At 71.5% G+C, this 54,634-nt stretch carries 52 protein-coding genes (2 of these 52 only partly in view); 26 read left to right on the forward strand and 26 right to left on the reverse strand.

Annotation, left to right across the window (positions count from 1 at the left end; genetic code table 11):
- A protein-coding gene (locus ACFHPP_RS09635; protein WP_437163052.1) for a Bug family tripartite tricarboxylate transporter substrate binding protein crosses the window boundary here: on the reverse strand, nt 1-359 show its 5' end (the start). The gene continues 649 nt to the left of window position 1, outside the view; 359 of the gene's 1,008 nt are visible here — the first part of the coding sequence; the start codon lies at nt 357-359; the stop codon falls past the left edge of the window.
- A 76-nt stretch (nt 360-435) separates the two neighbouring features.
- Nucleotides 436-1,245: a GNAT family N-acetyltransferase gene (locus ACFHPP_RS09640; RefSeq protein ID WP_437163053.1), complete on the reverse strand. Its 810-nt coding sequence runs from the start codon at nt 1,243-1,245 to the stop codon at nt 436-438.
- A 94-nt stretch (nt 1,246-1,339) separates the two neighbouring features.
- Between ACFHPP_RS09640 and ACFHPP_RS09645 the strand changes: the two genes are divergently transcribed.
- Genes ACFHPP_RS09645 through ACFHPP_RS09655 form a run of 3 tightly spaced genes read left to right on the forward strand, consistent with a single transcriptional unit; the run spans nt 1,340 to nt 4,815 of the window.
- Entirely contained in the window at nt 1,340-2,155 is an 816-nt protein-coding gene (locus tag ACFHPP_RS09645; protein ID WP_437163054.1) for a sugar phosphate isomerase/epimerase family protein, read from the forward strand.
- A gap of 2 nt (nt 2,156-2,157) precedes the next feature.
- A complete protein-coding gene (locus ACFHPP_RS09650; RefSeq protein ID WP_437163055.1) occupies nt 2,158-3,579 on the forward strand; it encodes a mandelate racemase in 1,422 nt (473 codons plus the stop codon).
- Between the two features lie 39 nt (nt 3,580-3,618).
- Nucleotides 3,619-4,815 carry an amidohydrolase gene (locus ACFHPP_RS09655; protein ID WP_437163056.1) on the forward strand — a complete coding sequence of 399 codons (1,197 nt, stop codon included), beginning with the start codon at nt 3,619-3,621 and terminating at the stop codon, nt 4,813-4,815.
- Nucleotides 4,816-4,822: 7 nt separating this feature from the next.
- Here ACFHPP_RS09655 and ACFHPP_RS09660 read toward each other — a convergent pair whose 3' ends face one another.
- The 8 genes from ACFHPP_RS09660 to ACFHPP_RS09695 all read right to left on the reverse strand — a co-directional run bounded on the left by ACFHPP_RS09660 (nt 4,823) and on the right by ACFHPP_RS09695 (nt 12,341).
- Nucleotides 4,823-5,389 (reverse strand): DUF2585 domain-containing protein, encoded by a 567-nt coding sequence (locus tag ACFHPP_RS09660; RefSeq protein ID WP_437163057.1) that lies wholly within the window; start codon nt 5,387-5,389, stop codon nt 4,823-4,825.
- A 60-nt stretch (nt 5,390-5,449) separates the two neighbouring features.
- The gene (locus tag ACFHPP_RS09665) at nt 5,450-6,433 is read right to left on the reverse strand and encodes a Bug family tripartite tricarboxylate transporter substrate binding protein (protein ID WP_437163058.1); all 984 of its coding nucleotides are present in this window, start codon (nt 6,431-6,433) and stop codon (nt 5,450-5,452) included.
- 19 nt (nt 6,434-6,452) lie between these two features.
- The gene (locus ACFHPP_RS09670; protein ID WP_437163059.1) at nt 6,453-7,259 is read right to left on the reverse strand and encodes a sugar phosphate isomerase/epimerase family protein; all 807 of its coding nucleotides are present in this window, start codon (nt 7,257-7,259) and stop codon (nt 6,453-6,455) included.
- A complete protein-coding gene (locus ACFHPP_RS09675) occupies nt 7,259-8,404 on the reverse strand; it encodes a dihydrodipicolinate synthase family protein (protein WP_437163060.1) in 1,146 nt (381 codons plus the stop codon). The genes ACFHPP_RS09670 and ACFHPP_RS09675 overlap by 1 nt, the downstream gene beginning before the upstream one ends.
- 3 nt (nt 8,405-8,407) lie before the next feature.
- Nucleotides 8,408-9,562 carry a Gfo/Idh/MocA family protein gene (locus ACFHPP_RS09680; RefSeq protein WP_437163061.1) on the reverse strand — a complete coding sequence of 385 codons (1,155 nt, stop codon included), beginning with the start codon at nt 9,560-9,562 and terminating at the stop codon, nt 8,408-8,410.
- A gap of 14 nt (nt 9,563-9,576) precedes the next feature.
- On the reverse strand, nt 9,577-10,617 hold the full coding sequence (locus ACFHPP_RS09685) for a dihydrodipicolinate synthase family protein (protein WP_437163062.1): 1,041 nt from the start codon (nt 10,615-10,617) through the stop codon (nt 9,577-9,579).
- A 70-nt stretch (nt 10,618-10,687) separates the two neighbouring features.
- On the reverse strand, nt 10,688-11,329 hold the full coding sequence (locus ACFHPP_RS09690) for a TetR family transcriptional regulator (RefSeq protein WP_437163063.1): 642 nt from the start codon (nt 11,327-11,329) through the stop codon (nt 10,688-10,690).
- On the reverse strand, nt 11,316-12,341 hold the full coding sequence (locus ACFHPP_RS09695; protein WP_437163064.1) for an NAD-dependent epimerase/dehydratase family protein: 1,026 nt from the start codon (nt 12,339-12,341) through the stop codon (nt 11,316-11,318). The genes ACFHPP_RS09690 and ACFHPP_RS09695 overlap by 14 nt, the downstream gene beginning before the upstream one ends.
- A gap of 87 nt (nt 12,342-12,428) precedes the next feature.
- Here ACFHPP_RS09695 and ACFHPP_RS09700 point away from each other — a divergent pair, with 87 nt between their 5' ends.
- Nucleotides 12,429-13,370, forward strand: coding sequence for an SMP-30/gluconolactonase/LRE family protein (locus ACFHPP_RS09700; protein ID WP_437163065.1), 942 nt, complete (start codon nt 12,429-12,431; stop codon nt 13,368-13,370).
- Nucleotides 13,371-13,383: 13 nt separating this feature from the next.
- Complete coding sequence (locus tag ACFHPP_RS09705) at nt 13,384-13,608, forward strand: hypothetical protein (RefSeq protein ID WP_437163066.1); 225 nt, start codon at nt 13,384-13,386, stop codon at nt 13,606-13,608.
- Here ACFHPP_RS09705 and ACFHPP_RS09710 read toward each other — a convergent pair.
- Nucleotides 13,605-14,084, reverse strand: coding sequence for a hypothetical protein (locus tag ACFHPP_RS09710; RefSeq protein WP_437163067.1), 480 nt, complete (start codon nt 14,082-14,084; stop codon nt 13,605-13,607). The genes ACFHPP_RS09705 and ACFHPP_RS09710 overlap by 4 nt on opposite strands.
- 57 nt (nt 14,085-14,141) lie before the next feature.
- On the opposite strand from ACFHPP_RS09710, the gene ACFHPP_RS09715 reads away from it, so the two are divergent.
- The 5 genes from ACFHPP_RS09715 (at nt 14,142) to ACFHPP_RS09735 (ending at nt 20,368) form a co-directional block, all read left to right on the forward strand.
- A complete protein-coding gene (locus tag ACFHPP_RS09715; protein ID WP_437163068.1) occupies nt 14,142-14,921 on the forward strand; it encodes a hypothetical protein in 780 nt (259 codons plus the stop codon).
- On the forward strand, nt 14,918-16,936 hold the full coding sequence (locus ACFHPP_RS09720; protein ID WP_437163069.1) for a DUF4139 domain-containing protein: 2,019 nt from the start codon (nt 14,918-14,920) through the stop codon (nt 16,934-16,936). The genes ACFHPP_RS09715 and ACFHPP_RS09720 overlap by 4 nt, the downstream gene beginning before the upstream one ends.
- A gap of 220 nt (nt 16,937-17,156) precedes the next feature.
- Complete coding sequence (gene coaBC / locus ACFHPP_RS09725) at nt 17,157-18,332, forward strand: bifunctional phosphopantothenoylcysteine decarboxylase/phosphopantothenate--cysteine ligase CoaBC (RefSeq protein ID WP_437163070.1); 1,176 nt, start codon at nt 17,157-17,159, stop codon at nt 18,330-18,332.
- A gap of 48 nt (nt 18,333-18,380) precedes the next feature.
- The gene (gene prfB, locus ACFHPP_RS09730; RefSeq protein WP_437163071.1) at nt 18,381-19,511 is read left to right on the forward strand and encodes a peptide chain release factor 2; all 1,131 of its coding nucleotides are present in this window, start codon (nt 18,381-18,383) and stop codon (nt 19,509-19,511) included.
- Nucleotides 19,511-20,368, forward strand: coding sequence for a phosphotransferase family protein (locus tag ACFHPP_RS09735; RefSeq protein WP_437163072.1), 858 nt, complete (start codon nt 19,511-19,513; stop codon nt 20,366-20,368). The genes prfB and ACFHPP_RS09735 overlap by 1 nt, the downstream gene beginning before the upstream one ends.
- A 152-nt stretch (nt 20,369-20,520) precedes the next feature.
- On the opposite strand, the gene ACFHPP_RS09740 is transcribed toward ACFHPP_RS09735, so the two are convergent.
- The 6 genes from ACFHPP_RS09740 to ACFHPP_RS09765 are packed head-to-tail and all read right to left on the reverse strand — an operon-like array spanning nt 20,521 to nt 25,338.
- Complete coding sequence (locus ACFHPP_RS09740) at nt 20,521-21,570, reverse strand: maleylacetate reductase (protein WP_437163073.1); 1,050 nt, start codon at nt 21,568-21,570, stop codon at nt 20,521-20,523.
- Nucleotides 21,571-21,584: 14 nt separating this feature from the next.
- Nucleotides 21,585-22,322 (reverse strand): ATP-binding cassette domain-containing protein, encoded by a 738-nt coding sequence (locus tag ACFHPP_RS09745; RefSeq protein ID WP_437163074.1) that lies wholly within the window; start codon nt 22,320-22,322, stop codon nt 21,585-21,587.
- 47 nt (nt 22,323-22,369) lie between these two features.
- Nucleotides 22,370-23,587 (reverse strand): ABC transporter permease DevC, encoded by a 1,218-nt coding sequence (devC, locus tag ACFHPP_RS09750; RefSeq protein WP_437163075.1) that lies wholly within the window; start codon nt 23,585-23,587, stop codon nt 22,370-22,372.
- Nucleotides 23,580-23,738, reverse strand: coding sequence for a hypothetical protein (locus ACFHPP_RS09755; RefSeq protein ID WP_437163076.1), 159 nt, complete (start codon nt 23,736-23,738; stop codon nt 23,580-23,582). Before ACFHPP_RS09755 ends, devC begins: the two co-directional genes overlap by 8 nt.
- Entirely contained in the window at nt 23,735-24,775 is a 1,041-nt protein-coding gene (locus ACFHPP_RS09760) for an efflux RND transporter periplasmic adaptor subunit (protein WP_437163077.1), read from the reverse strand. The genes ACFHPP_RS09755 and ACFHPP_RS09760 overlap by 4 nt, the downstream gene beginning before the upstream one ends.
- On the reverse strand, nt 24,772-25,338 hold the full coding sequence (locus tag ACFHPP_RS09765; RefSeq protein WP_437163078.1) for a TetR/AcrR family transcriptional regulator: 567 nt from the start codon (nt 25,336-25,338) through the stop codon (nt 24,772-24,774). The genes ACFHPP_RS09760 and ACFHPP_RS09765 overlap by 4 nt, the downstream gene beginning before the upstream one ends.
- 34 nt (nt 25,339-25,372) lie before the next feature.
- Here ACFHPP_RS09765 and ACFHPP_RS09770 point away from each other — a divergent pair, with 34 nt between their 5' ends.
- Nucleotides 25,373-26,323, forward strand: a complete 951-nt coding sequence (locus ACFHPP_RS09770) for a hypothetical protein (protein WP_437163079.1) — start codon at nt 25,373-25,375, stop codon at nt 26,321-26,323.
- A 95-nt stretch (nt 26,324-26,418) separates the two neighbouring features.
- Here ACFHPP_RS09770 and ACFHPP_RS09775 read toward each other — a convergent pair whose 3' ends face one another.
- Nucleotides 26,419-28,122, reverse strand: a complete 1,704-nt coding sequence (locus ACFHPP_RS09775) for a cation:proton antiporter (protein WP_437163080.1) — start codon at nt 28,120-28,122, stop codon at nt 26,419-26,421.
- A 40-nt stretch (nt 28,123-28,162) separates the two neighbouring features.
- Between ACFHPP_RS09775 and ACFHPP_RS09780 the strand changes: the two genes are divergently transcribed.
- A complete protein-coding gene (locus tag ACFHPP_RS09780) occupies nt 28,163-29,026 on the forward strand; it encodes an alpha/beta hydrolase (RefSeq protein WP_437163081.1) in 864 nt (287 codons plus the stop codon).
- The gene (locus tag ACFHPP_RS09785) at nt 29,023-29,745 is read left to right on the forward strand and encodes an SDR family oxidoreductase (RefSeq protein WP_437163082.1); all 723 of its coding nucleotides are present in this window, start codon (nt 29,023-29,025) and stop codon (nt 29,743-29,745) included. Before ACFHPP_RS09780 ends, ACFHPP_RS09785 begins: the two co-directional genes overlap by 4 nt.
- A 16-nt stretch (nt 29,746-29,761) precedes the next feature.
- Here ACFHPP_RS09785 and ACFHPP_RS09790 read toward each other — a convergent pair whose 3' ends face one another.
- From ACFHPP_RS09790 to ACFHPP_RS09800, 3 genes are all read right to left on the reverse strand, one after another.
- Entirely contained in the window at nt 29,762-31,783 is a 2,022-nt protein-coding gene (locus ACFHPP_RS09790; protein WP_437163083.1) for a TRAP transporter permease, read from the reverse strand.
- Nucleotides 31,784-31,935: 152 nt separating this feature from the next.
- A complete protein-coding gene (locus ACFHPP_RS09795; RefSeq protein ID WP_437163084.1) occupies nt 31,936-32,958 on the reverse strand; it encodes a TAXI family TRAP transporter solute-binding subunit in 1,023 nt (340 codons plus the stop codon).
- A gap of 77 nt (nt 32,959-33,035) precedes the next feature.
- Nucleotides 33,036-33,758: an FCD domain-containing protein gene (locus ACFHPP_RS09800; RefSeq protein ID WP_437163085.1), complete on the reverse strand. Its 723-nt coding sequence runs from the start codon at nt 33,756-33,758 to the stop codon at nt 33,036-33,038.
- Between the two features lie 114 nt (nt 33,759-33,872).
- On the opposite strand from ACFHPP_RS09800, the gene ACFHPP_RS09805 reads away from it, so the two are divergent.
- From ACFHPP_RS09805 to ACFHPP_RS09830, 6 genes are all read left to right on the forward strand, one after another.
- Complete coding sequence (locus tag ACFHPP_RS09805) at nt 33,873-35,075, forward strand: CaiB/BaiF CoA transferase family protein (protein WP_437163086.1); 1,203 nt, start codon at nt 33,873-33,875, stop codon at nt 35,073-35,075.
- A gap of 141 nt (nt 35,076-35,216) precedes the next feature.
- Nucleotides 35,217-36,023 (forward strand): enoyl-CoA hydratase, encoded by an 807-nt coding sequence (locus tag ACFHPP_RS09810; RefSeq protein ID WP_437163087.1) that lies wholly within the window; start codon nt 35,217-35,219, stop codon nt 36,021-36,023.
- 20 nt (nt 36,024-36,043) lie between these two features.
- Entirely contained in the window at nt 36,044-37,021 is a 978-nt protein-coding gene (locus tag ACFHPP_RS09815; RefSeq protein ID WP_437163088.1) for a Bug family tripartite tricarboxylate transporter substrate binding protein, read from the forward strand.
- A complete protein-coding gene (locus ACFHPP_RS09820) occupies nt 37,018-38,277 on the forward strand; it encodes an MmgE/PrpD family protein (protein WP_437163089.1) in 1,260 nt (419 codons plus the stop codon). The genes ACFHPP_RS09815 and ACFHPP_RS09820 overlap by 4 nt, the downstream gene beginning before the upstream one ends.
- Nucleotides 38,270-39,418 carry an FAD-dependent oxidoreductase gene (locus ACFHPP_RS09825; RefSeq protein ID WP_437163090.1) on the forward strand — a complete coding sequence of 383 codons (1,149 nt, stop codon included), beginning with the start codon at nt 38,270-38,272 and terminating at the stop codon, nt 39,416-39,418. Before ACFHPP_RS09820 ends, ACFHPP_RS09825 begins: the two co-directional genes overlap by 8 nt.
- The gene (locus ACFHPP_RS09830; protein WP_437163091.1) at nt 39,415-40,155 is read left to right on the forward strand and encodes a maleate cis-trans isomerase family protein; all 741 of its coding nucleotides are present in this window, start codon (nt 39,415-39,417) and stop codon (nt 40,153-40,155) included. The genes ACFHPP_RS09825 and ACFHPP_RS09830 overlap by 4 nt, the downstream gene beginning before the upstream one ends.
- Nucleotide 40,156: 1 nt before the next feature.
- On the opposite strand, the gene ACFHPP_RS09835 is transcribed toward ACFHPP_RS09830, so the two are convergent.
- Nucleotides 40,157-40,768, reverse strand: coding sequence for a hypothetical protein (locus tag ACFHPP_RS09835; protein WP_437163092.1), 612 nt, complete (start codon nt 40,766-40,768; stop codon nt 40,157-40,159).
- 34 nt (nt 40,769-40,802) lie between these two features.
- Between ACFHPP_RS09835 and ACFHPP_RS09840 the strand changes: the two genes are divergently transcribed.
- The 4 genes from ACFHPP_RS09840 to ACFHPP_RS09855 all read left to right on the forward strand — a co-directional run bounded on the left by ACFHPP_RS09840 (nt 40,803) and on the right by ACFHPP_RS09855 (nt 45,966).
- A complete protein-coding gene (locus tag ACFHPP_RS09840; RefSeq protein ID WP_437163093.1) occupies nt 40,803-42,437 on the forward strand; it encodes a peptide chain release factor 3 in 1,635 nt (544 codons plus the stop codon).
- Between the two features lie 288 nt (nt 42,438-42,725).
- Nucleotides 42,726-43,826, forward strand: coding sequence for an ATPase domain-containing protein (locus ACFHPP_RS09845; RefSeq protein ID WP_437163094.1), 1,101 nt, complete (start codon nt 42,726-42,728; stop codon nt 43,824-43,826).
- Nucleotides 43,823-44,239: an ATPase domain-containing protein gene (locus ACFHPP_RS09850; RefSeq protein WP_437163095.1), complete on the forward strand. Its 417-nt coding sequence runs from the start codon at nt 43,823-43,825 to the stop codon at nt 44,237-44,239. The genes ACFHPP_RS09845 and ACFHPP_RS09850 overlap by 4 nt, the downstream gene beginning before the upstream one ends.
- A complete protein-coding gene (locus ACFHPP_RS09855; RefSeq protein ID WP_437163096.1) occupies nt 44,236-45,966 on the forward strand; it encodes an ATP-binding protein in 1,731 nt (576 codons plus the stop codon). Before ACFHPP_RS09850 ends, ACFHPP_RS09855 begins: the two co-directional genes overlap by 4 nt.
- Nucleotides 45,967-46,156: 190 nt before the next feature.
- Here the strand turns inward: ACFHPP_RS09855 and infA are convergent, their stop codons facing one another.
- The 3 genes from infA to ACFHPP_RS09870 all read right to left on the reverse strand — a co-directional run bounded on the left by infA (nt 46,157) and on the right by ACFHPP_RS09870 (nt 49,207).
- Nucleotides 46,157-46,360, reverse strand: coding sequence for a translation initiation factor IF-1 (infA, locus tag ACFHPP_RS09860; protein ID WP_430669685.1), 204 nt, complete (start codon nt 46,358-46,360; stop codon nt 46,157-46,159).
- Nucleotides 46,361-46,487: 127 nt separating this feature from the next.
- Nucleotides 46,488-47,420, reverse strand: coding sequence for an SMP-30/gluconolactonase/LRE family protein (locus ACFHPP_RS09865; protein ID WP_437163236.1), 933 nt, complete (start codon nt 47,418-47,420; stop codon nt 46,488-46,490).
- A gap of 224 nt (nt 47,421-47,644) precedes the next feature.
- A complete protein-coding gene (locus ACFHPP_RS09870; protein ID WP_437163097.1) occupies nt 47,645-49,207 on the reverse strand; it encodes a D-aminopeptidase in 1,563 nt (520 codons plus the stop codon).
- Between the two features lie 78 nt (nt 49,208-49,285).
- Here ACFHPP_RS09870 and ACFHPP_RS09875 point away from each other — a divergent pair, with 78 nt between their 5' ends.
- Nucleotides 49,286-50,131, forward strand: coding sequence for an oxygenase MpaB family protein (locus ACFHPP_RS09875; protein WP_437163098.1), 846 nt, complete (start codon nt 49,286-49,288; stop codon nt 50,129-50,131).
- Nucleotides 50,132-50,134: 3 nt separating this feature from the next.
- Here the strand turns inward: ACFHPP_RS09875 and ACFHPP_RS09880 are convergent, their stop codons facing one another.
- Nucleotides 50,135-51,016 (reverse strand): LysR substrate-binding domain-containing protein, encoded by an 882-nt coding sequence (locus ACFHPP_RS09880; protein WP_437163099.1) that lies wholly within the window; start codon nt 51,014-51,016, stop codon nt 50,135-50,137.
- 91 nt (nt 51,017-51,107) lie between these two features.
- On the opposite strand from ACFHPP_RS09880, the gene ACFHPP_RS09885 reads away from it, so the two are divergent.
- Together ACFHPP_RS09885 and ACFHPP_RS09890 are read left to right on the forward strand one after the other, a co-directional pair.
- Nucleotides 51,108-52,751, forward strand: a complete 1,644-nt coding sequence (locus tag ACFHPP_RS09885) for a hydantoinase B/oxoprolinase family protein (RefSeq protein WP_437163100.1) — start codon at nt 51,108-51,110, stop codon at nt 52,749-52,751.
- Nucleotides 52,748-54,634: the 5' portion of a hydantoinase/oxoprolinase family protein gene (locus ACFHPP_RS09890; protein WP_437163101.1), read on the forward strand. It continues 216 nt past the right edge of the window; 1,887 of the gene's 2,103 nt are visible here — the first part of the coding sequence; the start codon lies at nt 52,748-52,750; the stop codon falls past the right edge of the window. The genes ACFHPP_RS09885 and ACFHPP_RS09890 overlap by 4 nt, the downstream gene beginning before the upstream one ends.

Raw genomic sequence — 54,634 nt, forward strand, 5'->3', positions numbered from 1 at the left:
GCGAAGTACAGGTTCCAGTCCCGAAGCTGCGTGTCGAGCAGGCCGAGCACCTTGTAGCAGCCGACATCGACGGCGGCGCCGGCCGCCCAGGTCATGCCATCCTTCGCCGCCTCCAGCGCGTTGCGCGTGCCGATGGAGCCCGAGGCGCCGGGCTGGTTCACCACGACGAAGCGCTGGCCGAGCGCGGCTTCCAGCTCCGTCGCCACGATGCGCGCCATCTGGTCGGTCGATCCGCCGGCGGCCCAGGGCACGATGACGGTGACGGGGCGGTCCGGCCGCCAGCCGGCGCCCTGTGCCAAGGCCGGTGCGGCGAAGCCTGCGGCGCCCGCCGCCAGAAGCGTCCTGCGTGTGATCGACATGGCCTGTCCTGACCTCCCCTGCTTTGGTGGTAACCCACCGGTTACCGGCGATGGTGGGACCCCTTCCGGTGCTTCGTCAACCGAACTCCGGTCCGGCGAGCACAAAGTTCTGCGCCGGCTGCACGGGCGGCATCGCGCCGAGCGCCATGCGGGTGAAGGGCCGCTGCGGCGTGCCGCCATGCGCGGCCATCAGCGCGGTGAGGCCCGTCGCGGCATCCGGCACATCGAGCACCGCAGGGCGGCCCAGCGCGGATCGTGCGGCGGCCACCAGCGCGATGGCGGTGGCTTCGTCCCGCGCCACCGCCGGGCCGATCTGCGGCGAGCGCAGGCCGTCCCGTGCCAGCACGAAGCCGCCCTCAGCCACCAGCGCGGGCGCGCGGCCCGCGAAATTGCGCAGCAGCGCCTGGCGTGGCGCGCCAAAGGCCATGGCGTCCATTGCCAGCACCATGGGCCAGTCGGCCTCCGTCATCGATCGCACCGGGATGGGCTGCGGCGGCAGCGCCTCGGGCAGCGACCAGCGGGCGAAGCCGAAGACGTCGGCGAAGCCGAGCAGGCCGTAGACCTGGCGCCCCGCCGGTGTCGCGTCGAGCGCCAGGCACCCGATGCCGGGCCGCGCCTGCATCGCCCAGCGCAGCAGCGCGCTGGCGAAGCCGCGCCGCCGCTGGTCCGGGCGCACCAGCACCATCGAGATCCAGGCGAGGTCCGCGCCATAGGGCAGCAGCGCGGCGCTGGCGGCGAGGCCTTCCGCCGCATCCTCCAGCAGCCGCACCTCGCCATGGTCCAGGAAGACGGACCAGTCGGCTTCCACCTGGTTCCAGCCGACCAGGGCCGACAGCGCGGCGGCGCGTGGAAGATCCGCCCTCGTGGCGGCGCGGAAGCTGAGCATGTTTGCAGGCTTGCGCGGGGTGCCCGCATGGTCAAGCGGTTGCGCCGGTGCCGCGTTCCGCGCAAGAGATGCGGGTCCTGGAGACCCTGCGCCGATGCGGATTTCGCTGTGCAACGAGGTGGTGGCCGCCCTGCCCTTCGCGGAGCAGGCGCGGCTGGCCGCGGCGCTGGGCTATGACGGGCTGGAGGTCGCGCCCTTCACCCTGGACGCCGAGGCGCCGCATTTGCTGCCCGCCGCGCGCCGCGCCGAACTGCGCCGCATCGCGCGGGAGGAAGGCGCGCCGATCACCTCCCTGCACTGGCTGCTGCTGGCGCCGGCGGGGCTTTCGATCACCAGCGGCGATGCGGCGCTACGGGCGCGCACGCTGGATGTGATGCAGCGGCTGGTGGGGCTCGCCGCCGACCTCGGCGCGACGCTGCTGGTGCATGGCTCGCCGAAGCAGCGCCATATCGCGGCGGAGGGCGGTGCGGCGCGGGCCGAGGAGGCGATGGCGCTGGCGGGCGCGTGGGCGGCGGACCATGGCCTGACCTACTGCCTGGAGCCGCTGGACGCCGGGCAGACCAACTGGGCGCGGACGGTGGCGGAGGCGGTGGAGATCGTCGCCCGCATCGCCTCGCCCGGGCTGCGCACCATGCTGGATGTCAGCGCCGCCGGGAATGGCGAGACGGAGCCGGCGGCGGAGCTGCTGCGCCGCTTCGTGCCGGGCGGCTGGATCGCGCATGTGCATCTGAACGACCGCAACCGGCGTGGGCCGGGCCAGGGCTCCGATCGCTTCGCGCCGGTGTTCGCCGCGCTGCATGACGCGCAGTATGCAGGCTTCTGCGCGGTGGAACCCTTCGACTACCATCCCGATGGACCGACGAGCGCGGCGCGCGCCATCGGCTATCTGCGCGGCATCCTGGAGCCATGAGCATGCGGTTCACCCTGGTCGAGACGCAGCGTTTCGAATGGCCCTTCACGCTGCGGCTGCCCTTCCGCTTCGGCGTCATCACGGTGACGCAGGGCCGCCAGGCGGTGGTGCGCGCACGCATCCGGCTGGAGGATGGCACCGAGGCCTGGGGCATGGCGGCGGAGACGCTGGCGGCGAAGTGGTTCGACAAGGACCCCAGGCTGTCCGATGCGCAGAACGAGCAGCAGTTGCGCCGTGCGCTGGAGCTGGCGACGGATGCGACGCTGGCGGCCGGGGCCGACACCGCCTTCGGCCACTTCGCCAACAGCTACGCCGCCGTGACCGCAGCGGCGGCGGAGGAGGCGCTGAACCCGCTGGTCGCCAGCTATGGCCGCGCGCTGCTGGACCGCGCCATGCTCGATGCGGCTCTGAAGGCGAAGGGAGTCAGCTTCTGGACCGGGATGCGCGCGAATATCGGCGGCATGACGGCGCATGACGTGGCGCCGGATCTCGCGGGCTTCGATTTCAGCGCGATGCTGGCCAGCCAGGCGCCTCTGATGCAACTGCATGCGCGTCACACCGTCGGGCTCGTCGATCCCATCACAACCTCGGACCAGGATACGCGGGTGAATGACGGGCTGCCGGAGACGCTGGAGGAGATTTCGCGAACCTACCGCCACCACTACTGGAAGCTGAAGGTCGGCGGCAACATCGCCCAGGATGTGGAACGCCTGTCCCGCATCGCCGGCGTGCTGGACCGCCAGCCGGAGGGCTACCACGCCAGCCTCGACGGCAACGAGCAGTACGAGGATGCCGAGGGTGCGCTGGCGCTGTGGCGGGCGATGCAGGCGGAGCCAAGGCTGGCGCGGCTGTGCCAGTCCATCCTCTACATCGAGCAGCCGGTGAAGCGCGCCCGCGCGCTGGAGACCGGCATGGCGGCGCTGGGTGCGGAGCGGCCCGTGATCATCGATGAAAGCGACGGGCCGCTGGATGCCTTCGTGACGGGCCGCGCACTCGGCTATGCGGGTGTCTCCTCCAAGGCCTGCAAGGGCGTGTGGCGGTCCCTCATCAACCTGGCGCGCTGCCGTGCCTGGAATGCGGAGGAAGGCGGCGATCGCTACTTCATGTCGGCGGAGGACCTGACCACGCTGGCGGGCGTCTGCGTGCAGCAGGACCTGGCGCTGGTCGCCCTGCTCGGCCTGCCGCATGTCGAACGCAACGGGCACCATTTCGTGGATGGCTTCGCGGGGCGTCCGAAGGCGGAGGCGTATCGTTTCCTGGAGGCGCATCCGGGACTTTATGCGGACACCGCGCACGGGCCGCGGCTGGCCATCCGGGACGGAATGCTGGATATCGGCAGCCTGGAGACGCCGGGCCTGGGCGCGACGCTGGAGCCGGACTTCGCGGCGATGGCGCCGATGCCGCGTGCGGCCTGGCCGGGCTGAGACAACCAACCGGCTGAAACGACCGAACGGAGATCATCGATGCGGCAGGACATCCTCGACGCGATCAAGGCCTATGAGCCCGAGCTGCGGGAGATCCGCCAGGACATCCACCGCCATCCCGAGACCCGTTTCGAGGAACACCGCACCGCCGCCCTGGTCGCCGGCAAGCTGCGCGAATGGGGCATCGAGGTGACGGAGGGCATCGGCGGCACCGGCGTGGTCGGCACGCTGAAGGGCAGCCGCCCCGGACAGCGCGCCATCGGGCTGCGCGCCGACATGGACGCGCTGTTCATCCAGGAGGAGAACGACTTCGCGCACGCCTCCACCGTGCCCGGCAAGATGCATGCCTGTGGGCATGACGGACACACCACCATGCTGCTCGGCGCCGCGCGCTACCTGGCCGGCTGTCCGGATTTCGCCGGGACCGTGCAGTTCATCTTCCAGCCGGCCGAGGAAGCCGGCACCGGCGCGCCGGCGATGATCCGCGACGGGCTGTTCGAACGCTTTCCCGTCGATGCCGTCTACGGCCTGCACAATTCGCCGGGCCTGGCGGTCGGCAGCTTCGCGACGCGGCCGGGGCCGATGCTGGCGGGCGCGGATTTCTGGGGCGTCGAGTTCCAGGGCACCGGCGGGCATGGTGGCGCGGCGCCGCATCTGGCCACCGATGCAACGGTCGTGCTCGGGCACTTCCTGCTGGCGGTGCAGTCCATCCTGCCGCGCAACCTGAAGCCCACCGCGAGTGCCGCGCTGTCCGTCGGCCATGTTGCGGGCGGCAGCTTCGATTCGCCCAACGTCATGCCGTCCAAGGTCGTGGTGCGCGGCACCGCGCGCTATTTCGAGACCGCTGACCAGGCGATCATCCGCGCGCGCCTGCAGACGCTGGCCGAGACGCTGGCCGCGGCCCAGGGATGCACCGCGACACTGACCTACGTGCCGCTCTGCCCGCCCACGGTGAATGCGGCGGCGAAGCTGCCCGTCGCGATCGCCGCCGCCGCGGCAGTGGTGGGACAGGACAAGGTGGGCGAGGTCGGGCTGAGCACGGGCGGCGAGGATTTCGCCTTCATGCTGCAGGAGAAGCCCGGCGTGTTCATGCGCATCGGCAACGGCATGAAGGCCGATGGCAGCTTCCACAACGTCCACACGCCGCAATACGACTTCAACGACGACATCCTGGGCCTCGGCGCCGCCTACTGGGCCAGCCTGGTGCAGCAGGAGCTGAACTGGGCGGAGGAATAGGCGCTGGCTACCGCGCGGCCTGCCATTCCGCGACGGACTCCAGCGGCCAGAGCAGCATCAGGACGTTGAGGGTCAGGTTGTCGCGGATCACCAGCGCCACGCCGATCTCGAAGGCCAGGACCAGCGCGACGCTGGCCCAGACCGGCAGCTTCGCGGCGAGCCAGAAGCCGAGCCACATCGCCGCGATGTCGCTGACGGAGTTCAGGACGCTGTCGCCGAAATAGTCCAGCGCGATGGTGGCCTCGCGGTAGCGCTGGATCACCATCTCCGTGTTCTCGACGATCTCCCACGCCGCCTCGATCACCGTCGCGATCACGGCGCGCGGCAGCAGGCCGAGGCGCCCGGCCAGCAGGTGCAGCGCGCCGTAGAACAGCAGGCCGTGCACGATGTGCGACGGCGTGTACCAATCCGTGATGTGCTGCGAGTTCTCGGCGCTGACGACCTCGCCGTGCCACAGCTTGATGCTGCCGCATTTGCAGATCGGCTCCCGCCCCATGGCCAGCAGGATGAGCGCCGTGGCGGCGAGCAGGCCGAGCAGGATGGCAAGCCAGGCCCAGCGAGGCAGGGAACGCATGAACGACGCCTTGAGGTGCGGTCGCAGCTTCGCGCAGCTGCGACCGCTGCCGTCAAGACATCAGTTCACGGTGATGCGCGCCTCCCGCACCACGCGGCCCCACTTCGCGGTCTCGTCGCGCATCGTGGTGGCGAGTTCGGCAGGCGTGGAGGACACCGCATCGGCCCCGGCCGCGGCCAGGCGCTGCTGCACGGCGGGCTCCGCCAGCACCTGGCGCAGCACGGCGCTGAGACGATCCGTGACGTTGGCCGGCATGCCGGCCGGGCCCATCACCGCGCCCCAGGAGGTTGCCTGTGCATCGGCGAGGCCAGCCTCGGCGAAGGTCGGCAGGTTCGGCAGCAGGCTGCTGCGCTTCGGGCCGGTGACGGCCAGCGCCCGCACGCGGCCGCCCTGCACCTGCGCCAGCGCGGAGGGCAACTGGTCCAGCATCACCTGGACGTTGCCGGCGACGGTGTCGTTCAAGGCCGGCGCGCTGCCGCGATAGGGCACGTGCTGCATCTGCACGCCGGCCACCATCTTGAACAGCTCCGGCACCAGGTGGGTGGAGGAGCCGTTGCCGCCGGAGCCGTAGGACAGCGCGCCCGGCCGTTCCCGCAGCAGCGCCAGGAATTCCTGCAGGGTCTGCGCCGGGACCGAAGGGTTGACGATCAGCACGTGGTCGGTGGCGAAGGCCATGCCGATCGGCGTTAGGTCGGTGGCCGGGTTGAAGCCCATGCTGGTGTAGAGATGCGGGTTGATGGTCAGCGTGCCCGTCGTCCCCATCAGGATGGAATAGCCATCCGGCGCGCTGCGCACCACGTTCTCGACGCCGACATTGCCGCCGGCGCCGGTGCGGTTTTCCACCGTGACGGGCTGGCCGAGTGCGGCCTGCATGCGGTCCGCCAGCACGCGCGCCACCACATCCGTGGCGCCACCCGGCGGGAAGGGCACGACGAAGCGCAGCGGGCGCGTCGGCGTCCAGCCGGCGCCCTGCGCGTGGGCCACTGCCGGTGCCGCGAGCGCGGCGGCGAGGATGCTTCGTCGGGTGATGCGGTCGGCGGACATTCTTCTTCTCCCCGTTGGTTCAGACGGCGTCGACGTGACGTTGCTTGAGCAGGGCCAGGACTTCGTCCGGGTCCTGCTGCCACCAGTGCTTCGACAGGATCTCGACCTCGGCGAAGCTGTCATAGCCCTGCGCTTCCACCATCCGGCGGATCGCGGGAATGTCGATGACGCCTTCGCCGGGGATGCCACGGTCGAACACCGTGTCGGTGGTCGGCACCTTCCAGTCGCAGACATGGAAGCCGGCGATGCGGCCGGCGGTGCGGGCGATCTGGTCCGCGAGGTCCGGGTCCCACCACACATGGTAGACATCGAGCGCGATGCCGGTGCCCTCGCCAAGCTCGTCGCAGAGATCCAGCGCCTGGCCGAGCGTGGACAGCACGCTGCGATCCGCGCAGGTCATCGGGTGCAGCGGCTCCAGCGCCAGGGTCACGCCGGCGGCGCGCGCATCCGGAAGGATTTTCCCGAGTCCCTCCCGCAGCATCTCCCGCGCTGCGGGAAGGTCCTTGCTGCCGGGCGGCAGGCCGCCGCCGAGCACGACGAGGCACTTCGCGCCGATGGCGTGGGCTTCGGCGATGGCGCGGCGATTGTCCTCGATGGCAGCGTCGCGGCCGGCCTGGTCACTGGCAGGGAACATACCACCGCGGCAGAGACCGGTGACGGTCAGGCCCGCATCACGAATCTGCTTCGCGGCCTTCTCGACGCCCATGGCGCCGAGCACGTCGCGCCAGGGGGAGATGCCGGGGACGCCGTGCCGGGCGCAGCCTTCGATGCACTCGGCCAGCCCCCACTTCTCCTTCACCGTGACGGTGTTCAGCGACATCCGCATCAGGCGGCACCGTGCAGCGCGAGCAGGGTGCGCATGCGGGCCACCGCCATGTCCGGGTCGCGCAGCAGGCCGGCCTTGTCGGCGAGGCGGAACAACTCGGAGAAGTGGCGGATGCTGCGGGTGGATTGCTGGCCGCCGACCATGACGAAGTGGTCCTGGTGGCCGTTCAGCCAGGCCATGAACACCACGCCGGTCTTGTAGAAGCGCGTCGGCGCCTTGAAGATGTGGCGCGACAGCGGCACCGTCGGCGCCAGGATGTCGTGGAAGGTCGCGAGGTCGTTGCGCGACAGGCTGGCCAGGGCGCCGCCCACCGCCGGCGCGATCGGGTCGAAGATGCCGAGCAGCGCGTCGGAATAGCCGTGCTCGTCGCCGGCGATCAGTTCGGCGTAGTTGAAGTCGTCGCCGGTGTACATGCGCACACCCTTCGGCAGGCGCCGGCGCATCGAGATCTCCTTCTGGTCGTCCAGCAGCGAGACCTTCACGCCATCGACCTTGTCGGCATGCGCGTGGATCACGGCCAGCGCGGTGTCCATCGCCGCCATGTGGTCGTGATTGCCCCAGTAGCCTTCCAGCGCCGGATCGAACATCTCGCCGAGCCAGTGGATCACCACGGGCTGGCGCACCTGGGTCAGGATGCGGTCATAGACCCGCTCGTAATCCGCCGGCGATTTGGCCGCCTTCGCCAGGGCGCGCGACGCCATCAGGATGATGCGCCCGCCCATCGCCTCCACAGCCTCGCACTGCTCCTCATAGGCGCGGATCACATCGTCCACGGTGACATCGGGGCCGGGGGCCAGATGGTCCGTTCCGGCGCCGGAGGCCATCACCGCGCCGGGGTGGTCCTGCATGGCGTCGAGCGACCGGCGGATGAGTTCCTGCGCCGCGACCCAGTCCAGCCCCATGCCGCGCTGCGCCGTGTCCATCGCCTCTGCCACGCCGAGGCCGAGCGACCACAGGTACTTCCGGAAGGCGATGGTGCGGTCCCAGTCGATCTTCGCGTCGAGCCAGGGGTTTTGGTCCGCCAGCGTGTCCGCGACGACATGCGCGGCCGCCAAAGCGACGCGGGGGAAGGGTGGCGTCGCCATAGGGAAGTCGCGCGGGCCCTGCAGCGTGTAGTCGCCCTCCGGCAGCTTGATGCTCGGCATGTGTCAGACCTCCAGCTTCGGCAGGTCGATCCAGCGACGCTCGGCCCAGGATTGCAGGCCCGCCTCGGCCAGCTGCACACCCTTGGCACCGGCCAGCAGGTCCCACGGATAGGTGTCCACCTCGCCCGCCAGGAATTTGAAGAACAGCTCCCATTGCACGCGGAAGCCGTTCGGCATCGGCTCGGTGTCGGGGATCTCCTGCCAGCCCTCGTAGAAGTTGATCGGCTGCGGCGTATCGGGGCTCCAGACCGGCTTCGGCGTGTTGACGCGGGACTGGGTCCAGCATTTCTGCAATCCGGCGACCGCGCTGCCATGCGTGCCGTCCACCTGGAACGTCACCAGGTCGTCGCGCCGCACGCGCGTCACCCAGCTCGAATTGATGTGCGCGATGACGCCGCCTTCCAGCTGGAAGGTCGCATAGGCCGCATCGTCGCTGTCCGCGTTGTAGGGCTTGCCGGATTCATCGATGCGCGTCGGGATATGCGTCGCGCCGAGGCAGGACACGCTCTCGACATTGCCGAACAGGTTGTCCAGCACGTAGCGCCAGTGGCAGAGCATATCGAGGATGATGCCGCCGCCCTCGTCCTTCTTGTAGTTCCAGGAAGGGCGTTGTGCCGGTTGCAGGTCGCCCTCGAACACCCAGTAGCCGAACTCGCCCTTCACGCTGAGGATGCGGCCGAAGAAGCCGCTGTCGATCGCCATCTTCAGCTTGCGCAGGCCGGGCAGGAACAGCTTGTCCTGCACCACGCCGGCCTTGATGCCCTTCTGCTTCGCCAGCTTCGCGACGGCCATCGCCTCCGCCAGGTTGTCGGAGGTCGGCTTCTCGCAATAGATGTCCTTGCCGGCGTGGATCGCCTTGGTCAGCAGGCCAGCGCGCATCTGCGTCGTCGCCGCATCGAAGAACAGCGTGTCGTTGGGATCAGCGAGGCAGGCGTCGAGGTCCGTCGAAACCCGTGCAATGCCATGCGCCTTCGCCAGCGCCTCCAGCTTCTCCCGGTTGCGGCCGACCAGGATCGGGTCGGGCATCACCCGGTCGCCATTCGCCAGCTTCACGCCGCCATCCTTCCGGATCGCGGCGATGGAGCGGATCAGGTGCTGGTTCATGCCCATCCGGCCGGTGACGCCGTTCATGATGAGGCCGATGCGGCGTTCCGCCATGTTTCCGAATTCCTTCAGGACAGCCAGGTGTTGAGGTTCGCGCGGACGAAGGCGTCGTCCGTCAGATGCGGGTAGCGCTGCGCCACCGCGGTCAGCAGGTCGGCCTGCCCGGGCGAGAGACCCTCCGCCGGGTCGAGGCACCAGATGCCGTCCAGCAAGCCCTGTCGGCGCAAAATCTCGTGGCAGCCGGCGATGACGCCGTGAAAGCCATGCGCCACGTCGAAGACGGCGGCGTTCATCTCCGTCACCTGCGCATCGAGCGCCAGCAGGTCGGGCGTCACGTCGGCACCGCGGCAGCGCGCATGCAGGTCGACGGCCGCCTTGGTCCAGACGCTCCAGTGGCCAAGTAGGCCGCCCAGGATGCGCAGCGGCTTGTCGGCGCCGGCCAGGGCGAAGGGCGTCAGCAGGTCCGCCACGATGTGATCGTCGTTGCCGGTGTACAGCGCCACGCGGTCCACCGCGCCGGCTTCCAGCACGCCGCGCAGCACATCGAGCGTCGCGTAGCGGTCGAAGGGTGCCATCTTGATGGCGACGACATTCTCGATGGCGGCGAAGCGCTTCCAGAAGCTGGCCGGCAGGGGCACGCCGCCCACGGCGGGTTGCAGGTAGAAGCCGAACACCGGCATCTCCGCCGCCACCGCCGCGCAATGCGCGACCATCTCATCCTCGGACGCGCCCTTCCAGGCAGCCAGGCTCAGCAGCACCGCGTGGTAGCCGAGGCCGCGGGCGATCCGTGCCTCCCGCACCGCCTGTTCCGTGCGGCCGATGGCGCCGGCGACCAGGATCGGCGGGGTTGGCTGCGCCGAGGCGACCTCCGCCGCCAGTGACAGCACCGTCTCGAACAGGCCTACCTGGCGGATGGCGAATTGCGTGGTGTGCACGCCGACGGCGAGGCCCCCGGCGCCGGCCGCCAGGTAGTAGCGGGACAGGGCGCGTTGCCGCAGCGGGTCCAACGCCCGCCGATGCGTCAGCGCCAGCGGGTGCGCCGGGATGGCGCAGCCGGCGCGCAGCCGGGCGCCGAGGCCCTCGGGCCAATCCTGCCAGCGCAGCCCCACTTCGTTTCCTCCACCGGGTAACCGGGTGGTTACTTTGTCTCCGGCCCGGGTTCAGGTCAAGGGGCTCAGGTCAAGGGCGCAGGAAGCCCAGCACGACCTCGGCGATATGCGCCTCCCGCGCCGCGATCGCGGCCTCGGTGTCCAGTTTCGTGCCGAAGATGGTGGACAGGGTGTGGCGATTGGCAACGTAGAAATGGCCGAGCGCCAGGATGGAGATGTAGAGCTGCATCGCATCCACGCCGTCCCGGAACACTCCGGCCGCCGCGCCGCGGGCAAGCACCGTGGTCAGCGCCGCCAGCATCGGCGAATACAGCGCGGGCACCTGTTCGGAGCGTTGCAGATAGGCGGCGCGGTGCAGGTTTTCCTGGTTCAGCAGGGCCACGAATTCCGGATGGCGGCTGGTGTAGCGCAGGTTGAAGGCGACCAGGCTGGCCATCGCCTCGGCCGGCGGCAGGCTGTCCACGGAAAGCTCCCGCTCCTCCGCGCGCTTGGCGGCGTAGGCCTGTTCCAGCACGGTCAGCCAGAGTTCTTCCTTGCTGCCGAAATAGGCGTAGAGCATGCGCTTGTTGGCACCGGCCCGCGCTGCGATTTCGTCCACACGGCTGCCGGCCATGCCCTTCTCGGCGAACTCCACCAGCGCGGCATCCAGGATGCGTTGGCGGGTGGCCCTGGCGCGGGCCGAGAGCTGGTGCGTGGGGCTAGAAACGCCCATCCCGGACCTCGAACTTCGTGGCCTTGCCGAGTGCGCGGCCACCGCCGGCCACCCAATCCGCGACCCACTCCACCAGGGTCAGCAGCGGCACGGTGGGATAGCCGAAGGTGGCGAAGGCGCGGCCGGCGTTGGACAGCAGGGCGGTCGGCGCTTCCTCTCCGGCGAAGGTCACGTCGTGGCCCAGCCGCTGGCCGAATTGCTGCGCCAGCCAGCGGATCGACACGGTCTCCGGCCCCGTCACGTTCAGCACCGGGCAGGTGGCGTCGGCCCGCGCCAGGGCGCGCAGCGTCCAGGCATTGGCGTCGCCCTGCCAGATGACGTTGGCGTGGCCCATGGCGAGCGGCACCGGCGTGCCGGTGGCGACCTTCGTCGCGACGTCGTGCAGCACGCCGTAGCGCAAATCGATGGCGTAGTTCAGCCTTATGCCGAAGCAGGCGGTGCCGCGGAACGCCGCGGCATGCTGGAAGGCGCGTTCGCGGCCGAGGCAGCTCGCGGCGTAGTCGCCGATCGGGGATGGCGCGGCCGCCTCATCCGGCATCGGGCCGTTCACCGGCCACATCGGCAGCACGTTGCCGGTGGAGAAGAACACGATGCGGGAGGCTGACCAGCGCGCGGCGACACGGGCCGGAAGCTGCACGTTCATCGCCCAGGTCAGCGCCTCGTTGCCCGTGCTGCCGAATTTGCGTGCCGCCATGAAAACCACATTCGGCGCATCCGGCAGCGCGGCCAGCGCGGCATCGTCCATCAGGTCGGCGGCCAGGCATTCGATGCCCCAGCCTTCCATGCGTTCGCGCAGCCCGGCCTCCGACCAGCGCGCCACGGCGATGACGCGCCGCGCCGGGTCGGCCCGCTTCGCCAGGCGGCACAGGGTCGGGCCCATCTTGCCGGCGGCGCCGAGCACCAGAAGGTCCCCCGGCGCGCGCGCCAGGTCGGCCACCAGCGCCGGGTCGGGGCGGGACATCACCTCCTCCAGCGCCGTCTCGTCGGCGATGCGCGCCGGCCATGGACCCATGGTTCCCCTCCTGCCCCAATCGCGCCAGCATGGCCGCCGGCCCGCCCGGCGCCAAGAGAGGCCCGGCCGGCACAAGGAGGAACCCCGATGACCTGGCAGGAAAGCCTGCGCTACCCCGACCCCGCGATCCGCACGCTGGACCCGGCCTTCAACAAGCTGCGCCTGCCGCTGTCCTCGGTGGAAAGGCTATGGACCGGCAGCCGCTGGGGCGAGGGGCCGGTCTGGCTCGGCGACCAGCGCTGCCTGCTGTGGTCGGACATCCCGAACAACCGGGTGCTGCGCTGGGACGAGGAGACGGGTGCCGTCAGCCATTTCCGCAAGCCGTCCGGCAACGCCAACGGCCATACGCGGGACCGCCAGGGCCGCATCGTCGCCTGCGAGCATGGCGGCCGCCGGGTGATCCGGCACGAATATGACGGCGCCATCACCGTCATCGCCGACCATTTCGAGGGCAAGCGGCTGAACAGCCCGAACGACGTGGTGGTGAAATCCGACGGCAGCATCTGGTTCACCGACCCGCCCTTCGGCATCGGCGGCTTCTACGAGGGCGAGCGGCACACGCCCGAATTGCCGCATACCAACGTCTATCGCGTCGACGGGCAGACCGGCGCCATCACGCTGGTCGCGGATGATGTGGACCATCCGAACGGGCTCGCCTTCAGCCCGGACGAGACGATCCTCTACGTCATCGAGAGCCGGTCGGAGCCGCGCAACATCCTGGCCTATGACTGCGCCGGCGACACGCTCCGCAACCGCCGCGTCTTCGTGCGCTGCGAGACGGGCGAGACGCCGGACGGCTTCCGCGTCGATGTCGACGGCAATCTGTGGTGCGGCTGGGGCATGGGCGGGCCGGGGATGGATGGCGTGAAGGTGTTCAACGCCGCAGGCACGCCGATCGGCTTCATCGACCTGCCGGAACGCTGCGCCAATGTCTGCTTCGGCGGACGGCACCGCAACCGGCTGTTCATGGCCGCGGCGCATTCGTTGTACAGCCTGTATGTCAACACCCAGGGAGCACCCGGCGGGTGAGCCGGGGCGGCTGATGCGCGTGCTGCGCTTCGTCCTGCTGGCCCTCGGCATCGCCCTGGCCGGCACCGGCGCACTGGCGCTGTTCAGCCTGGCGACGGGGTGGGAGATCCGGACCCGTGGCTATGCCGGCTCCCCCGGCATCGCCGTGCCGGTGGAGGCGGATTTCGCGCTGGTCTTCCTTGGGATCGGGCTGACCTGCCTGGGCCTCGCCTGGCTGGTCGGGCGGCGGCTGCGCTAGGCCTTCGTCCAGGCGGGTGGCCAGTCCTCCAGGTGGCCCAGGACCTGGCCTGCCGACATCAGTGAGTAAAGCGGCTCGGCCGGGTGGTCGTTGACGCGGAGCAGCAGCGGCTGCCCCGCCCGCGCGGCGCGCCAGGGGAACTCGCCATCGCCGGTCCGCGTCCAGGCGATCGGCTGCGCCACCAGCGCCGCGGCCACCGGTGCCCGCCATTGCCGCAGCAACGCCCGGAAGGCCTCGCGGTCGATCGCGTCGAGGTCCACCGATCCCTCCCGCAGCCGCACATAAATGGCGTAGGTCGGGACGAGGAGGCCCGTCCCCGGGCGCAGTTCCACGACGCCGATCCCACCATCCGGATAAAGCACCTGGGCCACCGGGCGTCCGGCCAGCGCGTAGAAGCGCAGCAGCTCCGCGCCCGGGACCAGTCGAGGGGGTTCGCACATGCGGGCCAGCGTGGCGCCCGGTGGCGCCGCCCGCAAGGTGACATGCGGCGCAACATTCCGGGCTACGATTCGTGACAGGATGCGCCGATGTTCGTGGCCGACTTTTTCCTTCTCCTCGGGCTGCTGCTGGCGCTGGCCTATCTCGGGCTGATCCACCGCGCCGCGTGGCAGGCCCGCGCGCGCCGCCGGCATGGGCAGGCGGAGCGCCTGGCCGCGCGCATCTTCGCGCCGCACCAGCCCGGCCCGCCCGGCGGTGAGCTGCGCGCGCTGCTGCGCGACCTGGTTGGCATCGCCACGGACCAGCCGCGCGCCCTGCCGCTGGCCGCCGCCATCCTCGCCGGTGGCCTTCTGCTGCTGCTGGCGCTGGACCCGATCCTGGACGATCCGATCCTGTGGGGCGCGCGGGTGCCGCCATCCTGGCGCGCGGCGCTGCCCGCCTGGCTGAAGCTCGGCTGGGTGCTGGCGGTGGTCGCTCTGGTCCTCGGCCACTGCGTCTGGATTTTCGGGGAGGCGCCGCGCCGGCTCAGCCGGCACTGGTTGCTGCTGCACCCGGACGGCGGCATCTCCGCCGAGGGCGCGGATCTGCCGCGCATCGACCCGCTGCGGCCGCGCCAAAGCCTCGACCGCATCCCGATTCCGGCGCGACGACAGGATGGGCTGGACCTGCCGGCGGGCGAGGCCGAGGGTGCCGTCCTGGAACAGGATGGCCGGACCATCGGCTTCGTCGCCAACCCGCATGTGCCGCGCCCGGGCAGCCTGCGCCGCCTGGCCGAGACGCCGCCCGAATGGTGGCGGGTGGAGTTGGAGCCGGACCATGCCAGCTTCCACGCCTTCCTGCTGCGCCACCACCCGCCGAGGACCCCGCCCGCATGACCGCACGCCGCAGCCTCGTTGCCCTGCTGCTCGCCGGCACCGCATTCGGGGCGCCGCTGGCCGCCGAATTGCCGGTGCGCGGCGTCACCCTGTCCTCCGCCGGGCTGGCGCAGGTGGAACGCGCCGGGCCGGTGGAGCCGGGCGACCCCACCCTCACCTTCCGCGTGCCGCTCGCCGATGTGGACGACATCCTGCGATCACTGGTGGTGGCGGACCCGGCCGGGCGGGTGGAGGGGCTGCGCCTGCCGGGCCAGGACCTGCTGGCCGAAGCCTTCCGCGGCCTGCCGGTGCGACCCGAGCATTTCGAAAGCCGCGCCGCGCTGCTCAACGCCCTGCGCGGCCAGCGCGCCGCGCTCGGCGATGCCGAGGGGCGCATCGCCGAGGCGACCGAGACCGAGGCCGGCCTGCGCGTCACCCTGCTGACGGCGACCGGCCTGCGCAGCCTGCGGCTGCGGGAGGAAGACGAGGTCCGCCTGCTCGATGCCGGCCTCGCCGCCCGCCTCGCCCGCGCGGCGGAGGCGCTGGCGGAAGCCGGCAGCGCGGATACGCGGCAATTGGCCGTGGCGCTGCGGGCGGGCGCCGGCGCGGCGCGGGAGGTGGCGCTGACCTATGTCGCCGGGGCGCCGCTGTGGAAACCCTCCTGGCGCCTGGCGGTGCCGGGCTTCGGCGCAACCGGCGGGCAGGCGCGGCTGATGGGCTGGGCGGTGGTGGAGAACCACAGCGGCTCGGACTGGAACGGCATCCGCCTGTCGCTGGTCTCCGGCGAGGCGGCGGCCTTCCGCCAGGCGCTGTATTCCCCGGTGCTGCTGCCGCGGCCGGAACTGCCGATCCTCGGCACCGGTCCGGTCGCGGTGCGCGCCGATACCGGCGGCCGCCCGGTGCCGCCACCGCCGCCGCGGGCGGCCGCCGAGGCGCCGGGCCGCATGGCGCTGCGCGCCGCGCCGATGCCCGCACCGGTCGCGGAGGCGGCACCTTCCGTGGCGCAGGCCGCAGCCGAAACTTCGCTCGGCCGGGTCGCCTTCACCCTGGCGGACCCGGTGACGATCCGCGCCGGAGAGACCGCGAACCTGCCCTTCCTGGATGTGCGGCTGGCGGCGGAGCGGGTGTGGTGGGTGCAGGATTTCGCCGCGCGGCATCCGTTGCAGGCGGTGCGGCTGCGCAACGAGGCGGCGCATCCGCTGCCGGCCGGCCTCGTCACGGTTTTCGGCAGCTCCGGTGCCGAATCTGGCGGCTTCCTCGGCGATGCGGAGCTGCGCGGCACGCCGCCGGGGGAGGCCCGCATCCTCGCCTTCGCGCGCGACCAGGGGGTGCAAGTCACGCGGGCCGCGCGGGATTCCTCGACGCCCGTCTCGGTGGTGCTGCGGCGCGGCCAGGTGGTGGCGACATTGCGCCTTGTCCACACCGAGACGCTGGCCATCGAGGGTGGCGCGGCGCGCGGCACGATGGTGGTGGATCTGCCGGTGCGGCGGGGCGAGACCCCGCGCTTCACGCCGCTGGCGGAGGGCGATTTCGGCCTGCGCGTCGAGACCCGGCTGGAGGGGGCGCCCACGACGCCAAGCTGGGAGTGGGAACGCAGCCAGCCCCAGACCATCCCGTTGTGGGACCCGGCGCTGGCGGAGCCGCTGCCGCCCGTCTGGCGCGAGCTTTCGCTGGACCGGGACATCGCCCGCCTGCCCGGCGGCACGGACCGGCTGCAGGCGCTGCGCGGCCTGCTGGAACGCCTGCCGGCGGAGGTGCCCGGCCGCGCCGACCTCGCCGCGCTGGTGGCGGATTTCGCCGAGGCGCGCGGGCTGATGGACCAGTTCCGCAGCGCCGCCCGCGCCCATGCCACGGCCGAGGCCGCGCTGGGACGCGCGCGGCAGGCTGTGGAGGATCGCGGCGGGGCGCAGCGGGAGGCCGCACGGGCGGCACTCACCGCCGCGTCGCTGGCGGCGGCGCAGTCCGGGGCGCAGGCGGACCAGGCCTGGATCACCTGGCGGAACGTGGCGCAGCGCGTGGTGGCACGCGGCGGCTGAGAGGCCGATTGAGAACACCGGTGGGTAAGAACACCGGCGGGTCGGTTTCGCTGGGCTTTTCCGTCCCTGCGGCGTTGCCAAGCTTGCCGATGCAATCAGCATCGGCTGCGCTCGGGGCCTGGCAGGAACACAAGATCCCTGGCGAACCCTCAGCCGCCGGCATTCTCAAACGCCCTCTGAGCCCCTCGCCGGACGGTAAGCGGCGGGTTACGCTTCCGGCATGGCCAACCTCCTGCTCATCGTCTCCGGCAGCGTCGCCGCCTACAAGGCGCTGGAACTGGTGCGGCTGGCACGCCGCGCCGGCCATGCCGTGACCCCCATCCTGACCGCCGGCGGCGCCCGCTTCGTGACGAAGGAGGCCCTGGCCGGCATCTCGGGCGCCCGGGTGCATGACGACCTCTGGGCCGCGGAGGCCGAGATCGGCCACATCCGGCTGGCGCGCTGGCCGGACCTGGTGGTGGTGGCGCCGGCCTCGGCCGACCTGCTGGCGAAGATGGCGGCGGGGCTGGCGGATGACCTGGCCTCGACCGTGCTGCTGGCGACGCGGGCGCCGGTTCTGGTGGCGCCGGCGATGAACCCGGCGATGTGGGCGCATCCGGCGACCGTCGCGAACATGCGGACCCTGGCGGCGCGTGGCGTGCACCGGGTGGGGCCGGAGGACGGCGCGATGGCGGAGCCGGAGTCCGGCCCCGGCCGGCTGGCCGAACCCGCCACGCTGTTCGCCGCGATCCAGGCGCTGCTGGCGGACGGGCCGCTCGCCGGGCGGCATGTGGTGGTGACCAGCGGGCCGACGCAGGAAGCCATCGACCCGGTGCGCTACATCGCCAACCGCAGCAGCGGGCGGCAGGGCCATGCGATCGCGGTGGCGCTGGCCGCCCTCGGCGCGCGCGTCACGCTGGTCAGCGGCCCGGTCGCGGTGGCGGACCCGGCGGGCGTCGCGGTGGTGCGGGTGGAAGGCGCGCGGGACATGCTGGCGGCGGTGCAGGCGGCACTGCCGGCGGATGCCGCGGTGTTCGCCGCCGCGGTGGCGGATTTCCGGCCGGCCGATGTCGGCGCGCAGAAGATGAAGAAGGTGCCGGGCGCGCCGCCGCCGGGCCTCGCCCTGGTGCTGAACCCGGACATCCTGGCGACCGTCGCGCAGCACCCCGCGCAGCGCCCGGGGCTGGTGGTGGGCTTCGCCGCGGAAACCGAGGATGTGGTGGCGCAGGCGCAGCAGAAACGCCTCCGCAAGGGCTGCGACTGGATCGTGGCGAACGACGTCTCCGGCGACGTGATGGGTGGGGCGGAGAATGCCGTGCACCTGGTGACGGCGGCCGGCGTGGAGGATTGGCCGCGCCTGCCGAAGGAGGAGGTGGCGCGGCGCCTGGCATCACGGATCGCCCAGGCGCTGGCATAGGGCGCCCAAGTCTCGACAGCCGCCCGGCCGGGCACTAGTGAACCCGCCATGCGCGCCGATGCCGAGAACCTGAAGACCCAGATCGCCGAGGGCCTCGCCCTGCTCCGCGCCCATCTCGACTGGGATGAGGCGGTGCGGCGGCTGGAGGAGTTGAACGCGAAGTCGGAGGACCCGGACCTCTGGACCAAGGCGGATGCCGCCCAGGCCCTGATGCGGGAACGCAACCGCCTGGCCGCCCAGATCGAGGGCGTGCAGAAGCTGGAACGCGACGTGGCCGATGCGCTCGAGTTGATCGAGATGGCCGAGGCCGAGGGCGATGCCGCCATCGCCGATGCCGCGGTCGCCGACATGCAGCGCTTCGCCGCGGAGGTGAAGCACCGCGAGACGGAAAGCCTGCTGGCCGGCGAGGCCGACCAGAACGACGCCTACCTGGAAGTGAACGCCGGCGCCGGCGGCACGGAGGCCCAGGACTGGGCCGAGATGCTGCTCCGCATGTACACCCGCTGGGCGGAAAAGCGCGGCTACAAGCTGTCCCTCACCGAACAATCCGACGGCGAGCAGGCCGGCATCAAGTCCGCCACCATCCAGGTCTCCGGCCCCAACGCCTTCGGCTGGCTGAAGACCGAGACCGGCGTGCACCGCCTGGTGCGCATCAGCCCCTTCGATGCGGCGGCGCGCCGGCAGACCAGCTTCGCCAGCGTCTATGTCTATCCGGTGATCGACGACCGGATCGAGATCGAGATCAATCCGGCCGATCTGAAGACCGACACGTTTCGTGCCTCCGGTGCCGGCGGGCAGCACGTGAACAAGACCGAATCGGGCGTGCGCTTCACCCACCTGCCCACCGGCGTGGTCGCGGCCTCGACCCAGGACCGGAGCCAGCACAAGAACCGCGCCATCGCGATGGAGATGCTGAAGGCGCGGCTGTATGAGCTGGAACTGCGCAAGCGGGAGGCGATCAGCGACGCGGTCGAAGCGGGAAAAACCGATATCGGCTGGGGCCACCAGATCCGCAGCTATGTCCTGCAGCCCTACCAGATGGTGAAGGATTTGCGGACCGGCGTGGAGAAGGGCAACCCGGCCGCCGTGCTGGATGGCGAGATCGACGAGTTCATGGCCGCCGCACTGGCCCAGCGCGTCGGCACCACCCGGTCGGACGCCAGCGCCAAGGCGGATTGATGCGGACGGCGCGGGACGCGATCCTGGCCGCCTTCCCGGACCTTGCGGGCGCCCGCTTCACCGAACTGGCGGATGGCTGGGAAAGCCTCGCCATCGATGTCGACGGCGCGCTGATCTTTCGCTTTCCCCGATTCGAACGCGGCCACGCCCAGCTGGCGCGGGAGGCGCGGCTGCTGGCGGTTCTGGCGCCGGCCCTCACCCTGCCGGTGCCGCGCACGCAGGTCCATCCTGGCCCGCCCGCCTTCGCCTGGCACCGCAGGCTGCCCGGCGAGACGCTGCTGGCCCCGCACTACGCTGCACAGCCGGAGCCGGCGCGCGACCGGCTGGCGGAGGATCTGGCCCGGTTCGCCGCGGAACTGCACCGGCTGGACCCGGCCCTGCTGCGGCAGGCCGGTGCCGCGGCGATGTGGGACTGGCCCTCGCCTGACAGCATCCTGCGCGACGCCTGGCCACGCCTGCCCCCAGACCTGCGGAGCTTCGCGGAGCGGACCGCGGCCGACTGCGCCGCGCTGCCGCCGGACCCGGGCGGCACCGTGTTCGGGCATTTCGACACGCATGGCTGGAACCTCGCCTTCGACCATGCGGCGGGCCGCCTGCACGGCGTGTTCGACTTCGCCGGCAGCGGCTTCGGGGCGCTGCACCGGGATTTCGTGGCGCAGAGCTTCATCGACCCCGACCTGACCCGCCGCATCCTGCCGCGCTACGAGACGCTGACCGGCCGCCGGCTCGACCACTGCCGGATCCAGTTGCTGACCGGGCTGCAACGACTGATGGAACTGGGCGAGGCCACCCAGGCGCAGGTCGCGCGCTTCGGGCTGCTGGAGAATGTGCGGGCCTGGGCGGCGGAAATGCGCTGATACCAAATCCCGGTGATCGTGACCGATCACCGCCTTGTAAGTCTCGAGCATCCGGGTCGGTCCGTCATAAGCTGGCTGGCGCGGTGGCGGAGGGGATGCCGATCCGCCTTCGGCGGGCGCAGGTTCCAATCAATGGGATTTGGTATGAACCCTCAGCGCCCGGTGAAGGCGGCGCCGAGCAGGTCCCGGATGCCCTGCCGCGTCACCGGCCGCGGATTGGCGTAGGGGTTGGCCGCGGCAATCTCCGCCGCCTGGTCGAGGTCCGATTCCCGCAGGCCCAGCGCCGCCAGGCTGCGCGGCGCGCCGATGCGGGCGGACAGGGCGAACAGCCCCTCCACCGCATCCGACGCCCCCAGCGCCCGCGCCACGCGCGCCATCGCCTCCGGCGCCGCCGGGACGTTGTAGGCGGCGGCATGGGGCAGCACCGTCGCGTGGGTTTCCGCATGCGGCAGGCCGAAGCTGCCGCCGAGCACGTGGCACAGCTTGTGGTGCAGGGAGACGGTGACGGTGCCGAGGCAGGCCCCTGCGAGCCAGGCCCCGCGCAGCGCCTCCGCCCGCGCCGGCCGGTCCGCGGGCCGATCCACCAGCACGGGCAGGGCAGCGGCCAGGGCGCGGATCGAGTCCTCCGCCATCAGCGATGTCACCGGGTTCGCATCCGGCGCGTACAGCGCCTCCACCGCGTGGGCCATGGCGTTCAGGCCGCTGGTCGCGGTCAGTGCCGGGGGCAGGCCCATGGTCAGCGCCACGTCGTAGATCACCACCTCCGGCAGCACCTTGGCCGAGCGGATGGTCTGCTTTTCGCGACCCGCGGTCTGGCCGAGGATCGGTGTCATCTCCGATCCCGCATAGGTCGTCGGCACCGCCACCTGCGGCAGGTCCGTCCGCAATGCCAGCGCCTTGCCGAGGCCGATGGCGGAGCCGCCGCCGACGGCGACGAGGCCATCGGCGCGCATCGCGCCCAGCTCGGCCAGCGCCGCCTCCGTCACCTCCACCGGCGCATGCATCGCCGCGCGGGCGATGACGCCGGCGGCCAGCGGGCCGAGTTGCGCGGCCAGTGCCTCGCCGCGCGCGGCCTGGGACGGCGTGACGAGGAGGGCGACGCGGGCCAGGCCGAGGCGGGCCACCTCCTCGCCCAGCTCCGCCAGCGTGCCGTCGCCGAAGACCACGCGCATCGGCGCGGCGGTGTAGATGAAGCGCTGCATCGAAGCTGTCCCTGTCAGGCCCGAGGAGCGTGATCGCCGGCGACGATGCGGCCATCCTCCATCGCCACGATGCGATCCGCGATGTCCAGGATGCGCGGGTCATGCGTGACCAGAAGGATCGGCACGCCGCGCGATTTCGCCAGGCCGCGCAGCAATTGCACCACCTCCTGCCCGCTGGCCTTGTCGAGCGCGGCGGTGGGTTCGTCCGCCAGCACCAGGCCGGGGTCGGTGGCGAGCGCGCGGGCGACGGAGACGCGCTGGCGCTGGCCGCCCGAGAGTTGGGAGGGCAGCTTGTCGACATGGTCGGCGAGGCCGACCTGGCCGAGGATCTCGGCGGCGCGGGACAGGCGGCCGGCCTCCGTGGTCGTGCCATCCTGTTCCATCGCCATCGCCACGTTCTGCCGCGCCGTCAGGAAGCCCAGCAGATTGTGGTTCTGGAAGATGAAGCCGATGCGCCGGCGCAGCGCCACGCGGGTGCGTTCATGGGCGCCGCGCAATTCCTGCCCCAGCACGCGGGCGCTGCCGTCCTGCATCGCCCGCAGGGCGCCGATCAGCGTCAGCAGCGTGGTCTTGCCGCTGCCGGAGGGGCCGGTGAGCAGCACGATCTCGCCGGGCTCGACCGAAAGGTCGACATCGCGCAGCACGGGGCGGCGCAGCTCGCCTTCGCCATAGGCGTAGGTCACGCCGGTGAGCAGGACGGGCGAAGGCACACTGGATACGGCCAGGACCCCCTCACCCACCGTCGGACGCATGCGTCCGACCCCCGCCAAGGGGGGAGAGGGCTTTTGCGGCGGGGCGGTCAAAACATGTCCGCCGGATTGGCATCGCGCAGCTTGCGCATGGCCAGCAGGCCGGCGACCGCGCACATGGTGAAGATCATGGCGAAGACGCTGGTGGCGCGGGCGATGTCCATAGCCAGCGGCAGGAAGGTGGCGCCGCCGACCACGTCGTACAGGAAGGCGGAGATGGCGAGGCCGGGGATGAAGCCCGCGACCGCCAGGATCAGCGCGGCGCCCAGCACGACGCGGCCGAGATAGCCGTTCGAATAGCCCATCGCCTTCAGCGTCGCGTATTCCTTCAGGTGGCCGGCGATGTCGGAGAACAGGATCTGGTAGACGATGACCATGCCGACCACGAGGCCCATCAGGCTGCCGAAGGCGAAGATGAAGCCGATCGGCGTCGCCTCCTCCCAATACCGCCGTTCATGCGCGTTCAGCTCCGCTTGCGTCAGCACCGCCACATCCGCCGGCAGCAGCTCCCGCAGCCGCTGCTGCGTCGCCGTGATATCGCTGCCCGGCCGCAGCCGGATCGCGACGAGATCCACGGCGGAGACCAGCCGTTCCTTCACCAGCCTGCGGAAATTCACGTCGGACAGCACGATGTTGCCGTCGGCGCCGAAGGACGGCCCGATCTCGATCAGCCCGACCACCAGCATGTCGCGGTTGCCGACCTGCACCTCGAACGGTCCGCGTTCCGCCAGCAGCCGCGGCACGGCGCCGAATTCGGGGCGGGATCGCGCATCGAAGGCGATGGTGTCGGCGCGCTTCAACTGCTCCAGGATCGGCGCCAGGCCGGGAAACTCCAGCACCCCCGCATCGGTGTCGACGCCGATGAGCTGGATGGCGCGGCGGCTGCCATCCTCGGGGCTGCGCCAGGTGGCCTGCGCCAGGTAGACCGGCACCGCGCGCTCCACCTCCGGCAGCGCGAGCGCCTGGTAGGCACGGACGCGCGGGAAGGGTTCGGGGCGGAAGCTGGCGGTGGTCAGCGGGTGCATCAGGAACAGGTCGCCGCGCATGGCGCCGATCAGGGCCGTGGCGCTGTCGAACAGCGCGGCGCGGAAGCCGAGCTGCATGAAGACCAGCACGCAGGCGAACATCACGCCGGCGATGGCGGAGGCGAGGCGCGCCTTCTCCGACCACAGCTGCCGCCAGGCCAGACGCACCGCCAGCAGCGTGCCGGTACCGATGCCGGGCGGGCGCCGCAGCGTCGCGGCGCGGGGCAGCGCGCCGTCAGGCATGCAGGCCGAGCCATGCGACAAGCCGCGCCCAGAAGCCGGGCCGCGGTGGTGGAGCGGGCAGGATGGCCTCGCCGTTGCGTTCCGGCGCCCAGGGCAGCAGCGGAAGCGGCTCGGCGCTGAACTCGGGGGAGATTCGCGAAAACTCGTTCATGGCCGGATCGCCACCTGCACCTGCATGTTGGACCGCCGCGCCAGCGCCGCCACGCCATCGGCGCCGAGCGTCAGGCGCACCTCCACCGTGCGCGCATCCACCGCCGCCACCGGGTCCGTCGTCGCCTGGGTGACGCGGCGCACCTGCCAGCCGATCTCGCGCACCGTCGCCGCGAAGCGGCGCGCTTCGCCGGGCACCAGGATCTCGGCCGTGGCGCCGGGGCGCAGGCGCGGCAGGTCGGTCTCGAAGATCTCGGCGACCACGTCCATGGCGGACAGGTCCGCGAGTTCCAGCACGCCGTCGGTGCCCACCCCCTCCCCCGCGCGGGCCAGCACGCGCAGCACGGTGCCGGCGATGGGGGCGCGCAGGCGGGCCAGGCCGGCCTCGGCACGGGCGCGGGCGACCGCGGCCTCGGCGGCGGCAAGTTCGGCCTCGGCCAGCGCCAGGTCCTCGGCGCGCGGGCTCAGCAGCGTGTCGAGCGTGGCCTCGGCCTCGGCGCGTTCGGCACGGGCGCGGGTGGCGGCGAAGCGGGCTCTTTCGGCCACCGCCTCGGCGCCGGCGCCGCTGGCCTGCAGGCGCTCGGCGCGCTCGGCCTCGCGGCGGGCGGAGGCCTCGGCGGCGCGCAGCGCCTCGACCCGGGCGCGCTGGGCGGCGACCTCGGAGGGCCGGCCGGCGGCGCGGGTGCGGGCCAGGCGGGCGCGGGATTGCGCAAGCTGCGCCTCGGCCTCCGCGAGGGCTGCATCCTTCAGCGCGGCATCATGGAATTCGGCGACGACCTGGCCGGCGGAGACGGTGGCGCCTTCCGTCACCATCAGCCGGCCGATGCGGGTGCCCTGCTGGCTGTTGCCGGGCGACAGGCGCAGGATGCGCGACGCCGGCTCGACGCGGCCCAGCGCGCCGACGCCGACCGGGCCGGCCGGTGCGGCGGCCGGCGGCGGAGCGGCCGGCTGTGCCGCGCCGCCGAGCGCGACATAGCCACCGCCCACGGCCACCAGGACCAGCGCGACGGCGCCCGCGAGCCTGCCACGGCGGGTCATGCCACCGGCTCCAGCAGGCGTTCCAGCGCAAGGCGGACCTCGGCCAGTTCCTCGGTGTTCAGGCTGTACAGGCCGAAGAGATGCGCCATGAACAGGCCGTCGGTCGCGCACATGATGGCCTGCGCGGCCCCTGGCGGCAGCGCGTCGGCGGCCAGCGCCGCGCGCATCCGGGCGAAGACGGCGCGCACCGGGTCCAGCAGGGCCGGGTCGTGGTGGAAGGCGGCCAGGAACACGGCCGCGGCGCGGTCCTGGTTGGCGCAGGCGGCGGAGGGTTCGTCGAAGGCCCAGGCCAGCATGGCGCGGGCGGCGCGGCCCGGACCTTCCGCCTGGTTGGCGACGGTGGTGTCGAAATCCGCCGAGATGGTGGCCGCGAGCCGGCCGAGCATCCCGGTCAGCAGCGCCTCCTTGGATGCGTAGTGATACAGCAGCCCGCCCTTGGACACGCCGGCATCCCGCGCCGCGGCCTCCAGCGTCAGCGCCGGCACGCCGCGCGCCTGCACGATGGCCTCCGCGGCATCGAGGATACGGGTGCGGGCGTCGGTAAGGGGCGGGCTGTCGTTCATTGCGATGGAACTATACCGTCTGGACGGTTTGTCAATGACCAAGCCAGCTTTCGCCTGCCCGGAGCTGGTGCTAGGAGTCTCAACCCAAGAGAAAGATAAGGGACACGAAATCAACGTGACCGACGAAAGCGCTACCGAAGCCGAAGACTTCCCGCGCCTGGTCAAGCGCCTGGAGGCGTTCAAGTCCTTCCGCCCTCGCCTGAATGTCGTGGGGCAGTTCGATCACTTCAAACCGTCCGTGCTTGGACACCTCGCGCAAGGCTGCCTCGACGTGCGTTCCGTAAGCGAGCCGGATCGGGTCGGTGATCCGGTTCCCAACGAAGCGTGGATCAGGTGGGCGCCACACTCACGGTATGCGATCCCGCCTGACCTGCGGGCGGCGATTCCGGCATCGGCTCACATCATCAACGATACCCACTTCAACTGCGACAAGCGGTCAGTCTCGCTGGGTTTCGAACGGGTCTTCGGGTACAGCGTTGGAATCGATCCGTTGGCGCACGTTGGCGAGGGGGTCGCCAAGTCACGCCAGAACGCGGCCCATGATGGCCGGATCATGCGCTTCCCCATCGAGGCAGCCAAACCGGGGACCGCCTACGAACGGGTCGTCAACAATCAGGTCGGCAACTACGTCTGCGATTTCCGCGTGCCCATCGTGCTTGGGCGCATCCCCTTCATCTACCTCAAGTTCCGCCCCCATGCGACGCGGTTCTCCAACACCAACAGCTGGGCTCGCATCTGCTCACCGCTTGATGTGATGTCGCCGGGAGAACTCAGGCTGATCGTGCTGTTTTCACAGCATATCGGTCTCGAGTATGGCGAACTCGACGTTCTGCGGGACCTCGATGATGGGCGCATCTACGTGGTCGACGCCAACAACACGCCCTATGGCCCGCCGAATGGGTTGGCAGCGGAAGCACGGGAACTCGCAATCCGGTTGATACGGTACTGCATACTTGATCGGGTCTTTCGGCTTGCGACGCCGTAGGCCGCACGGGGCAGGTCCGCATCGCCGGACCTCCTCCGTCATCCGCGCCGGCATCCGACATGGCCTATCGCTGGAGCCGAACCGGCCGGATCCTGTCAGCCGACGCTGACGTCCGGCAGCTTCCGCCGCCGCAGCACGTCCACCGTCGCCTGTGCCGTGCTGGCGGCGATGCCGAGTCGCTGCATGGCGTAGTCCGCCATGCCGAGCGCAATCTCGCGTTCGCCCATCATCACCAGGCCGACGCCGGCCTCGCCCTCCAGCCATATCGCCTCGGTTTCCGTGTGGCTGCGCACCACCGTCAGGATGGCGGGGTTGTACTGCCGGGCCAGGCGCAGCACCTCCCGCGCCTCCAGCGCGCCGGGCAGCGCCAGGATCAGGATGCGGGCGCGTTCCGGGGCGGCAGCGTGCAGCACCTCCGGCCGGCTGGCGTCGCCCCAGATGGCGGGAATGCCTTCCGCGATCAGGCGCTCGGCACCGGCACGGTCCTCCTCCACCACGATCAGCGGCAAATGGTGGCGGCGCAGCGCGCCGATGATGGTGGCGCCGACCCGGCCGGCGCCGACGACGATGGCGTGGTCGGCCAGCACCGGCCTCGGCGCGGGCGGCGTGGCGGGGCGCGGCTTCGGCGTGCGGTGCGCCATGCGGCGCTCGAAATGCGGCGCCAAAGCCTCCGCCGCCTTCAGCAGCAAGGGGGTGGCGATGATGCTGCCGATGGCGGCCATCAGCACCGGGCCGCGCACGGATTCCGGCAGCAGGCCCTGGCGGATGGAAACTTCGGTCAGCAGGAAGGAGAACTCGCCGATCTGCGACAGCCCGGCGGCGACCAGCAGCGCGACGCGCGGCGGCGTGCCCATCAGCAGCAGCAGCACCAGCACGCTGCCGCCGATCGCCAGCATGACGGAGACGGTGGCCGCCAGCGACGCGACCGGCTGGCCGGAGACCTGCGACAGGTCCAGCAGCAGCCCGACCGAGACGAAGAAGATGGCGGAGAAGATGCGGGTCAGCGGCGTCGCCTCGGCGGCGGCCTGGTGGCCGACATCGCTCTCCCCCAGCAGCACCCCTGCGAAGAAGGCACCGAGCGCGAAGGACACCCCGAACAGGGAAGACGCCAGCGCCGCGACGCCGAGCGCGGCGGCGAGCACTGCCAGGGTGAACAATTCCCGCGACCCACCGCGCGCCACCAGCTTCAGCGCCCAGGGCAGCACGCGGCGGCCGACCAGGACCATCAGCAGCACGAAGGCGACCAGCGACAGCGCCGCCTTGCCGAGTTCCAGCGCCAGCGAGTCCTCGCCCTGCCCGGCCAGCGCCGGCAGCAGGACCAGCGCGAAGACCACGACCAGGTCCTGCATCACCAGCCAGCCCAGCGCGAGGCGCCCGGCGGCGCCACCGAGTTTGCCACGCTCCTCCAGCGACTTGGTGGCAACCGCGGTGGAGGAGATGGCGAGCGCAAGCCCGAAGGCCAGCGCCGGCACCGGCGCCAGGCCGAGCAGCGCATGGCCCACGGCGGCGCCGACCAGCAGCGCCACCGCAATCTGCGCCACCGCCCCCGGCACCGCCACGCGCCAGACCGCCAGCAGATCCTTTGCCCGGAAATGCAGGCCGATGCTGAACAGCAGCAGCGCCACGCCGATTTCCGCCATGGCCGAGACCATGCCGCGTTCGGCCACCGCGCCGGGCAGCCAGGGGCCGATCAGCATGCCGGCGGCGATGTAGCCGATCAGCGCCGGCAGCCGCAGCAGCCGCGCGCCGGAGCCCATGATGAAGGCGAGCAGGATGCAGGCGACGATGGTCGCCAGCATGGGGTCTGGTCCGTGCGGCATGGGCTGACGATAGCGCGTGATGCCGGGTGCCGAACAGTTGTCGCGGCCCGCGCGCCTTGCCACCATGGCCGGGATGCGCGCCCCCGACCCCTTCGAGCTGAACTTCGCCCGCGGCACCATGCTGGCCTGGGAGCCTCCGGCCGCCCGCGCCGGGGCGCCGGCGCTGCTGCTGCTGCACGGCGCGGCCTGCGGCCCCTGGGTCTGGGCGGAGGGTTTCGGCAGCCGGCTGGCCAGCGCGGGGTTCGAGGTGTTCGCCCCCGGCTTCAACCGGGCGCGGGAGGGGCGGCCGGCGGGCCTCGCCGACTTCACCGAGGATGCGCGGGCGGCACTCGGCGCGCTGCGCCGCCGCGTGGTGCTGGTCGGCCATTCGCTCGGCGGCCTGGTGGCGCAGCGGCTGCTGGATGCGCCGGCGGTGGCGGGCATGGCGCTGCTGGCGCCGGTGCCGCCGGAGGGGCTGGCCTGGGCCAATTGGCGACTGGCGATGGCCGACCCGCCGCTGTGGCGCGCCGTGGCCCGCATGGCGGAACCGGCCGGCACCAGCGCCGAGGCCGCCATCCTGCGCCGCGCCCTGTTCGGCCCGGCGCTGCCGGACATCCTGGCGCTGCACCACCTGTCCCGCATGGGCGTCGAAAGCCGGGTGGCGCTGCTGGAGGCCCAGGCGCCGCAGCCGGTGCCGCCGGCCTGGGGCCTCGGCAAGCCCGCGGTGGTATTCGGCGGCCGGCGGGACCCGCTGGTGCCGCCGGATGCCGTGGTCCGCACCGCCGCCTGGCACGCCGCGCCCTTCGCGCTGCTGGACGGCATGGCGCATGCGATGATGCTGGATGCCGGCTGGGAAAGCCTGGCGGACCGGCTGACCAACTGGCTGGAGGAAACCTACAGGTGATTGAAGCCGTGCTGGTGACCGGCGGCTCGGGCGGCATCGGCCGCGCCGTGGCGCAGCGGGCGGCGGAGGCCGGGTGGCGCGTGGTCAACCTGGACCTGCGGCCGCCGGATGCCCCGCTGCCGCGCGAGGTCTTTTGCGAGTGCGACTTCTCGGATCTTGCCGCAACGCGGGCGGTCCTGGCCGAAATCTCGGACAAGCACGCGCCGACGCGGCTGGTGAACAATGTCGGCGTGGTGAAGCCGGCCTCGCTGGAGGAGACCTCGGTCGAGGACCTGGCGACGGTGATGGACGTGAACCTGCGCAGCGCGGTGCTGGCGGCGCAGGCGCTGCTGCCGGCGATGCGGGCGGCGGGGTTCGGGCGCATCGTCAACATCGCCTCCCGCGCCGCGCTCGGGAAGGAACTGCGGACCGCCTACGGGGCCAGCAAGGCCGGGCTGATCGGTCTGGCGCGAACCTGGGCGCTGGAGTTGGCCGCCGACGGCATCACGGTGAACGCCATCGGGCCGGGCCCGATCGCGACGGAGCTGTTCAAGCGCGCCAATCCCGACAACAGCCCGCGCACCCGCGCCATCATCGAGGGCGTGCCGGTGAAGCGGCTCGGCACGCCGGAGGATGTGGCGCATGGCGTGCAGTTCTTCCTGGATGCGCGCAGCGGCTTCGTCACCGGGCAGGTGCTGTATGTCTGCGGCGGGCTGACGGTGGGGCTGGCGCCGGTCTGACCCGGCGCCAGGCCGTTCAGGCCAGCGCCGGCCGGTCGCGCCGGCTGCGCACGAAATTCCACACCAGGATCGGCGCGGCGATGGCGACGCCCACCGCGGTCAGCGGCCCGCTCGGCGAGATCGTCATGAGCGCCGCCAGCACCAGCCCGACCTGCGACCCGATCCCCATATGGGTGAAGGCGTACCCGGTCAGCCCGATGCCCAGCACCAGCACGCCGAGCGCGCAGGTGAAGGTGACGAACAGGAAGCTGGCCAGGGTGAAGTCGTCCACCATGATGAGCATGACCGGCGCATAGGCGAAGACGAAGGGCACGGTGGCCTTGGCGGCACCCAGCCGGAACGCCGTCAGCCCGGTGCGGAACGGGTTGGACCCGGCGATGCCGGCCGCCGCATAGGCCGCGACGCAGACCGGCGGCGTAAGGTCTGCCAGGATGCCGTAGTAGAGAATGAACAGGTGCGCGGCCAAGGGCGGCACGCCGAGCTGGATCACCGCCGGCGCGGCGATGGCGGCCAGCACGATGTACAGCGCCGTGGTCGGGATGCCGGCGCCCATGACGATGCAGATCAGCGCCACGAACAGCAGAGTCAGGAACAGCGTCAGCCCGGCCAGGCTGCCGAAGCCCGCTGGCAGGATGTCGAAGATCGGCGCGAACCACTGCGCCGTGCTGGCAGCCGCCTGGGTCACGATGAAGCCGACCCGGAAGCCGGCGCCGGTCAGCGTCACCACGCCCACCACCATGCCGACGGCGGCCGCCGCCGCGCCGACCGCGAGCGCATAGCGCGCGCCCATGTCCAGCGCCTCCCACAGGTCGCGCAGCGTCAGGCGGTTGCGGGGGTTGATGAAGCCGACGATGACGCAGGCGGTGATGCCGACGAAGGCGGCGAGGTAGGGCGTGTAGCCATCGACGATGACCCAGACCAGCAGGATCAGCGGGATCACCGTGGGCCAGCCGTCGCGCACCGTCGGCCACAGCTTCGGAATCTCCTCCTCCGTCATGCCACGCAGGCCGAGGCGCTTGGCCTCGAAATGCACCTGCACGAAGACGCCCCAGAAATGCATCGCCGCCGGCACCGCGGCCGCGATCAGCAGCGTGGTCAGCGGGATTTCCAGGAACTCGATCATGACGAAGGCGGCGGCGCCCATGATCGGGGGCGTGATCTGCCCGCCGGCACTGGCGGCGGCTTCCACCGCGCCGGCGAAGTGCGGCTTGTAGCCGATCTTCTTCATCGCCGGGATGGTCAGCGACCCGGTGGTAACGGTGTTGGCGATGGAGGAGCCGCTGATGGAGCCGAACATGGCCGACGCCAGCACCGCGACCTTGGCCGGACCGCCCGGATAACGCCCGGCGATGACGCTGGCGAGGTCGATGAAGAACTGGCCGAGGCCCATCCTTGTCGCGATCACGCCGAACAGGACGAAGTGGAAGACGAAGGTGGCGACGACCTTGGCGGGGATGCCGAAGATGCCCTCCCCGGTCAGGTACACATGGTTGACGAAGCCGGCCCAGTCGGAGCCCGGATGCGCCAGCACGCCGGACAGGTAGTTGCCCCACAAGGCATAGGCGATGAAGACGCAGACGATGATGGGCAGGATCGGGCCCATGGCGCGCCGCGTCGCCTCCAGCACCAGCACCACCATGATGGTGCCCATCAGCACGTCGGTGTCGGACGGGTTGCCGATGCGGAAGGTCAGGTCGTCGAAGATCAGCGGCAGGTAGATCGTCGCCGCGATGATCAGGCCCGCGAAGATCCAGTCCAGCACCGGCACGCCGCCGAGGCGCGGGCCGATGGACATCAGCCCGCCGGGGAACACCAGGAAGATCAGGCTGAGCACGGCGGCCAGGTGGATGGCCTTGTGCCAGTGCTCGGTCAGGATGCCGAAGCCCGCGGTGTAGTAGTGGAACACCGACAGCGCGACGAGCAGCACGGAGACGAGCTGCGCCGTGAAGCCCTTCAGGTCGCGGAAGCGGAGTTCCGAATCGACCTCCTTCTCCAGCCGCGCGGCGGCGTCGAGGTCGAGCTTGGTGGTGCCGCTCATGGGTCAGGTCTCTGGGCCGGTGGCGTTGCGCAGCTCCCTCTCCCTCCCTGAGGGAGCGGGTCGGGGTGAGGGTGTCGGGGTGTCGGAGGTGAGCGCGGCCCCCCTCACCCAACCCTCTCCCCCCAGGCGGGGGGAGAGGGCTTTCGTCAGGATCAGCGCAGGATGTTGTTCTCGCGGTAGTAGCGCTCGGCGCCCGGGTGGAACGGCACGACGCCGCGGCCGGTCAGCGCGCCTTCCTTGACGATCTCGCGGCCCTTGGCGTGGCCGCGGTCGAGCAGGCCGCGGGTGGTGTCGGACCACAGCGCCTTGGTGATGGCGTAGACGGTCGCGTCCGGCACGCTGTCGCGCACCGCCAGCACGGCGCCCACGGTCAGCGTGGGGACATCGGCCTCGAGGCCCTCATAGGCGGTGCGCGGGATGGTGCCGGTGCCGTAGAAGGGCGCGCGCTCGATCACCTTCTGCGCCTCGGCGCCGCTGATCGGCAGGATGCGGCAGCCGGCGCGGCTGCAGAATTCGGTGAAGGCGGCGGCGGGGTAGCCGACCACGGTGAAGGTCGCGTCCAGGCCACGGTCCTGCATGCGCTCCGTGCCCTGCGCCTGGTTCAGGAATTCCGCGGTGTATTCGCGGCCGGCGCGCAGGCCGTTGGCTTCCAGGATCATCTCCGCGCCGATGCGCGCGCCGCTGGCCTGCAGGCCGATGGCGATGCGCTTGCCCTGCAGGTCGGAGAAGCCGCGGATGGCGCTGTCGCGGCGCACCACGGCGTGGATGTGCTCGGGGAACAGGTGCGCCACGAAGCGCAGGCGGTCCACTTTCGGCCGGCCCTCGAACAGGCCGGTGCCGGTAAAGGACCAGTGGGCCACGTCGGACTGGGTGAAGCCGGCCTCGGCATTGCCGGACTGGATCAGGTTGACGTTCTGCACGCTGCCCTGGGTGGCGACGGCGACGGCCACCATGCCGGGCACGCCATCGGTCGCGCCGGCCACGTTGCAGGGAGCGCCGGGCGGGCAGGAGATCGCGTTGGCGATGATGCCGCCGATCGGATAGTAGGTGCCGCCCGCCGAGCCGGTGCCGATGCGGAAGAATTGCGGCGCCTGCGCGAAGGACAGCCCGGGGGCCATGGCGGCGCCCGCGGCGGCCAGGCCAAGCCCGCGCCGCGTGATCCTGTGGTCGGTCATATTCTTGTCTCCCGGTCTGATCTGCCGATGCGGCGCACCCTAGGCGCGGAATCGCCCTGGCGGCAACCGCAGGCGCCTCAGCCCGCCGGGCGGGGGCGTCGCTTCGGTGCGGCCCGCGCCTCAACCGGCGTGCTGGCATCCGTAGCGCGGAAGCGGCGCTTGCCACCGGCGATATGCGCCTCCCCGGCCGCGCGGGCCGCGGCCGCGTCGCCGGCGGAGATGGCAGCCAGGATGGCGGCGTGCTCGGCGTTGCTCTCGCGCATGTTCTCGGGCTCCACCAGCGCGCGGCGGCGGAACAGGTGCAACTCGTTGCCGAGGTCCTCGTAGAGCCGGCGGGCGCGCGGGCCGCCGCCATGCGCCAGCAGCGCGGCGTGGAATTCCAGGTTCAGCGCGTAGTAGGCGGCGGCCGCATCGGCCTCCCGCGCCGCATCCATCCGCCGCACCAGGTCGCCGAGCAGGTCGCGCTGCCCGGCGGTTGCCTCCCCGGCCAGGCGGGCGCAGGCGAGGCCGGTGAGCGCGGCGCGCAGATCGTAGATTTCCAGCGCCTCCGCCGCGCTGACGCTGCGGACGTAGCTGCCCTGGTTGCGGACGGAGACCACCAGGCCGGAGCGTTCCAGCCCCCGCACAGCCTCCCGCACCGGGCCGCGGGAGACGCCGAGGCGGGTGGCGAGTTGCTGTTCGTTCAGGCGTTCCCCGGCCGCCAGGGTGCCGGCGAGGATCATCGCCTCGATCTCCTGCCCCACGAGGGAGGCGAGGGAGCGGGTGCGCACGATCTCCAGCGCGGAAACATCTTCGGTCATGGTTCGCAGCCTGCCGAGGCGGGGTTGCCGCTGTCAACGCCTGCAATCTGTCGACAGTTTGCCGCGGGGCGAGCGGGTGCTAGGCTGCGATAACGCGAAGGAGGACACCGCCCCATGCCGCAGGACAACACGATCCCGCAAGCTTCGACCGCGCTCTCGCGCTTCACCGTGCTGGACCTGACCCGCGTGCGGTCCGGCCCCACCTGCGTGCGGCAGCTGGCCGATTGGGGCGCCAACGTCATCAAGATCGAGATGCCGGAAGGCCTCGACCAGGGCGACCCGATGGGCGGGCCGCGCATGGGGTCCGACTTCCAGAACCTGCACCGCAACAAGCGCGGCATGACGCTGAACCTAAAGGACAAGGATGGCGTCGCGCTGCTGAAGAAGCTGGCCGAGAAGGCCGATGTGGTGGTGGAGAACTTCCGGCCGGATGTGAAGACCCGCCTCGGCATCGACTATGCGGCACTGTCCGCGGTGAACCCCCGGCTGGTCTATGCCAGCATTTCCGGCTTCGGCCAGGACGGGCCCTATGCGGGGCGGCCGGGCTTCGACCAGATCGCGCAGGGCATGGGCGGGCTGATGTCCATCACCGGCCTGCCGGGCCAGGGCCCGGTGCGGGTCGGCATCCCGATCGCCGACCTCTGCGCCGGGCTGTTCGCCGCCCAGGGCATCATGGTGGCGCTGCTGGAGCGTGAGGTTTCGGGCAAGGGGCAGTGGGTGCAGACCAGCCTGCTGCAGGCGCAGATCTTCATGCTGGACTTCCAGGCCAGCCGCTGGCTGATGCAGGGGGAGGTGCCGAAGCAGGCCGGCAACAACCACCCGACCAGCATCCCGACCGGCGTGTTCAAGACCAGCGACGGCTACATCAACATCGCCGCCACCGGCCAGCGCATCTGGGAACGCTGCTGCCAGGCCTTCGACAAGCCGGAATGGGTCAAGGACCCGCGCTTCATCGACGGCAAGTCGCGCAGCGACAACCGCGACGTGCTGAACCAGGGCATCGAGGCCGTGACCCTCACCAACACCTCCGCCTTCTGGGTGGAGGCGCTGAACGACCAGGGCGTGCCCTGCGGCCCGATCTACAAGGTGGACGAGGTCTTCGCCGACCCGCAGGTGCAGCATCTCGGCATCGCCAAGACGCTGAACGGCGGCAACCGCAACGTCGCCTATGTCGGCCAGCCGATCGACATGTCGCGCACGCCGTCCAGCATCGTCACGCACCCGCCGGCGATCGGCGAGCATACGGATGCGGTGCTGGCCGATCTGGGCCTGGACGCGGCGACCATTGCCGACCTGCGCAAACGGCACGTGGTCTGAGGTTTCTCCCTCTCCCTCGCTGAGGGGGAGGGTCGGGGTGGGGGTGTGGGCGCTGCCAGGATCGGCGCGGACCCCCTCACCCAAGCCTCTCACCCTGCCGGGGGAGAGGGCTTTCGGAATGGGCGGATCGAGGGGGTTTCCATGGACGGCATGATCGTGACGGGTTCGGAGAAGATGCTGGCCCGCAAGGCGGATGGCATCGGCTGGCTCACCTTCAACAACCCGGACCGGCACAATGCCGTCTCCATGGAGATGTGGGAGGCCGTGGAGCGCATCATGGCCGACTACACCGCCGACCCGGAGGTGCGGGTGGTGGTGCTGACCGGGGCCGGCGGCCGCGCCTTCGTCTCCGGCGCCGACATCTCGAAGTTCGAATCGGAGCGCAGCGGGGAGGCGGCGGTGGCCGCCTACCAGGCGCAGACGGCGCGCGCCTATGACGCGGTCTCCAATTGCCCGAAGCCCACCATCGCGATGATCCAGGGCCACTGCATCGGTGGCGGCACGGCGCTGGCCGTGTGCTGCGACATGCGGATCTGCGGCGAGACCGCGAGCTTCGGCGTGCCGGCGGCGAAGCTCGGCCTGGGCTATCCGCTGGCCGGCATCCGCCGCCTGGTGGACCTGGTCGGCCCCTCCTTCGCCAAGGAGATCTTCTACACCGGCCGGAAGTGGTCCTCCGAGGATGCCCGCATCATGGGCCTGGTGAACCGCGTGGTGCCGAACGACAAGCTCGAGGCCTTCGTGACGGACTATGCGAAGACCATCGCCGGCAACGCCCCGCTGACCGTGGGCAGCGTTAAGTTCATCGTCGCCCAGGCGCTGAAGGATCGCGGCGCGGCGGACGAGGCGGCCTGCGACACCCTGGTCAAGGCCTGCTTCGCGAGCGAGGATTACAACGAAGGCCGCCGCGCCTTCCTGGAAAAGCGCCCGCCGCAGTTCAAGGGGCGCTGAACGCAAGGGGTTTTCCGCCGATGCGCGCCACGCGACGCCTGGTCCTGGGAACGGTCCTGTCCGCGCCTTTCGTGGCGAACGCTCAGGATGCCTGGCGACCGTCCCGGCCGGTGCGGCTGGTCGTGCCCTTCGCGCCGGGCGGGCTGACGGACATCCTGGCCCGCGCGGTGGCGGACCAGCTCACCCCGGTCCTCGGCCAGCCGGTGGTGGTGGAAAACCGCGCCGGCGCCGGCGGCAACCTGGCGGCGGAGGCGGTGGCGCGGGCGGCGCCGGATGGCACCTCCCTGCTGGTGGCGACGCAGGGCATCATCGCCATCAACAAGGCGCTGTTCTCCCGCCTGTCCTACGACCCGGATGCGGATTTCGTGCCGATCGCGATGCTGGCGCAGCAGCCCAACCTGCTGGTCGTCTCGCCGCGGGCGCTGCCGGAGGTCACGACCCTGGCCGGGTTGATCGCGGCGGTGAAGGCGAAGCCGGGCGGGATGCCGTATGGCTCGAACGGAGCCGGGTCCTTCACGCATCTGTCGATGGAGCTGCTGCGCTCCGTCGCGGGGCTGGAGTTGACGCATGTGCCCTATCGCGGCAGCGCGCCGCTGCTGACGGACATGGTGGCGGGCACCATCCCCTTCGCCTTCGACGGCCTCGCCACCTCCGCCCCCCAGGTCGGACCGGGCGGGGCCTTGCGGGCCATCGCCGTGACCTCCGCCACAAGGTTCCGCGCCATGCCGGATGTGCCGGCGGTGGCCGAGACGCTGCCCGGCTTCGATGCCAGCCCGTGGTACGGCGTCTTCGCGCAGTCGAAGCTGGACGAGCCGGTGCTGGCGGCGCTGGAGGCGGCGTTCCGGCGGGTGCTGGAAGGGCCGGCCTGGGCGGCGCTGCTGGCGCAGCGGCAGGCGGATGCCATGCCGCAGGGCCGCATCGCCCTGGCGCAGCTGATGGCGCGGGAACGCCAGGTGTGGCGCGAGGCCGTGGCCCGGTCCGGCGCGCGCGCGGATTGAGCTTTTCCGGGACCATCGCCTGGGCTTTCGAGGGACCGCGCGGTGCGGCGGCCGACAAGGCGCGGCTGCTGCTGCTGGACAGCCTGGGCTGCGCGCTGGCGGGACTCGGGCATCCGCGTGTCGCCGGCTTCGCGCAGGCGATGCAGGCCGGCTTCCCGGGTGAGGTCGCCCTCGCCGGGGCGCGGCTGGCGCCCGTCGCCGCCGCCGCGGTGCTGGCCACCGCCACCTGCTGGGACGAGGCGAATGAAGGCCTGGCCCGAGCGCATGGGCGGCCGGCGCTGCCGGTGGCGCCGCTGGCCCTGGTGGCGCGGGCGCGCGGCGCCGACCCGGCCCTGGCCCTGGCCGCCTTCGCGCTGGGCTACGAGGTCGCGGCCCGTGCCGGGGAGGCCTGGCGGATCCGGCCGGGGATGCATGTGGATGGGTCCTGGCACAGCCTGGGCGCCGCCGCCTGCGCCGCGCGGCTGGCCGGGCTGGACGCGGAAGGCGTGGCGCGGGCGGTGCGGCTGGCCGCCTGCCAGATTCCCTTCGCGATCTATGCGCCCATCACCGCCGGGATGGATGGCCGCAACAGCTACCCGGCGCATGCCGTCCTGCTGGGCCAGATGGCCGCGGCGGCGGCGGCCGCCGGGATGGATGCGCCGGAGCAGGGCTTCGCCGAGGCGCGGCGCATCGCGCTTGGCCATGCGGAGCCGGCGGCGATGGCGCCGCCCGGCACCTGGCTGATCGAGGAGGCCTACCAGAAGCCCTTCGCCGGCGTGCGCCACGCGCATTACGCCGCGGCCGCCGCGCTGGCGCTGCGCGATCGCGTTCCGGAAACGCCCACGCGCATCACCCTCGCCACCTATGCCGAGGCGCTGCGCTACGCCGGCAACCGCGCGCCGACCGCCGCCATCTCGGCGCAGTTCAGCCTGTCCTGGGCCGTCGCGGCGGCACTGGCGCAGGGCGACCTGGGGCCGGCGGCCTATACCGAGGCGGCGCTGGCGGACCCTCGGCTGCGGGCGCTGGAGGCGGCGGTGGAGCTGGTGGAGGACACGGCGCTGACGGAATCGGGCCGCCGCGGCGCCACGGTGACCATCGGCGCGGCGAGCGCGCGGGTGGACAGCGTGGTGGGCGACCCGGACCGGCCGATGTCGCACGGCGAGACGCTCGCCAAGTTCCGCCGCTTCGCGGCACCGGCCCTGGATGCGCCGGGCATCGCCGGAGCCATCGCCGTGCTGTTGCAGGACGCGCCCGCCCGGACTCTCTGGCATGCCTGACGAACCCGCTGTGTTGATCGCCGGCGCCGGCCCGGTGGGCCTGGTGCTGGCCCTGGCGCTGACCCGGCGCGGCATCGGCGTCCGGGTGCTGGAGAAACGCGCGACGCTGTCCGCCGCCTCCCGCGCCTCCACCTTCCATCCGCCGACCCTGGATGCGCTGGCCGAACTCGGCGTGCTGGCGCCGCTGCTGCCGGACGGCGTGCGGGTGGACCGTATCCTGTGGCGGCAGGTGGAGACCGGGGCGGCGGCGACGCTGGACCTCGGCATCCTCGCCGCCGAGACCGGCCATCCCTTCCGCTGGCACCGGGAACAGCAGGATGTCACCCCGGCCCTGCTGGCGGCGCTGCCGGCGGGCTGCGTGCGCTTCGGGGCCGGCGTCACGGCGCTGGCACAGGACGACACGGGCATCACGCTGCACGCCGCCGATGGCAGCACGCACCGCGCCCGCTACGCCGTGGGCTGCGACGGGGCCTCCGGCGCGCTGCGTGGTCTGGCGGGAATCGGGGTGGAGGGCAGCGACTACGCCCACCGCGTGCTGCGCGTCCTGACGCCGCGCGACCTGCGGCAGGTGGTGCCGGGGCTGGATGGGCTGGGCTACCTCTACGACGCCACTGGCTCCTGTTCCCTGCTGCGGATGCCGGAGGTCTGGCGACTGATCTTTCGCATCCCGCCGGAGATGACGGAGGCCGATGCGATGGAGGCGGCGCATGTGCGCGGCCGCATCGGGCGCTTCCTGCCGGGCCACGAGGACCTCGAGATCGCCGGGCAGGACGTCTATGGCGTGAAGCGGGCGATGGCCACTTCGTATCGCGCGGGGCGCGTGCTGCTGGCCGGCGATGCCGCGCACCTGACCAACACGCGCGGCGGCATGAACATGAATGCCGGGATCCACGACGCGATGACGCTGGCCTCGACGCTGGCCCGGGTGCTGGGCGGCGCGCCCGACCGGCTGTTGCAGGATTGGGCGGCGGCGCGGCTGCGGGTGGTGCGGGAGGCGCTGCTGCCGCGCAGCGAGGGCCGCGTCGCCGCCGACCCGGCCGCCGAGGTCGCCCGCATGGCCGCGCTGAACCCGGACCAGGCGCTGGTCTGGGCGCGGGAGGCCTCGATGCTGGACATGGCCCGCGTGGGAGAAACCGGATGACCTGGCCCGAGCCGCGCTTCCTGCCGACGCACCGCATCGGCCTGCTGACGCCCTCCGCCAACCCGGCGGTGGAGCCGGAACTGCGGGACCTGCTGCCGCCGCGCGTGGCGCTGCATGCGACGCGCCTGCCGGTGATGCCCGGCACCACGCTGGAACAGCGCAACGCGGCCTATCCGGCGGCGATGGCCGAATCGCTGCGGGATTTCGGCGACCTGGCGCTGGATGCGATGATCCTCGGCATCACCGGCCCCAGCTATGCGCTGCCGCCGGCCGAGGATGCCGCGTTGCAGGACCGGCTGAGCGCCGAGGCCGGCCGCCCCGTGCTGCTGGCCGCGCGCGCCATCGCGCAGGCGCTGATGGCGCTGGGCCGGCCGAAGCTGCTGCTGTTCTCGCCCTATCCGGGCTGGCTGGCGGAGCGGGCGGAGCGCTACTGGCGTGCCACCGGCGTGGAGCTGGTCGCCGGGTCCAAGGCCCCCGGGACCTTCCGCGCCTATGAGATGTCGCCGCAGGAGGTGGCCGATGGGCTGGCGCGGCTGGCGCCGCCGGCCGATTGCACGGTGCTGCTGTCCGGCACCGGGATGCCGACGCTGGACGCCATGGCCTGGATGCGAGGGCGCATCGGCGTGCCGATGATCTCGTCCAACCTGGCCTGCGCCTTCGCCGCCTGCCGCGCGCTGGGCGTGGCGCCCGGCGCGGCCATGGCGGCATGCTGCCCGGAGCTGGCCGGGCAGTTGTAGCCTACTTGGTGCGCTGCTTCCGCGCGGCGTAGCGGGCGTCGCGCTTCGCCTTCTGCTCGGCGGCCATGGCCAAAGCGCGGGCCTTCTTCTCGGCGTCGAGGTTGACGGCGCGGTGCTGGGCGTCGATCTCGGCGATGCGGGCGCGCTGGGCTTCCTCGGCGGCCAGGCGCTCGGCCTCGCGGCGGGCCACGGCGGCGGCGGCTTCGGCCGCGGCCTTCTCGGCGGCGATCCGGGCGGCGTCGGCGGCCTTCTCGGCGGCGCGTTCGGCGATCCGGGCGGCGCGGGCGTCGGCGATGGCCTTCTGCTCGGCGAGCTTCCGCTGGACCTCAGGGTCGTCGAGGCGCGACTTCAGCGCCTGGAACTTCTCCGCGGTCTTTTTCCGGGCCTCTTCCGCCGCGTTGCGACGGTCATTGAAGTCGAACAGTTTTCGTGCCTGCATATGCGCTATGTAGACCTTGCGTCTCCCGCCGAAAAGGGGGGATCGCTGCGCGTGGCGTGCAACCCACCCATCCCCGGCCGTATCGGTCAGGCGCCGATGACCCGGATCGAGGTGGCCGTCCCCAACACCACGCCGCGTTTGAGCGGGGCCTGACGGCCCGGGCCGAACGCCCATCGCATCCCGGCCCACCGGGGGCTATACCGCGCGCATGAGCGACACCACGGCCCTTGAGAACGTCGCGCGCGAAGCCGCGCGCCGGCGCACCTTCGCGATCATCGCCCACCCGGACGCGGGCAAGACCACGCTGACGGAGAAGCTGCTGCTGAAGGGCGGCGCCATCCAGCTGGCCGGCGCGGTGCGCGCCAAGGGCAATGCCCGGCGCACCCGGTCCGACTGGATGAAGATCGAGCAGGACCGCGGCATCTCCGTCGCCACCAGCGTAATGACCTTCGAGCGCGACGGCATGGTGTTCAACCTGCTGGACACGCCGGGCCACGAGGATTTCTCGGAAGACACCTACCGCACCCTGACCGCGGTGGACGCCGCGGTGATGGTGCTGGACGCCGCCAAGGGCATCGAGAGCCAGACCCGCAAGCTGTTCGAGGTGTGCCGGCTGCGGGACATCCCCATCGTCACCTTCGTCAACAAGATGGACCGCGAGGCGCGCGACCCCTTCGAGCTGATCGAGGAAATCCAGCAGACCCTGGCACTGGATGCCGCGCCGGTGGCCTGGCCGGTCGGGCGCGCCAGCACCTTCTGGGGCACCTACGACATCCTGGCGCGCCGCCTGATGCCGGTGGATGCGACGGAGGATGCCGGCATTGCCGTGGACGGCCCGGACGATCCGCGCATCGCGGCCCTGGTGGGGGAGGAGCGCGCGACGCAGCTTTCCGAGGATATTCTTCTCGCCGAGGCCGGGCTGAACAGCTTCGACCTGGAGCGCTTTCGCGAAGGCACGCTGACGCCGGTGTATTTCGGCAGCGCGCTGCGTGACTTCGGCGTCGGCCACCTGCTGGAAGGCCTGGCCGACTTCGCCCCACCGCCCGGCGATCGCTTGTCCGACAAGCGCCCGGTGCATGCGGCGGAGGAGAAGCTGACCGGCTTCGTCTTCAAGGTGCAGGCCAACATGGACCCGAACCACCGCGACCGCGTGGCCTTCGTGCGGCTGTGTTCCGGCCGGCTGACCAAGGGCATGCGGCTGCGCCAGGTGCGCACCGGCAAGCAGGTGCCCGTGAACGCGCCGCTGTTCTTCTTCGCCAAGGAACGCCAGGTGGCGGAGGAGGCCTGGCCCGGCGATGTCGTCGGCATCGCCAATCACGGCACGCTGCGCATCGGCGACACGCTGACCGAGGGCGAGGACATCAACTTCCGGGGCGTGCCGAGCTTCGCGCCGGAAATCCTGCGCCACGTCCGGCTCGGCGACCCGATGCTGGCCAAGAAGCTGCGCACCGCGCTGGATCAGCTGGCGGAGGAAGGCGTGGTGCAGGTGTTCCGGCCGCTCGATGGTTCGCCGCCCGTGGTCGGCGTCGTGGGCCAGTTGCAGCTCGACGTGCTGAAATCCCGCCTCGCCTTCGAATACGGCGTGCCCGCGGGCTTCGACGAGACGCGCTGGCAGACCATGCGCTGGATCTCCGCGCCAGGCGGCGAGACCCCGGCGGCGAGGCAGGCGGCGATCGAGAAATGGGCCACGGGCAACCGTGGCGACACCGCGACCGACCATGATGGCGAATACGTCGCCCTGTTCGGCTCCGACTGGCGTCGCAAGCGGGCGGAGGAGGAATATCCCGCGCTGCGTTTCGACGCGGTGCGGGAACAGAGCGGCCTGGTGGCGATGGTGCGCTGAACGAGCCCGGTCCGCCTGCAACCAGGACGTTCCAATTGCGGTAACTTTCGGTTGAGAAGCGGTCGCAAAAACCTCCTGCCGCCGCAGCATCCTGGCCGGCATCATCCCGCGCTTGGCGGATGTTGCGTTGTGGCATCTGCAATGTTGCAGAAGCCGCGTCCCGTGGCCGGCCCGCAGGCGGCCCCAATGGCCCCGGCGGCTTTGCTTGGCGCGCAACTTTTCGGCCTCTAGCTTCGGAGCAACGGGCTCGCTTCTGCGTTGTAGCCTGGATGCCCATCGGAAGCCTCCATGACGTCGACTGACAAAGCTGCCTTCGCCAAGGCCCGCACCGGGATTCCGGGGCTCGACGACGTGCTGCATGGCGGCCTGGCGCGCGGCCGGGTGTTCCTGCTGGAAGGCAGCCCCGGCACCGGCAAGACCACCATCGCGCTGCGCTTCCTGATGGAGGGTGCGGCGCGGGAAGAGCGTGGGCTGTATGTCACCCTGTCGGAGTCCGAGAATGAGCTGCGCGATGGCGCTGCCTCGCATGGCTGGGTGCTCGATCCGCCGATCGAGGTGATGGAGCTGGTGCCACCCGAGAGCCTGCTGGATGCCGACCAGCAGCAGAGCCTGCTGTACTCCTCCGACCTCGAGCTTGGCGAAACCACGCGGCAGATCTTCGAGGCGATCGAGCGCGTGCAGCCCATCCGCATCGTGCTCGACAGCCTGTCGGAGATCCGCCTGCTGGCGCAAAGCTCGCTGCGCTATCGCCGGCAGATCCTGGCACTGAAGCACTATCTGACCCGGCACGAGGCGACCGTGCTGATGCTGGACGACCTGACCACGGAGGCGCAGGACAAGACCGTACACAGCGTGGCGCATGGCGTGGTACGGCTGGAGGAGCTGGCGCCGAGCTATGGCGCGGAGCGCCGCCGCATGCGCGTGGTGAAGTACCGCGGCCAGCCCTTCCGCGGCGGCTACCACGACTTCAGCATCGAGACCGGCGGCGTGCAGGTCTATCCGCGCCTGGTCGCCGGCGAACATCGCACGGACTACGACCGGGCGCCGCTCGGCAGCGGGATCGCGGAGCTGGACCAGATGCTGGGCGGCGGTGTGGAGCGCGGCTCCAGCACCCTGTTGCTCGGACCAGCCGGCGCCGGCAAGTCATTGATCACGCTACAATTCGTCGCCTCCGCCGTGCAGCGCGGGGAAAAGGCGGCGATCTTCGTCTTCGACGAGGAACTCGGCCTGCTGTTCAACCGTGCGCGCGCCATGGGCATCGACCTCGCCGCCATGCGCGACTCCGGCGGCCTGGTGATCGAGCAGGTGGATGCGGCGGAGCTTTCCCCCGGGCAGTTCGCCCACCGCGTGCCCACAAGGTCGATGTCGGCGGCATCAGCACCGTGGTGATCGACAGCCTGAACGGCTACAAGGCGGCGATGCCGGATGAGCGCGACCTGGTGCTGCACATCCACGAATTGCTGCAATACCTGAACCGCCGCGGCACCAGCACCTTCCTGACGGTGGCGCAGCACGGGCTGGTGGGCGACATGAAGAGCCCGGTGGATGTCACCTACCTGGCCGATACCGTGGTGCTGCTGCGCTACTTCGAGGCGGCAGGCCGGGTGCGGCGCGCCATCTCCTGCATCAAGAAGCGCGCCAGCGCGCATGAAGACACGATCCGCGAGTTCCGCATCGGTGCCGAGGGCATCAAGCTCGGCGCGCCACTGGAAAATTTCCAGGGCGTGCTGCGCGGCGTGCCGGTGTATGTCGGCGCGGTCGACCCGCTGCTGGACAGCTTGCCGCTGCCCGACGTGTCGTGAGCAGGGGCAAGGCCGGGCCGGCCACACCGGGAACCGGCGGTCCTGCCGCCTCCGAACGCGCGCTGGTGCTGGCGCCGATGGGGCGCGACGCGGCGCTCGCCGGCGCCCTGCTGCAGGAGGCGGGGATCGAGTCGCTGACGGTCGGCGGGGTGCCGGCCCTGATCGCGGCACTGGAACAGGGTGCCGGCCTGGCAGTGGTGGCGGAGGAAGCCTTCCGCGGCGCCGACCTCAATGCGCTGGCGGCGCGGCTTTCGGCGCAGCCGCCCTGGTCGGACTTCCCCTTCGTGCTGCTGACCGGCCGCGGCGGCGGGCCGGAGCGGAATCCGGCGGCCGCCCAGCTCTGGAGCGTGCTCGGCAACGTGTCCTTCCTGGAACGTCCGTTCCACCCGACCACCCTGGTCAGCGTCGCACGTGCCGCGCTGCGCGGCCGGCGCCGGCAATACGAGGCGCGCGCGCGGCTGGAGGAGGTGCGGCAGGCGGAGGACGCGCTGCGCCAGGCCAACGAGACGCTGGAGGAGCGCGTCGCCGCCCGCACCCGCGCCCTGCGGGAGGAGATGGCGGAGCGCGAGCGCGTCGAGGCGCAGCTGCGGCAGTCGCAGAAGGTCGAGGCGATCGGGCAACTGACCGGCGGCGTGGCGCATGACTTCAACAACCTGCTGATGGCCGTGCTCGGCAACCTGGCGCTGCTGAAGAAGCGGCTGCCGGAGGGCGACCCGCGCATCGACCGCCTGCTGGAGGGCGCGCAGCAGGGCGCGCAGCGTGGCGCCGCGCTGACCCACCGGCTGCTGGCCTTCGCCCGGCGCCAGGACCTGCGGCCGGAGGCCGTGGACCTGGCGGCGCTGATCGAGGGCATGGGCGAGCTGCTGCGCCGGTCGCTCGGCCCGCGCGTGCGGTTGCGGATCGAGGCGGCGCAGGGCCTGCCGCCGGCCATGGCGGATTCCAACCAGATCGAGCTGGCGCTGCTCAACCTGGCGGTGAATGCGCGGGACGCGATGCCGGAGGGTGGCCACCTGACCATCACGCTGGACCGCGCCGCGCCCGATGCAGGCGCCGCCAGCCGGCGCTACCTGCGCCTGCGAGTGATGGACACCGGGGCGGGGATGGACGAGGCGACGCTGGCGCGGGCGGTGGAGCCGTTCTTTTCGACCAAGCCGGTGGGCCAGGGCACCGGGCTCGGGCTGTCCATGGTGCATGGCGTGGCCCGGCAACTGGGCGGCGACCTGCGGCTGACCAGCCGGCCCGGCAGCGGCACGATGGCCGAGATCCTGCTGCCGGCCGCACCGCGGCCACAGCCGGCCACCGAGGGGGAGCCGGCGCGGGGTGCCGCCGGACCCATCGGCGCCACGCCGCCGTCGCGCATCCTGCTGGTGGACGATGATGCGCTGATCGCCCGCAGCACGGCCGACATGCTGGAGGATCTGGGGCATACGGTGGTGGCGGCCGACAACGCGCCGATGGCCCTGGCGCTGCTGGAAGGCGACCCGAGGGTCAGCCTGCTGCTGACGGATTTTGCGATGCCGGGCATGACCGGCCTGGAACTGGCGCTGGCTGCGCGGCGGCTGCGGCCGGGCCTGCCGGTGCTGCTGGCGAGCGGCTTCGCGGATCTGGCGGAGGGTACGCTTCCGGCGGACCTGCCGCGTTTGGCCAAGCCCTACTGCCAGGCACAATTGGCCGAATCCATCGCCAAGGCTCTGGCCGCGGACCGGGTGGGTGCGGGTGGCGGCTGAGGGGAGCGGGAAGAGCAGGCGGTTCCGCCGTTACCGTGCGTGACCCGGGACGGCCGGAGGCGCGACCCCTCGCGAGGGCCGTGGCCGAGATGGACTGATCATCGGGGCAACTGGCCTCGGTGGGCTTGGGCGCTCCGCAGGAGCGTCCGGCCCTGCCGACGGTTACTTGAAGCGGCCTACTTGAAGCGGCCTACTTGAAGCGGAACGTGACGCGGCCCTTGGTCAGGTCGTAGGGCGTCATCTCGACGTTCACGCGGTCGCCGGCCAGGATGCGGATGCGGTGCTTGCGCATCTTGCCGCAGGTGTGGGCGATGATCTCGTGGTCGTTGTCCAGCTTCACCTTGAACATGGCATTGGGCAGCCGCTCGGTGACGAGGCCGCCGAATTCCATCATGTCTTCTTTCAATTGCAGCGCCTTCTCGTGGGAGCCGCTGATATAGTCATCCGCGGCTCCATTTACAATCATTTGCGACAGTGCGTCACCCCTTGGGCGTCACCCCTTGGGCGTCACCCCTTGGGTGTCATCCGTAGGGGGTGCCCTGGGTGTTGACATACAGGCTGTACAGCGAACGGCTGGCCGGCATGAACAGGCGGTTGCGGAAGCGCCCGCCGAAGGCGACGTTGGCGCAGCGTTCCGGCAGGTGGATGTGCCCGATCGACGCGCCATCCTTGTTCAGCACCCGCACGCCATCCAGCTGCGGCGCCATGCCCCAGCCGACCCACAGGTTCCCGTCCATGTCGACGCGGAAGCCATCCGGGGTCTCGCCTTCCCGGCACTGGTGGAAGATGCGGCTGCTGGACAGGCGGCCGTCATCGCCGACATCGAAGGCGCGGATCACCCGCGGCGTGGCGGCGGCCTCCACCACGTACAGGATGCGCTCATCCGGGGAGAAGGCGAGGCCGTTGGGGCGGCCGACCTCGCCGGTGGCGACGCTGACCTGGCCTTCGGGGCTGACGCGGTAGAGGTTGGTCGGCAGTTCCGGCTCGGCCTGCTCGCCCTCGTAGTAGCCCAGGATGCCGAAGGGCGGGTCGGTGAACCAGATGCTGCCATCCGACTTCACCACCACGTCGTTCGGGCTGTTGAGGCGCTTCCCATCGTAGCGATCGGCGATGACGGTGATGCGGCCGTCATGTTCGGTGCGGGTGACCCGGCGCGTCAGATGCTCGCAGGTCACCAGGCGACCCTGGCGGTCGAAGGTGTTGCCGTTGCTGTTGTTGGACGGCTCGCGGAGCACGTCGACGCGGCCGGTGGTCTCGTGCCAGCGCAGCAGCCTGTTGGAGGGGATGTCGGACCAGATCAGGCAGCGCTGGGCGCCGGACCAGGCGGGGCCTTCGGACCAGCGGAAGCCGGTCGCCAGCCGTTCGACGGCGGCGAGCGCCAGGCGGTAGCGGTTGAAGGAGGGGTCGAGGACCTCGATGGCCGGGTCCGGGTAGCGGCCGGGCGGGGCGCCCATCTGCCTGCCCATCCGGCCGTCCATCCGGCCGTCCATCCGGCCGTCCATCCCTTGGGCGAAGGCATTCGTCGTGGCGAGGGCGGCCGCGCCCCCCGCGGTGCCCAGAAGGGCACGTCGGCTGGTCAGCATGGTGTTTCCTTCCCTGACTCGCGGCCCCTGCAGGGGCCACGGGAAGCCTTGCATGGCGCGGCGAGGGGGCGCCAGCGCGCTGCCCGTCGGCGGGGTCAGCCGATTAGCACGTAGTCCAGCCGGCGCGCCAGCCAGCAGCCCAGCGTGACGCCGGTGGTGGCGCCGCCGGAATCGCGGCGGAAAGCCAGGGTCCAGTCGCCCGGCGGCGTGTGGTCCAGCGCCCGCGGGCAGGGCAGCACCCAGGTGTCGCCGCCCACCGGTTCCAACTTTTCCATCCGCCCCTGGCCGAGGAAGCCGGAGAAGCCGCCATAGGCGACGGCGCCGGCCTCCGTCACCAGAAGTTCCGCATCCAGCTCCTCGCAGCGGTAGCGGCCGGCGATGGGGGCAGCCGCGGCCGGAGCCAACGGTTGCAGCCGTGCCGCGTGGTTCTCCTGCGGGCGGTCCATGTGCAGGCCGTCGCCGGCCAGGTGCAGCCGGGTGCGGCCATTGCCGGCGCTGCCGTCGGCCAGGATCTCGAGCCGTTCCGCCGAATGGCCATAGCGCAGGCGAAGCTGGCCCGGCCCAGCCGGGTCGATCCGGACGGCGAGGCCGGTCTCGGGCTCGGCGTAGGCGCCCAGCCAGGCGGGGGCCGGATGTTCGGCCGCAGCGTTGCCGCGCGGCGCATCGAGCACCGCGGCCAGCGCCTCCACCGCCGCGGCCTGGGCATCCGCCATGTGGTTGAACAGCACCACGACGGAAAGCCGCTCCGCCGCCATGTGGATGCGGTGGCTGCGCCAGCCGCGGAGCGCGCCGCCATGGCCGGTGGTGGCGCGGCCCAATTCCATGCCGCGGCCGAGGCCGAAGCCGTAGGGGGCGGCGGCGCCATTTGCGAAGGCAACCGGGGCGGAGAGGCGCCTGTAGAGGCCATCCGGGTCGTCCCGCGTCGCGTCGATGTGGCGTTCCCAGGCGATCATGTCGTCCAGGCTGGCGCCGAGGCCGGCATCGCCGGTCCACAGGATGCGGTTCTCGGCCGCGCGGAAGCCGGTGGCGACGGTGCCCTCGTAGCCCTCCGTGCCGTCGGGCATGGCGCGCGTATCCGCGGCGAGGATGGCGGAGGCCATGCCGGCGCGGTCGAAGATTTGCGTGCGCAGCAGTTCGGCGAAGCTGCGGCCGGTGTGGCCTGCCACCGCATCGGACAGCAGCCGGAAATTCTGGTTGCAGTAGGAATAGCGGGTGCCGGGGGCGAAGTGCAGGCTGCGCGTGCCGACGATCACGCGGGCCGATTCCACCTCCCCGAAGGCCGATTCGGCGGGCGCGCCGTGCAGCATGGCGACGGCCCAGTAGTCGCGCAGGCCGGACTGGTTGTGCGCCAGGTGCAGCGCGCCGGGGGCCGGCCCTTCCAGCAGGGGCAGCCGCGCCCGCAGCGCCGGGTCCAGGATGGAGGGGTCGGGGCAGGAATCGAGCAGCACGGCGCAGGTGAACTGCTTGGTGACGGAGCACATGCGGAACAGCGTCGCCGGCGTGAAGGGGATGCGGCGCTCGGCATTGGCATAGCCCCAGGCATGGCGTAGCAGCACCTCCCCCGCCCGCAGCACGGCGATGGCGCCGCCGGGGCCGGCATGGACCTGCGGCAGGGACCGGGCGAGGTGGTCGAGGCGGGCGGCGAGGCTCTGGGTCATGCGGCGCAGTCTGCCGCAATCCGGCCGGCTGCGGAACGGCGGCTTGCCGGCGGCCGTCGCAGCCTCATCTCATCCAACATGGCCTATCCCGATACCTCCGCCCTGGCGCAGCCGCTGAAGCGGGCGATCGCGCGCCAGGTCGTGGCGCTGTTCAACGATGCCTCCCGCGGCGAGGCGCCGGTGGCGCGGCGGGCGGATGGGCTGTTCGGCCCGCGCGCCGTCGCCTGGCGGGTGCATGGCGACGTGGCCTCCATGATGGTCGGCGGCATCGCCTCGCTGCTGTTGCAGATGCTGCATCCGGCGGTGCTGGCCGGGGTGTGGGACCATTCGAACTTTCGGGCCGACATGCACGGCCGCCTGCGCCGCACCGCGCGCTTCATCGCGATGACGACCTATGGCGCGAAGCCGGATGCGGAGGCGCTGATGGCGCGCATCCGCCGCATCCACGACCAGGTGCGCGGCACGCTGCCGGATGGCACGCCCTATGAGGCGAACGACCCGCGCCTGCTCGCCTGGGTGCATGTGACGGAGACCACCTGCTTCCTCGACGCCTGGATCCGCTATGCCGAGCCGCGCATGACCCCGGCCGACCAGGACCGCTACTTCGCCGAGACGGCACGGATCGGGGAGGCGCTGGGTGCCGGGCCGGTGCCGCGCAGCCGGGCGGAGGCGCGGGCGCTGATCCAGGCGATGCGGCCGGAGCTGCTGTGCGATGCGCGGACGCGGGAGGTGGCGCGGCTGGTGCTGACGCGGCCGCCGGCGAGCCGGTTTCCGGAGGCGCTGCACAGCCTGACCATGCAGGCCGGCATCGACCTGCTGCCCGACTGGGCGCGCCACATGCACAAGCTGCCGCCGCCACCGCGGGGCCTGGTGCGCGCCGGGACCTTCGGCGTGGCGCGGACGCTGCGCTGGGCGTTTGCCTGAGGGCTAGACGCAGTCGAGGAAGGCGCGGGCGAGCGCTGCCGGCGCACCCCGCGGTGTCGCCAGCCAGATGGAGGTCGTCGCCCCGGCATCGCGCAGCCGCCGATGCGTCACCCCGGCGACCTGGATCTGCGCCAATGATTCCGGCGCCACCGCGATGCCGAGGCCTGCCGCCACCAGCCCGATCAGCGTCGAATTCTCCCGCGCCGTCTGGGTGATGTCCGGCGCGAAGCCGGCGGCGCGGCACAGCGCCAGAAGCTGGGCGTGCAGGGTGGTGCCGACCGAGCGGGCGAAGAAGATCAGTTTTTCGCCCGCCAAGGCGGAGACCGGCAACGTGCCGGCGCGCGCCGCCAGCGGGTGATCGACGCGCATCAGCGCCACCAGCTTCTCGCGCAGCAATTCCACCGCCGCGATGTCGGCCGGGATGTCGGCCGCTGAGGGGCAGCGCAGGAAGCCGGCATCGAGCTGGCCGCGGCGCAGCGCGTCCACCTGTTCCAGCGTCGGGCTTTCCTGCAGCGCCAGATGCACGTCCGGCAGGCGGCGGCGGAATTCCAGCACGGTGCGGGTGAAGACCGGCAGCAGGGGGGCGGAGGCGAACAGGCCGATGCGCAACTCGCCGATCTCGCCGCGCCCGGCCCGCCGCGCCACCAGCTCCGCCCGCGCCGCCTGGGCCAGGGTGGCGCGCGCCTCGATCAGGAACATGCGGCCGGCCTCGGTCAGGGCGACGCGGCGCGTGCCACGCTCCAGCAGAGGCGTCGCCAGCTCGGTCTCGAGCTGGCGGATCTGCTGGCTCAGCGGCGGCTGCGCCATGCTGAGGCGGCGGGCGGCGCGGGTGAAGTGCAGCTCCTCCGCCAGGGCGACGAAGTAGCGCAGGTGGCGCAGTTCCATATCGAACGCCTATCGTAGGAGACGTGTTTGATATTGGACGCGTTGTTTCGGGCCGCCTAGCGTTCCCCATCGCCCTGCCGGAGACAGCGCCTTGGACGAGTTCGACCCGATCACCCTCGAAGTCTATTGGAGCCGGCTGATCTCCATCGCCGACGAGGCCGCGACCGGCCTGCTGCGCACGGCGTTCTCGACCATCGTGCGCGAGTCCAACGACTACGCCACGGTGCTGATGGACCGGAACGGGGATTCGATTTCGGAGAATACCGGCGGCATCGCCTCCTTCTCCTGCATCCTGCCGAAGACGACCAAACACTTTCTCCAGCGCTTCCCGATCGAGACCTGGCAGCCGGGCGACTGCGTGATCACCAACGACCCCTTCCTGGCGACCGGGCACCTGCCGGACTTCACCGCGGTGTCGCCGATCTTCCATGGCGGGACGATCGTCGGCTTCGCGGGCTCCATCGCGCATTCGCCGGATGTCGGCGGCGCGCTGTGGTCGGCGGATTGCCGGGAGCTGTACGAGGAAGGCATCCGTATCCCGCCATCGCGGCTGTACCGGGCGGGCGAGCGGAACGCGGACCTGGTGGAGCTGCTCAGCGCCAATGTGCGCATCCCGGGCCCGGTCATGGGCGACCTGGAGGCGCAGGTGGTGGCGAACCAGGTGGCGGTGCGACGGCTGGCGGAGTTCCTGGACGACACCGGGCTGACGGACTTGCAGGGATTGTCGGAAGCGTTGCAGAGCCGCGCGGATTTGGCGATGCGCCGCGCCATCGCGGAGGTGCCGGACGGCACGTATGAGTCGGTGCTGGAGGCCGATGGCTTCGACGAGCAGGTGACGCGCATCGTCTGCCGCGTGACGGTGAGCGGCGAGACGATGCATATCGACTTCGCCGGCACCTCGCCGCAGATCGACCGCGGCATCAACTGCGTGATGAACTACACGCACGCCTATTCGGTCTACCCGGTGAAATGCGCGCTGGACCCCTTCACGCCGCGCAACGAGGGCAGCTACCGCGCCATCACCGTGGCGGCGCCGGAGGGCTCGATCCTCAACCCGCGATTCCCGGCGCCGTGCAGCGCGCGGCAGCTCACGGGGCATCTCCTGGCGGGGGCCATCTACAAGGCGCTGGCGGATGTGCTGCCGGATCGGGTCATGGCGGAATGCGGCGGGGCGCCGACGATGCGCGCGCTGTTCTCCGGCCTGGACCAGAACGGCGACCGCTTCTCCCAGGTGCTGTTCGCCAGCGGCGGCATGGGCGCCTGTCCGCATCGCGACGGGCTGCCAACCACGGCGTTTCCGACCAATGTCGGCGCCGGGTCGATCGAGGCGTATGAGAGCGTGGCGCCCCTGCTGGTCTGGCGGAAGCAGCTTCGGCCGGATTCGGGCGGCGCCGGACGGTTCCGCGGCGGGCTGGGCCAGGAAGCGGAGATTGAGGTGCGGACGCCGGCGGCGGTGCGGCTTTCGCTGCTGTCCGACCGGCGCGATCATCCGGCGCAGGGGTTGTTGGGCGGCGGGCCGGGCGCGCCGGCGGTGATCGAGATCGATGACGGCACCAGGCCGCACCCGAAATCCCGCACCGGCGTCGAGACCGGACGGCGCGTGACGCTGCTGTATCCCGGTGGCGGCGGCTTCGGCGATCCCAAGCTGCGTGATCCGGCGGCGGTGCGCGCGGATATCCGCGATGGCTACGTCACGGCGGAAGCCGCACTGCGCGACTACGGGGTGACGGCATGAGCGGCACGGCGCGCATAGGCGTGGATGTCGGCGGCACCTTCACCGACTTCGTGCTGCATGACCCGGCACGGAAGCTCGTCGCCACCGGCAAGCGGCTGACCACGCCGGACGATCCCAGCGAGGCGATCATCGCCGGCGTGGTCCGCCTGCTGGAGGAAACCGGGCTGTCGCCCGCCGACCTGCACAGCATCGTGCACGGCACCACGCTTGTGACCAACACCATCATCGAGCGCACCGGCGCCACCGTCGGCCTGCTGACCACCGCCGGGTTCCGCGACGTCATCGAGATCGGGCGCGAGACGCGCTACGATCTGTACGACCTGTACCTGGAAGCCCCGCCGAGCCTGGTGCCGCGGCACCGGCGGCTGGAGATTCCGGAACGCATCGACGTGCATGGCGCGACGCTGCTGCCGCTGGACGAAGACGCGGTGCGGGATGCGGTGACGCGGCTGGTGGTGGACGAAAAAATCGAGGCGCTGGCCATCGCCTTCCTGCACGCCTACCACGCCGACCGGCACGAGGTGCGCGCGGGCGAGATCGTGGCGGCGTTGTATCCCGGGCTGCCGCTGTCGCTGTCCTCCCGCGTCGCGCCGGAAATCCGGGAGTTCGAGCGCACCAGCACCGCCTGCGCCAACGCCTATGTGCAGCCGCTGATGCGCCGCTACCTCGACAAGCTGGAGGCGGATCTGGCCGCGCTCGGCTTCGCCGGGCGGCTGCATGTGATGCTGTCCGGCGGCGGCATCGCGGCGGTGCGGGATGCCAAGGAATTCCCCATTCGCCTGATCGAATCCGGCCCCGCGGCGGGCGCCATGGCGGCGTCCTTCCTGGCGCGGCTGGCGGGGGAGAACCACGTCGTCTCCTTCGACATGGGCGGCACCACGGCGAAGATGTGCCTGGTGGAGAATGCGTCGCCGGACCGGAAGTTCGACTTCGAGGCGGGCCGCGTGCGCCGCTTCCAGAAGGGCTCCGGCCTGCCGCTGAAGGTCTCGGTGGTGGACATGATCGAGATCGGTGCCGGCGGCGGCAGCATCTCCCGCGTCGATGCCGCCTCCGGCCTGATGAAGGTGGGGCCGCGCAGCGCCGGGGCGAAGCCGGGGCCGATCTGCTACGGGCGCGGCGGCACGGAACCGACGGTGACGGATGGCGACCTGGTGCTCGGGCGGCTGGATCCGAAATACTTCCTCGGCGGCGAGATGGCGCTGGACCCGGGCGCCGTGCGGCGCGCGATCGAGACGGGCATCGCCCAGAACCTCGGCGTGACGCATGACATGGCGGCGCTCGGCATCCGCCGCATCGTGGACGAGACGATGGCGGCGGCGACGCGCATGCATTTGGCGGAGAAGGGACGCGATCCGCGCCGCTACACGCTGATCGCCTTCGGCGGCGCGGGCCCGGTGCATTCCTACGACCTGGCGCGGTTGCTGAAGATGAAGCGGATGCTGGTGCCGCTGGGTGCCGGTGTCGCCTCGGCGCTCGGCTTCCTGGTCGCGCCGCCGGCGACCGACCTGGTGCGCAGCCATGTCGGGCGGCTGGAGCGGCTGGACTGGGACCACGTGAATGGCCTGCTGGCGCAGATGGCCGAGGAAGGCCGCGCACTTCTGCAGGAGACCGGCGCCGACCCGGACAGCATCACCGCCCTGCCCGCCGCCGACATGCGCCATGTCGGCCAGGGCTTCGAGATTCCGGTGAAGCTGCCGGCGATGAAGCTCACGGCCGGTGACCTGCCGGCGATCCGCGAAAGCTTCTTCGCCAGCTACCGGGAACGCTTCGGCCGCGCGCTGACCGACCTGCCGATCGAGGCGCTGTCCTGGCGCGTCGCCTGCCTCGCCCCCGGCCGCGACATCCAGCTCGCCGAGGTCGCCAACACCGCGACCGACTCCTTC

It is taken from the genome of Falsiroseomonas sp. E2-1-a20, assembly GCF_051433195.1.
Lineage (GTDB): Bacteria > Pseudomonadota > Alphaproteobacteria > Acetobacterales > Acetobacteraceae > Falsiroseomonas.

Bases quoted from the DNA above. Each gene is read 5' to 3' on its own strand.
- ACFHPP_RS09805 (WP_437163086.1), top strand. From the start codon at position 33,873: ATGCCGCAGGACAACACGATCCCGCAAGCTTCGACCGCGCTCTCGCGC.
- ACFHPP_RS09695 (WP_437163064.1), bottom strand. From the start codon at position 12,341: ATGGGTCCATGGCCGGCGCGCATCGCCGACGAGACGGCGCTGGAGGAG.
- ACFHPP_RS09665 (WP_437163058.1), bottom strand. From the start codon at position 6,433: ATGTCCGCCGACCGCATCACCCGACGAAGCATCCTCGCCGCCGCGCTC.
- ACFHPP_RS09770 (WP_437163079.1), top strand. From the start codon at position 25,373: ATGACCAAGCCAGCTTTCGCCTGCCCGGAGCTGGTGCTAGGAGTCTCA.
- ACFHPP_RS09765 (WP_437163078.1), bottom strand. From the start codon at position 25,338: ATGAACGACAGCCCGCCCCTTACCGACGCCCGCACCCGTATCCTCGAT.
- ACFHPP_RS09845 (WP_437163094.1), top strand. From the start codon at position 42,726: ATGACGTCGACTGACAAAGCTGCCTTCGCCAAGGCCCGCACCGGGATT.
- ACFHPP_RS09775 (WP_437163080.1), bottom strand. From the start codon at position 28,122: ATGCTGGCGACCATCGTCGCCTGCATCCTGCTCGCCTTCATCATGGGC.
- ACFHPP_RS09760 (WP_437163077.1), bottom strand. From the start codon at position 24,775: ATGACCCGCCGTGGCAGGCTCGCGGGCGCCGTCGCGCTGGTCCTGGTG.
- ACFHPP_RS09875 (WP_437163098.1), top strand. From the start codon at position 49,286: ATGGCCTATCCCGATACCTCCGCCCTGGCGCAGCCGCTGAAGCGGGCG.
- ACFHPP_RS09735 (WP_437163072.1), top strand. From the start codon at position 19,511: ATGCGGACGGCGCGGGACGCGATCCTGGCCGCCTTCCCGGACCTTGCG.
- ACFHPP_RS09780 (WP_437163081.1), top strand. From the start codon at position 28,163: ATGCCGGGTGCCGAACAGTTGTCGCGGCCCGCGCGCCTTGCCACCATG.
- coaBC (WP_437163070.1), top strand. From the start codon at position 17,157: ATGGCCAACCTCCTGCTCATCGTCTCCGGCAGCGTCGCCGCCTACAAG.
- ACFHPP_RS09705 (WP_437163066.1), top strand. From the start codon at position 13,384: ATGCGCGTGCTGCGCTTCGTCCTGCTGGCCCTCGGCATCGCCCTGGCC.
- ACFHPP_RS09865 (WP_437163236.1), bottom strand. From the start codon at position 47,420: ATGGGCGCCCCGCCCGGCCGCTACCCGGACCCGGCCATCGAGGTCCTC.
- ACFHPP_RS09680 (WP_437163061.1), bottom strand. From the start codon at position 9,562: ATGGCGGAACGCCGCATCGGCCTCATCATGAACGGCGTCACCGGCCGG.
- ACFHPP_RS09830 (WP_437163091.1), top strand. From the start codon at position 39,415: ATGACCTGGCCCGAGCCGCGCTTCCTGCCGACGCACCGCATCGGCCTG.
- ACFHPP_RS09700 (WP_437163065.1), top strand. From the start codon at position 12,429: ATGACCTGGCAGGAAAGCCTGCGCTACCCCGACCCCGCGATCCGCACG.
- ACFHPP_RS09660 (WP_437163057.1), bottom strand. From the start codon at position 5,389: ATGCGTTCCCTGCCTCGCTGGGCCTGGCTTGCCATCCTGCTCGGCCTG.
- ACFHPP_RS09840 (WP_437163093.1), top strand. From the start codon at position 40,803: ATGAGCGACACCACGGCCCTTGAGAACGTCGCGCGCGAAGCCGCGCGC.
- ACFHPP_RS09755 (WP_437163076.1), bottom strand. From the start codon at position 23,738: ATGAACGAGTTTTCGCGAATCTCCCCCGAGTTCAGCGCCGAGCCGCTT.
- ACFHPP_RS09800 (WP_437163085.1), bottom strand. From the start codon at position 33,758: ATGACCGAAGATGTTTCCGCGCTGGAGATCGTGCGCACCCGCTCCCTC.
- ACFHPP_RS09825 (WP_437163090.1), top strand. From the start codon at position 38,270: ATGCCTGACGAACCCGCTGTGTTGATCGCCGGCGCCGGCCCGGTGGGC.
- ACFHPP_RS09880 (WP_437163099.1), bottom strand. From the start codon at position 51,016: ATGGAACTGCGCCACCTGCGCTACTTCGTCGCCCTGGCGGAGGAGCTG.
- ACFHPP_RS09795 (WP_437163084.1), bottom strand. From the start codon at position 32,958: ATGACCGACCACAGGATCACGCGGCGCGGGCTTGGCCTGGCCGCCGCG.
- ACFHPP_RS09640 (WP_437163053.1), bottom strand. From the start codon at position 1,245: ATGCTCAGCTTCCGCGCCGCCACGAGGGCGGATCTTCCACGCGCCGCC.
- ACFHPP_RS09655 (WP_437163056.1), top strand. From the start codon at position 3,619: ATGCGGCAGGACATCCTCGACGCGATCAAGGCCTATGAGCCCGAGCTG.
- ACFHPP_RS09690 (WP_437163063.1), bottom strand. From the start codon at position 11,329: ATGGGCGTTTCTAGCCCCACGCACCAGCTCTCGGCCCGCGCCAGGGCC.
- ACFHPP_RS09670 (WP_437163059.1), bottom strand. From the start codon at position 7,259: ATGCGGATGTCGCTGAACACCGTCACGGTGAAGGAGAAGTGGGGGCTG.
- ACFHPP_RS09815 (WP_437163088.1), top strand. From the start codon at position 36,044: ATGCGCGCCACGCGACGCCTGGTCCTGGGAACGGTCCTGTCCGCGCCT.
- ACFHPP_RS09810 (WP_437163087.1), top strand. From the start codon at position 35,217: ATGGACGGCATGATCGTGACGGGTTCGGAGAAGATGCTGGCCCGCAAG.
- ACFHPP_RS09720 (WP_437163069.1), top strand. From the start codon at position 14,918: ATGACCGCACGCCGCAGCCTCGTTGCCCTGCTGCTCGCCGGCACCGCA.
- ACFHPP_RS09790 (WP_437163083.1), bottom strand. From the start codon at position 31,783: ATGAGCGGCACCACCAAGCTCGACCTCGACGCCGCCGCGCGGCTGGAG.
- ACFHPP_RS09835 (WP_437163092.1), bottom strand. From the start codon at position 40,768: ATGGGCGTTCGGCCCGGGCCGTCAGGCCCCGCTCAAACGCGGCGTGGT.
- ACFHPP_RS09675 (WP_437163060.1), bottom strand. From the start codon at position 8,404: ATGCCGAGCATCAAGCTGCCGGAGGGCGACTACACGCTGCAGGGCCCG.
- ACFHPP_RS09870 (WP_437163097.1), bottom strand. From the start codon at position 49,207: ATGACCCAGAGCCTCGCCGCCCGCCTCGACCACCTCGCCCGGTCCCTG.
- prfB (WP_437163071.1), top strand. From the start codon at position 18,381: ATGCGCGCCGATGCCGAGAACCTGAAGACCCAGATCGCCGAGGGCCTC.
- ACFHPP_RS09745 (WP_437163074.1), bottom strand. From the start codon at position 22,322: ATGCGTCCGACGGTGGGTGAGGGGGTCCTGGCCGTATCCAGTGTGCCT.
- devC (WP_437163075.1), bottom strand. From the start codon at position 23,587: ATGCCTGACGGCGCGCTGCCCCGCGCCGCGACGCTGCGGCGCCCGCCC.
- infA (WP_430669685.1), bottom strand. From the start codon at position 46,360: ATGATGGAATTCGGCGGCCTCGTCACCGAGCGGCTGCCCAATGCCATG.
- ACFHPP_RS09650 (WP_437163055.1), top strand. From the start codon at position 2,158: ATGCGGTTCACCCTGGTCGAGACGCAGCGTTTCGAATGGCCCTTCACG.
- ACFHPP_RS09740 (WP_437163073.1), bottom strand. From the start codon at position 21,570: ATGCAGCGCTTCATCTACACCGCCGCGCCGATGCGCGTGGTCTTCGGC.
- ACFHPP_RS09645 (WP_437163054.1), top strand. From the start codon at position 1,340: ATGCGGATTTCGCTGTGCAACGAGGTGGTGGCCGCCCTGCCCTTCGCG.